Source organism: Deltaproteobacteria bacterium, from assembly GCA_016178705.1.
In the GTDB taxonomy this organism is placed as follows: Bacteria; Desulfobacterota; Binatia; order HRBIN30; family JACQVA1; genus JACOST01.
Genome location: JACOST010000030.1, coordinates 56,862 through 114,532 on the forward strand (window position 1 = coordinate 56,862; position 57,671 = coordinate 114,532).

At 63.9% G+C, this 57,671-nt stretch carries 48 protein-coding genes (2 of these 48 cut by a window edge); 26 read left to right on the plus strand and 22 right to left on the minus strand.

The window, feature by feature from the left end; translation table 11 throughout:
• Positions 1-418, plus strand: the 3' end of a protein-coding gene (locus HYR72_21285; protein ID MBI1817517.1) for an SDR family oxidoreductase. 425 nt of this gene lie to the left of the window's left edge; 418 of the gene's 843 nt are visible here — the last part of the coding sequence; its start codon lies off the left edge, out of view; it ends in the stop codon at positions 416-418.
• 104 nt (positions 419-522) lie between these two features.
• Positions 523-1,206 (plus strand): hypothetical protein, encoded by a 684-nt coding sequence (locus tag HYR72_21290; protein MBI1817518.1) that lies wholly within the window; start codon positions 523-525, stop codon positions 1,204-1,206.
• A 141-nt stretch (positions 1,207-1,347) separates the two neighbouring features.
• Here HYR72_21290 and HYR72_21295 read toward each other — a convergent pair whose 3' ends face one another.
• Positions 1,348-1,677: a DUF4499 domain-containing protein gene (locus HYR72_21295; GenBank protein MBI1817519.1), complete on the minus strand. Its 330-nt coding sequence runs from the start codon at positions 1,675-1,677 to the stop codon at positions 1,348-1,350.
• 428 nt (positions 1,678-2,105) lie between these two features.
• Between HYR72_21295 and HYR72_21300 the strand changes: the two genes are divergently transcribed.
• The 5 genes from HYR72_21300 (at position 2,106) to ilvD (ending at position 7,600) form a co-directional block, all read left to right on the plus strand.
• Positions 2,106-2,765, plus strand: a complete 660-nt coding sequence (locus tag HYR72_21300) for a phosphoribosylanthranilate isomerase (protein MBI1817520.1) — start codon at positions 2,106-2,108, stop codon at positions 2,763-2,765.
• Positions 2,766-2,955: 190 nt separating this feature from the next.
• Positions 2,956-3,243, plus strand: a complete 288-nt coding sequence (locus HYR72_21305) for a GIY-YIG nuclease family protein (GenBank protein MBI1817521.1) — start codon at positions 2,956-2,958, stop codon at positions 3,241-3,243.
• Between the two features lie 140 nt (positions 3,244-3,383).
• Positions 3,384-4,802 carry an ABC transporter permease subunit gene (locus HYR72_21310; protein MBI1817522.1) on the plus strand — a complete coding sequence of 473 codons (1,419 nt, stop codon included), beginning with the start codon at positions 3,384-3,386 and terminating at the stop codon, positions 4,800-4,802.
• The gene (locus HYR72_21315; protein ID MBI1817523.1) at positions 4,799-5,554 is read left to right on the plus strand and encodes an amino acid ABC transporter ATP-binding protein; all 756 of its coding nucleotides are present in this window, start codon (positions 4,799-4,801) and stop codon (positions 5,552-5,554) included. Before HYR72_21310 ends, HYR72_21315 begins: the two co-directional genes overlap by 4 nt.
• 177 nt (positions 5,555-5,731) lie before the next feature.
• Positions 5,732-7,600 carry a dihydroxy-acid dehydratase gene (ilvD, locus tag HYR72_21320; GenBank protein ID MBI1817524.1) on the plus strand — a complete coding sequence of 623 codons (1,869 nt, stop codon included), beginning with the start codon at positions 5,732-5,734 and terminating at the stop codon, positions 7,598-7,600.
• Between the two features lie 30 nt (positions 7,601-7,630).
• On the opposite strand, the gene HYR72_21325 is transcribed toward ilvD, so the two are convergent.
• The gene (locus HYR72_21325; protein MBI1817525.1) at positions 7,631-8,851 is read right to left on the minus strand and encodes a sodium:proton antiporter; all 1,221 of its coding nucleotides are present in this window, start codon (positions 8,849-8,851) and stop codon (positions 7,631-7,633) included.
• 137 nt (positions 8,852-8,988) lie between these two features.
• Here HYR72_21325 and HYR72_21330 point away from each other — a divergent pair, with 137 nt between their 5' ends.
• The 3 genes from HYR72_21330 (at position 8,989) to HYR72_21340 (ending at position 13,570) form a co-directional block, all read left to right on the plus strand.
• Positions 8,989-10,311: an NAD(P)/FAD-dependent oxidoreductase gene (locus tag HYR72_21330; GenBank protein ID MBI1817526.1), complete on the plus strand. Its 1,323-nt coding sequence runs from the start codon at positions 8,989-8,991 to the stop codon at positions 10,309-10,311.
• Between the two features lie 117 nt (positions 10,312-10,428).
• Positions 10,429-12,222, plus strand: a complete 1,794-nt coding sequence (locus HYR72_21335) for a HAMP domain-containing histidine kinase (protein MBI1817527.1) — start codon at positions 10,429-10,431, stop codon at positions 12,220-12,222.
• Positions 12,223-12,229: 7 nt separating this feature from the next.
• Positions 12,230-13,570 carry a sigma-54-dependent Fis family transcriptional regulator gene (locus HYR72_21340; protein ID MBI1817528.1) on the plus strand — a complete coding sequence of 447 codons (1,341 nt, stop codon included), beginning with the start codon at positions 12,230-12,232 and terminating at the stop codon, positions 13,568-13,570.
• 135 nt (positions 13,571-13,705) lie between these two features.
• Here HYR72_21340 and HYR72_21345 read toward each other — a convergent pair whose 3' ends face one another.
• The 3 genes from HYR72_21345 to HYR72_21355 all read right to left on the minus strand — a co-directional run bounded on the left by HYR72_21345 (position 13,706) and on the right by HYR72_21355 (position 16,417).
• Positions 13,706-14,434, minus strand: coding sequence for a superoxide dismutase (locus tag HYR72_21345; protein ID MBI1817529.1), 729 nt, complete (start codon positions 14,432-14,434; stop codon positions 13,706-13,708).
• Between the two features lie 37 nt (positions 14,435-14,471).
• The gene (locus HYR72_21350; GenBank protein ID MBI1817530.1) at positions 14,472-14,714 is read right to left on the minus strand and encodes a hypothetical protein; all 243 of its coding nucleotides are present in this window, start codon (positions 14,712-14,714) and stop codon (positions 14,472-14,474) included.
• Between the two features lie 419 nt (positions 14,715-15,133).
• Positions 15,134-16,417: a glycoside hydrolase family 1 protein gene (locus tag HYR72_21355; protein MBI1817531.1), complete on the minus strand. Its 1,284-nt coding sequence runs from the start codon at positions 16,415-16,417 to the stop codon at positions 15,134-15,136.
• 356 nt (positions 16,418-16,773) lie between these two features.
• Here HYR72_21355 and HYR72_21360 point away from each other — a divergent pair, with 356 nt between their 5' ends.
• Positions 16,774-18,300, plus strand: coding sequence for a hypothetical protein (locus HYR72_21360; GenBank protein MBI1817532.1), 1,527 nt, complete (start codon positions 16,774-16,776; stop codon positions 18,298-18,300).
• A 98-nt stretch (positions 18,301-18,398) separates the two neighbouring features.
• Here HYR72_21360 and HYR72_21365 read toward each other — a convergent pair whose 3' ends face one another.
• The 3 genes from HYR72_21365 to HYR72_21375 all read right to left on the minus strand — a co-directional run bounded on the left by HYR72_21365 (position 18,399) and on the right by HYR72_21375 (position 19,364).
• Positions 18,399-18,656: a YgiT-type zinc finger protein gene (locus HYR72_21365; protein MBI1817533.1), complete on the minus strand. Its 258-nt coding sequence runs from the start codon at positions 18,654-18,656 to the stop codon at positions 18,399-18,401.
• Between the two features lie 3 nt (positions 18,657-18,659).
• Positions 18,660-18,938, minus strand: coding sequence for a DUF4258 domain-containing protein (locus tag HYR72_21370; protein ID MBI1817534.1), 279 nt, complete (start codon positions 18,936-18,938; stop codon positions 18,660-18,662).
• A 198-nt stretch (positions 18,939-19,136) separates the two neighbouring features.
• Complete coding sequence (locus HYR72_21375; protein ID MBI1817535.1) at positions 19,137-19,364, minus strand: hypothetical protein; 228 nt, start codon at positions 19,362-19,364, stop codon at positions 19,137-19,139.
• Between the two features lie 186 nt (positions 19,365-19,550).
• Here HYR72_21375 and HYR72_21380 point away from each other — a divergent pair, with 186 nt between their 5' ends.
• From HYR72_21380 to HYR72_21390, 3 genes are all read left to right on the plus strand, one after another.
• Positions 19,551-22,847 (plus strand): AAA family ATPase, encoded by a 3,297-nt coding sequence (locus HYR72_21380; GenBank protein MBI1817536.1) that lies wholly within the window; start codon positions 19,551-19,553, stop codon positions 22,845-22,847.
• A 390-nt stretch (positions 22,848-23,237) separates the two neighbouring features.
• Positions 23,238-24,431: a CoA transferase gene (locus tag HYR72_21385; protein MBI1817537.1), complete on the plus strand. Its 1,194-nt coding sequence runs from the start codon at positions 23,238-23,240 to the stop codon at positions 24,429-24,431.
• Positions 24,432-24,706: 275 nt separating this feature from the next.
• Positions 24,707-25,885 (plus strand): acyl-CoA dehydrogenase, encoded by a 1,179-nt coding sequence (locus HYR72_21390; GenBank protein MBI1817538.1) that lies wholly within the window; start codon positions 24,707-24,709, stop codon positions 25,883-25,885.
• A 255-nt stretch (positions 25,886-26,140) separates the two neighbouring features.
• Here HYR72_21390 and HYR72_21395 read toward each other — a convergent pair whose 3' ends face one another.
• Positions 26,141-27,841, minus strand: coding sequence for an amidohydrolase family protein (locus HYR72_21395; GenBank protein ID MBI1817539.1), 1,701 nt, complete (start codon positions 27,839-27,841; stop codon positions 26,141-26,143).
• 129 nt (positions 27,842-27,970) lie between these two features.
• Entirely contained in the window at positions 27,971-28,954 is a 984-nt protein-coding gene (locus tag HYR72_21400; GenBank protein MBI1817540.1) for a glycosyltransferase family 9 protein, read from the minus strand.
• A 61-nt stretch (positions 28,955-29,015) separates the two neighbouring features.
• Here HYR72_21400 and cysK point away from each other — a divergent pair, with 61 nt between their 5' ends.
• A complete protein-coding gene (gene cysK / locus HYR72_21405; GenBank protein ID MBI1817541.1) occupies positions 29,016-29,948 on the plus strand; it encodes a cysteine synthase A in 933 nt (310 codons plus the stop codon).
• The gene (larE, locus tag HYR72_21410; GenBank protein MBI1817542.1) at positions 29,948-30,817 is read left to right on the plus strand and encodes an ATP-dependent sacrificial sulfur transferase LarE; all 870 of its coding nucleotides are present in this window, start codon (positions 29,948-29,950) and stop codon (positions 30,815-30,817) included. Before cysK ends, larE begins: the two co-directional genes overlap by 1 nt.
• On the opposite strand, the gene ispD is transcribed toward larE, so the two are convergent.
• Together ispD and HYR72_21420 are read right to left on the minus strand one after the other, a co-directional pair.
• Positions 30,753-31,451, minus strand: coding sequence for a 2-C-methyl-D-erythritol 4-phosphate cytidylyltransferase (ispD, locus tag HYR72_21415; GenBank protein MBI1817543.1), 699 nt, complete (start codon positions 31,449-31,451; stop codon positions 30,753-30,755). The genes larE and ispD overlap by 65 nt on opposite strands.
• 66 nt (positions 31,452-31,517) lie before the next feature.
• On the minus strand, positions 31,518-32,000 hold the full coding sequence (locus HYR72_21420) for a CarD family transcriptional regulator (protein MBI1817544.1): 483 nt from the start codon (positions 31,998-32,000) through the stop codon (positions 31,518-31,520).
• A gap of 313 nt (positions 32,001-32,313) precedes the next feature.
• Between HYR72_21420 and HYR72_21425 the strand changes: the two genes are divergently transcribed.
• Positions 32,314-34,659 carry an RND family transporter gene (locus tag HYR72_21425; GenBank protein MBI1817545.1) on the plus strand — a complete coding sequence of 782 codons (2,346 nt, stop codon included), beginning with the start codon at positions 32,314-32,316 and terminating at the stop codon, positions 34,657-34,659.
• Positions 34,660-34,714: 55 nt separating this feature from the next.
• Here the strand turns inward: HYR72_21425 and HYR72_21430 are convergent, their stop codons facing one another.
• From HYR72_21430 to HYR72_21440, 3 genes are read right to left on the minus strand one after another with little or no spacing between them, the layout of a single operon-like run.
• Positions 34,715-35,956 carry a beta-ketoacyl-[acyl-carrier-protein] synthase family protein gene (locus HYR72_21430; protein MBI1817546.1) on the minus strand — a complete coding sequence of 414 codons (1,242 nt, stop codon included), beginning with the start codon at positions 35,954-35,956 and terminating at the stop codon, positions 34,715-34,717.
• 13 nt (positions 35,957-35,969) lie between these two features.
• Entirely contained in the window at positions 35,970-37,112 is a 1,143-nt protein-coding gene (locus tag HYR72_21435) for an acyl-CoA dehydrogenase family protein (GenBank protein MBI1817547.1), read from the minus strand.
• Positions 37,109-37,387 carry an acyl carrier protein gene (locus HYR72_21440; protein MBI1817548.1) on the minus strand — a complete coding sequence of 93 codons (279 nt, stop codon included), beginning with the start codon at positions 37,385-37,387 and terminating at the stop codon, positions 37,109-37,111. The genes HYR72_21435 and HYR72_21440 overlap by 4 nt, the downstream gene beginning before the upstream one ends.
• A 240-nt stretch (positions 37,388-37,627) precedes the next feature.
• Here HYR72_21440 and HYR72_21445 point away from each other — a divergent pair, with 240 nt between their 5' ends.
• Both HYR72_21445 and HYR72_21450 read left to right on the plus strand, forming a co-directional pair.
• Positions 37,628-38,185, plus strand: coding sequence for a GNAT family N-acetyltransferase (locus HYR72_21445; protein MBI1817549.1), 558 nt, complete (start codon positions 37,628-37,630; stop codon positions 38,183-38,185).
• Positions 38,182-40,341: a GAF domain-containing protein gene (locus HYR72_21450; protein ID MBI1817550.1), complete on the plus strand. Its 2,160-nt coding sequence runs from the start codon at positions 38,182-38,184 to the stop codon at positions 40,339-40,341. Before HYR72_21445 ends, HYR72_21450 begins: the two co-directional genes overlap by 4 nt.
• Here the strand turns inward: HYR72_21450 and HYR72_21455 are convergent.
• On the minus strand, positions 40,338-41,501 hold the full coding sequence (locus tag HYR72_21455) for a hypothetical protein (GenBank protein MBI1817551.1): 1,164 nt from the start codon (positions 41,499-41,501) through the stop codon (positions 40,338-40,340). The two genes, HYR72_21450 and HYR72_21455, sit on opposite strands and share 4 nt — an antisense overlap.
• On the opposite strand from HYR72_21455, the gene HYR72_21460 reads away from it, so the two are divergent.
• A complete protein-coding gene (locus HYR72_21460) occupies positions 41,500-42,576 on the plus strand; it encodes a M20/M25/M40 family metallo-hydrolase (GenBank protein MBI1817552.1) in 1,077 nt (358 codons plus the stop codon). The two genes, HYR72_21455 and HYR72_21460, sit on opposite strands and share 2 nt — an antisense overlap.
• A 39-nt stretch (positions 42,577-42,615) precedes the next feature.
• The gene (gene clpB / locus HYR72_21465; GenBank protein MBI1817553.1) at positions 42,616-45,225 is read left to right on the plus strand and encodes an ATP-dependent chaperone ClpB; all 2,610 of its coding nucleotides are present in this window, start codon (positions 42,616-42,618) and stop codon (positions 45,223-45,225) included.
• Here the strand turns inward: clpB and HYR72_21470 are convergent.
• Positions 45,201-46,070, minus strand: a complete 870-nt coding sequence (locus tag HYR72_21470; protein MBI1817554.1) for a transglycosylase SLT domain-containing protein — start codon at positions 46,068-46,070, stop codon at positions 45,201-45,203. The two genes, clpB and HYR72_21470, sit on opposite strands and share 25 nt — an antisense overlap.
• A gap of 116 nt (positions 46,071-46,186) precedes the next feature.
• Here HYR72_21470 and HYR72_21475 point away from each other — a divergent pair, with 116 nt between their 5' ends.
• On the plus strand, positions 46,187-46,798 hold the full coding sequence (locus HYR72_21475) for a TetR/AcrR family transcriptional regulator (protein MBI1817555.1): 612 nt from the start codon (positions 46,187-46,189) through the stop codon (positions 46,796-46,798).
• A gap of 237 nt (positions 46,799-47,035) precedes the next feature.
• Here HYR72_21475 and HYR72_21480 read toward each other — a convergent pair whose 3' ends face one another.
• Positions 47,036-49,780 carry a vitamin B12-dependent ribonucleotide reductase gene (locus HYR72_21480; GenBank protein MBI1817556.1) on the minus strand — a complete coding sequence of 915 codons (2,745 nt, stop codon included), beginning with the start codon at positions 49,778-49,780 and terminating at the stop codon, positions 47,036-47,038.
• 157 nt (positions 49,781-49,937) lie between these two features.
• Between HYR72_21480 and HYR72_21485 the strand changes: the two genes are divergently transcribed.
• Positions 49,938-50,411: a DUF721 domain-containing protein gene (locus HYR72_21485; GenBank protein MBI1817557.1), complete on the plus strand. Its 474-nt coding sequence runs from the start codon at positions 49,938-49,940 to the stop codon at positions 50,409-50,411.
• Positions 50,412-50,419: 8 nt separating this feature from the next.
• On the opposite strand, the gene HYR72_21490 is transcribed toward HYR72_21485, so the two are convergent.
• Both HYR72_21490 and thiI read right to left on the minus strand, forming a co-directional pair.
• Positions 50,420-51,325, minus strand: a complete 906-nt coding sequence (locus HYR72_21490) for a DNA-processing protein DprA (GenBank protein MBI1817558.1) — start codon at positions 51,323-51,325, stop codon at positions 50,420-50,422.
• Between the two features lie 62 nt (positions 51,326-51,387).
• Positions 51,388-52,590: a tRNA 4-thiouridine(8) synthase ThiI gene (thiI, locus tag HYR72_21495; protein ID MBI1817559.1), complete on the minus strand. Its 1,203-nt coding sequence runs from the start codon at positions 52,588-52,590 to the stop codon at positions 51,388-51,390.
• Between the two features lie 86 nt (positions 52,591-52,676).
• On the opposite strand from thiI, the gene HYR72_21500 reads away from it, so the two are divergent.
• The gene (locus HYR72_21500) at positions 52,677-53,426 is read left to right on the plus strand and encodes a hypothetical protein (GenBank protein ID MBI1817560.1); all 750 of its coding nucleotides are present in this window, start codon (positions 52,677-52,679) and stop codon (positions 53,424-53,426) included.
• Positions 53,423-53,968, plus strand: coding sequence for a CoA pyrophosphatase (locus HYR72_21505; GenBank protein ID MBI1817561.1), 546 nt, complete (start codon positions 53,423-53,425; stop codon positions 53,966-53,968). The genes HYR72_21500 and HYR72_21505 overlap by 4 nt, the downstream gene beginning before the upstream one ends.
• On the opposite strand, the gene HYR72_21510 is transcribed toward HYR72_21505, so the two are convergent.
• On the minus strand, positions 53,916-55,796 hold the full coding sequence (locus tag HYR72_21510; GenBank protein ID MBI1817562.1) for a hypothetical protein: 1,881 nt from the start codon (positions 55,794-55,796) through the stop codon (positions 53,916-53,918). The genes HYR72_21505 and HYR72_21510 overlap by 53 nt on opposite strands.
• 69 nt (positions 55,797-55,865) lie before the next feature.
• Positions 55,866-56,795, minus strand: coding sequence for an LLM class F420-dependent oxidoreductase (locus HYR72_21515; GenBank protein ID MBI1817563.1), 930 nt, complete (start codon positions 56,793-56,795; stop codon positions 55,866-55,868).
• A 223-nt stretch (positions 56,796-57,018) separates the two neighbouring features.
• Here HYR72_21515 and HYR72_21520 point away from each other — a divergent pair, with 223 nt between their 5' ends.
• Positions 57,019-57,671: the 5' portion of a GAF domain-containing sensor histidine kinase gene (locus HYR72_21520; GenBank protein MBI1817564.1), read on the plus strand. Its footprint extends 1,177 nt past the window's final position; only the first 653 of its 1,830 coding nucleotides appear in the window; its start codon is at positions 57,019-57,021; its stop codon lies beyond the right edge, outside the window.

The following is a 57,671-nucleotide window of genomic DNA, read 5'->3' on the forward strand; positions in this document are numbered from 1 at the left end:
CAAGATTGGCGGGCTGAACTTCGACGACCTGCAGAACGAGCGGCGCTTCCGCAGCATGGGCGTCTACGGCCAGTCGAAGCTGGCGAACATTCTGTTCACCTACGAACTCGCGCGCCGTTTGGCGGGCAGTGGTGTCACGGTGAACTGTCTGCATCCAGGCGCGGTGGCCACCGGGTTGGGAAAGAACAACGGGGCGTGGGCGCAGGTGCTGATCCGTATTCTTGGAACGTTCTTCCGTACGCCGGAGCAGGGCGCGGCGACTTCGATCTACTTGGCGTCTTCGCCGGCTGTCGCCGGCGTCAGCGGCAAGTACTTCATGAATAGCAAAGAGCGGCGATCCTCAAAGGCCTCGTACGATGAAGCCGCGGCGAGGCGCCTGTGGGAGATCAGTGCGCAGATGACGGGGCTCGGTGCGTAGTCAGGCAGAAGGGGTGAGGCTTGAGTATTGACTATCCGCCGCATTCGGGTCGGCAGGGTGAAGGATTGAGCTAGGAGATGCATAAGCGGACGTCAGAGTGGAAGATGCGAGTGACCGCGACGGGCGTGTTGCTGCTCGCGTGCCTGCGCGCCGATGCGCCGGCGCAGGGTCCCGCACCATCACCACATACCGTTGACTTTAGTCAGAGCGACAATCTCAAGGCCGTGTTCGACGCGGGTCTACGTCCGTGGCGATTGGCGGGGCTTGAGAAGCGCAATTGCGATCTCGGGGAGGAGAATCTCAACATCACCCTTCCCAATGGCCGGCAGTTTGCGATCGATATTGTGAGTGCCTCCATCCGCGTACTCGATGGTAACGCATTGAGTTCTGTGGCTCTCTTCGGAACCACAGAGCCGGTGCCAAAGGCGGTTCAGCGCGTGAGAGAAATTTGTAGAGCGGCGGGGTTATCCGACAAGGATCTTGACCGGGTTGCCAATGACCTCGGTACAATGCCCGATCCTGCGAAGACTTGGTTTCAAGACGGCACGGTGAATGCGATCGGTGTGTCGGTGACCTTTCATCCAATGTACTACTTCCCGGACCGGGTCGAGGCGCAGGTTTGGGTGGAGTTGCAGTGGCGACGCCCTCAGGAGTCCGTAGAGTTCCTAAAGGGGCCGATTCAACCCCCACCGGGTTACGAGGGGGTGTCGATGGACTCACCGACAATGACCATACCAAGAACACCGACTGGTGAGCGTGCGCATTCCGCAACCGAGGCATCCGAGTAGCGCAGCGGAAGCAGATGTTCGAACGCTGTTGAATGACTTCATCCGTTCACCCTGAGCCTGTCGAAGGGTGTCTTCGCGTTCATCGACAGTCTCGCTCGCCGAAGGTGGCTGCGCCGTGGGTGCGTGCGCCGCGCCAGTAGCTCAGTGGAGGGTTTTCGCGCGGCGGCGTAGCAAGCGCAATGACGGGAACCCGAGCAGGAAAGTTTGCACTACCCAACCGATAGCGGAGTCGCGCAAGTCGAGCCGCTGCGTCAAGCGCAGCGCGTAGATCGCTTCGGCGAGATGCGTCAGCACGGCGCCGATGAAGATGAGTTGGATGATCGGTTGCGATAGCAGTGTGGTGACGTGACCGTGCCACAGTGCGTAAGCTTCGTCGCTGAACCCGAGCACGGCTGTCAGGCCGACGCCGCCGACGATGGTCACCCACCAGTGCAATTCGGGTCGCTCGATAGTGTCGCGGGCGGTTGGCATTGAGGTCTCTTACGATCAGCGTGGCGGTCGCGTCAACCTTGACGCGACTAGAGATGGTCCGCTGCAGCGAACCCTACGAAGACCGACACCTGCATTGGCCACGATGCGACAGAATACAGGCGCTGGGGTCATGGTTTGCCCGCACCAGTTGCGCGGTTAGAAAAGGTCTCAACGTGCCAATCCCAACGTCATTGAGAATTCGGTTTGGGAGGGCGAGGCTTCCGCCGAGCCGCCGCACCATCACCGCGTCGGCGGCTCGCCGGAAGGCTCGCCCTCCCAGATTCGCCCACGGATCGATTGTCACATCGGGGTTGGTATAGGGTCCGTTGCGCGGACCTCGCCTCGATATCAATTGCACCGACGCTGCGCGCCGGATTCATCGGCGCACGGTTTTCTCCCGCATCCGAACCTGGTAGCAGTCGCGCACGATGCCGGTGCGGGTGCAGATCGCGGGGGTGTCGAGCCTCGACGAGTGCTTGGCGGCCGAACGCGCCGGGGCCGACGCGCTCGGCTTCACCGTCCGCTTGCCCACCGGTGTGCATGACGACCTCACCGAAGCGAAGGCGCGCAGCATCATCGCCGCGTTGCCGCCGTTCGTCAGCACTGTGTGCATCACGTATGTCGGCACGGCGCGCGAGGCGGTCGACCTCTGCCGCTACCTGGGCGTGAGCGCGCTGCAATTGCACGGAGCTTTCCCTACGCACGAACTACCGCTCATTCGCGCGGCGCTGCCGCACCTCAAATTGATCCGCGCGGTACACGTGACTGATGAATCGGCCATCGCGCAGGCCCGCTCGCTCGATCGCCAAGTCGACGGCATCATTCTCGACACCTTCGACCCCGCCACCGGCCGCGGCGGCGCGACAGGCAAGACGCACGACTGGACCATCAGCCGCCGCATCGTCGAGACCGTGCGCTCACCGGTGATCCTCGCCGGTGGTTTGACGCCCGACAACGTGGCCAACGCGATCCGGCAGGTCGCGCCGTGGGGCGTGGACGTCCACACCGGAATCGAAGACGCCGACGGCAGCCGCAATCTGACCAAGCTGCGCGCGTTCGTGGAACGGGCGAAGTCGGTCGACGGATGACACGCTTTGCACAAGAATGGAGCGGACTCGCCACTCGTCATTCCGGCGCAAGCCGGAATCCAGGCTCGACCCCGCTAGCCCCGCCTGGATACCGGCTTTCGCCGGTATGACGAAGCCGCGGGATGGGCTTTGTGCAAGTAGTGGCACTGCGGATGTCGTCGCAAGCCGGAACCACGAAACGCCATCACCCATGAAACAACCCTGCGTGTATCTGTTGACCAGCGGTCGCAATGGGACACTGTATGCGGGGGTTACATCGGATATCGTCAAGCGCGTCTGGGAGCACAAGGAGAATCTCGCCGACGGATTTACGAAACGATACGCGGTCCACACGCTCGTCTGGTACGAGCTTCACGCCACCATGGAATCCGCCATTCGACGCGAAAAGGCGATCAAGGAATGGAAGCGGTTGTGGAAGATCGAGCTTATCGAGAAGGAAAACCCACAGTGGCGAGACTTGTACGAGGACTTGCCGTGACGGCCATGCCCGACGTGGAGGAAGACTGGATTCCGGCGTTCGCCGGAATGACGGCGGGAGAGTGCCGTACTGCCTCAGTATGCAGGGGTGCGTTTCACATTCTACCGATCATTGCCCTGTTGCTCTTGGGTACCTCAGCGATGAGCCGCGCGGCCGACGACAGCCTGGCGTCGGTGCGCGCGCGCGGTACGCTGCGTTGGGGCGGCGACATTCAAGGCGGCGAGCCGTACGCGTTTCAAGATCCGTCCGACTCGTCTCGACTAGTCGGCTTCGAAGTTGAGATCGCCGACGCGATCGCGCGCCGGCTCGGCGTACGGGCTGAGTTCGTGCAAAACGACTGGCAGAATCTCATTCCCTCGCTCGAACGCGGCGACTTCGACATGGCGATGAATGGCATCGAGGTCACGCCCGCGCGTGCGGCACGCGTGAGCTTCACCCGTTCGTACTACGCGTTCACCGAAACGTTGGTGGTGCGGCGTGACAACTCGACGGTGCGCGGTCTCGCCGATCTCCGGGGGCAACGGGTGGGCACCTTGAACGGCTCGTTCGGTCTCGATCTCATCAAGCAAGCGCCCGGCGTCGAGGCGGTGTTGTACGAAGGGGTCGAGGAGCCGTACATCGATCTCGAACAAGGCCGCCTCAGCGGCGTGGTGCTCGACAACATTATCGCTAATCGCTACGGCCTGGTGCGCGCGAGTCTGCGCGCCGCCGCCACCGTCGGCGAGGGCGTGTACGCGATCGCCGTGCGGCCGGCAGACCGCACGCTGCGGCAGGCGTTGGACGACGCGCTTGCCGCGATGGCTCGCGAGGGCGAGTTGCAGGCGATTCTCACGCACTGGCAGTTGTGGGACGCGCGCCAAGCGGCGCTGGCGACCGCCGAGACAGCGCCGGCGTTGCCGAGCACGACGGTGAATGCGACGCTGACTGGTGCGCACGTGGTCCTGTTTCTCCGTGGCGCCGGCTTCACCATCATCATCTCGTTGTTGGCGATGGCGTTGGCAGTGGCCGGCGGCCTGATCCTCAGCATCACCCGCCGGTACGGTGGCGTGGTCGTTCGCTCGGTTGCCGGTGTCTACGTCGAAGTGCTGCGCGGCACGCCGGTGCTGTTGCAACTCTACGTACTCTATTACGGCCTCGCACCGGTGCTACGGCTCAATGCGTTCACCGCGGCGGTGGTTGGACTCGGCATGAACTACGCGGCGTACGAATCGGAACTGTATCGCGCCGGGCTCGACGCGGTGCCGATCGGGCAGACCGAAGCGGCGTTGTCGCTGGGGATGTCGCGCGGGCTGACGCTGCGTCGCATCGTGCTGCCGCAGGCCTTGCGCGTCGCGCTCCCGGGGATCGCGAACGACTTCATCGCGCTGCTCAAGGACTCGTCGTTGGTCTCCGTCATCACCGTGGTCGAATTGACCAAGCAGATGACGATCACCGCCGTCGATGTGCGCGGCTGGTTCGCCCCGGGGCTGTTGTGTGCGGCGTTGTATCTCGCGTTGAGCTATCCGCTCTCGCGTCTGGCACGCCGCCTCGAGCGGCGCTTGCTGCCGGTGCCGACATGAGCGGCGCATCGGTTCTCAGCGTGCGCGCGCTGCACGCGCAGCGCGGTGATCGTGAAGTCTTGTGCGGCGTCGATCTATCGATCGATCGTGGCGAAGTGGTGGCACTGATCGGTCCGTCGGGCAGCGGCAAGACGACGCTGCTGCGCGCGCTCAACTATCTGACGCCGTTCAGCGCGGGCGAGGTCGACATCGCCGGTCATCGTCTGCGGCCGGCGATGAGCGAACGCAGCGACGCCGCCGCGCTGCGCGCGGTGCGCACGCGCGTCGGCATGGTGTTTCAAGCCTTCAACCTGTTTCCGCACCTGAGTGTACTCGACAACGTGATAGAAGCGCCGCGCCGAGTGCTGCATCTCGATGCCGGTGCCGCGCGCACACGAGCGCAGACATTGCTGGCTCGCGTGGGACTCGCCGATCGCGCCGACGCGTACCCAGCGGCGTTGTCCGGCGGGCAGCAGCAACGCGTGGCGATCGCCCGCGCATTGGCGATGGAGCCCGACGTGTTGTTGCTCGACGAACCGACGTCGGCGTTGGATCCACGGCTGGCCGGCGAAGTGCTAACCGTCATCGCTGACCTCGCGGCGGCCGGACAAACCATGGTGTTGGTCACGCACCAGATCGCCTTTGTGCGCCGGATCGCGCATCGCGTGTTGGTGCTGGCCGACGGAATGATCGTCGACAGCGGCGCGCCCGCCGACGTGCTCGACCCGCCCCGCACCGCGGCGACGCGTGAGTTGCTCGGGGTGGGCGTGTAGCGAGAAGTTCGAGCAGATCGGCGTAGGGGCGACGCATGCGCCGCCCTCCGGATTGCCGGCGTACGATCAGAAGAGGGCGACGCATGCGTCGCCCCTACGCCTCAGCGCAAGAACCCGTAAGTTCTGACCCATGGCCTTCGATTGGCACCCGCGGCGCGCGCGTGTACACTACGCTGCATGAACTTCTATCGCAGCCGCATCACGACCCATGGCCGCAACATGGCCGGTGCGCGCGCGCTGTGGCGCGCCACCGGGATGACCGACGCGGACTTCGACAAGCCGATCATCGCCATCGCCAATAGCTTCACCCAGTTCGTGCCCGGGCACGTGCATCTGCACGATGTCGGACAACGGGTGAAGAAGGCGATCGATGCCGCCGGTGGCGTCGGCGTCGAGTTCAACACCATCGCTGTCGACGACGGCATCGCGATGGGACACGGTGGCATGCTGTACTCGCTGCCGAGCCGCGACCTGATTGCCGACAGCGTCGAGTACATGGTGCAGGCCCACGTCGCCGACGCGCTGCTGTGTATCTCCAACTGCGATAAGATCACTCCCGGCATGTTGATGGCCGCGATGCGGCTCAACATCCCTACCATCTTCGTGTCCGGTGGCCCGATGGAAGCTGGTACCTCCGCGGGCACGCACGATGCGCAGGGGAAGCCGCTGCCACAGAAGATTGATCTGATCGACGCGATGGTCGCGGCGGGCGATGACGCCATTAGCGACGCGGCCCTGCTCGAATTGGAACGCTCGGCGTGTCCGACCTGCGGGTCGTGCTCCGGTATGTTCACCGCCAACAGCATGAACTGTCTCAACGAGGCACTCGGCCTAGCGTTGCCCGGCAACGGAACGATCGTGGCGACGCACGCCGCGCGCTGGCAGTTGTTCGCCGACGCGGCGCGGCAGATCGTCGCGCTCGCCAAGCGCTACTACGTCGACAACGATCAGCGTGTGCTGCCGCGCAGCATTGCGACGTTCGAGGCTTTCGAGAACGCGATGACGCTCGACATCGCGATGGGCGGCTCGACCAACACCGTTCTTCACTTGCTGGCCATCGCGCACGAGGCTGGCGTGAAGTTCACGATGGCCGACATCGATCGTCTTTCTCATCGCGTGCCGAACGTTTGCAAAGTCGCGCCGTCGTCCTCGTACCACGTGGAGGATGTCAACCGCGCGGGCGGGATCTTTACGATTCTTGGCGCGCTCGATCGGGGAGGCTTGCTCCATCGCGAGGTCGGCACAGTCCACACACCGACGATGGGCGCCGCGATTGATGCAAACGATGTCCGGCGGCCGACGACGAACGAGGCCGCGCGCCGGCGCAGTCTGGCGGCACCGGGTGGCGTGCGGACAATCGTCGCGTTCTCGCAAGACAAGTACTACTCGGAACTCGATAGCGATGCGCGCGCGGGCTGCATTCGCGAGGTCGAGCATGCATACAGCCAGGACGGCGGCCTCGCGGTGCTGCACGGCAACCTGGCCGAAGACGGGTGTATCGTGAAGACCGCCGGCGTCGACAAATCGATTTGGAACTTCGAAGGTCCGGCGCGCATCTTCCACTCGCAGGATGATGCCTGCGCCGCGATCCTGGGCGACAAGATCAAGCCGGGCGACGTGGTGCTGATCCGTTACGAAGGGCCGAAGGGCGGGCCGGGCATGCAGGAAATGCTCTACCCGACCTCGTACATCAAATCGAAGAACCTGGGTAAAGTCTGCGCATTGATCACCGACGGCCGGTTCAGCGGCGGCACCTCGGGGCTCAGCATCGGGCATGTGTCGCCCGAAGCCGCCGAGGGCGGCGCGATCGCGTTGGTGGAAGAGGGCGACCGCATCCGCTTCGACATTCCGAACCGACGCGTCGACGTGCTCGTTGATGCCGCCGAACTCAAACGTCGGCGGCTCGACATGCTGGCGCGTGGCGAGCAAGCGTGGAAGCCGGTCGGCCGCAATCGCCCGGTGTCGCAGGCGCTACAAGCCTACGCACTCCTCACCACCAGCGCCTCGCGCGGCGCAGTGAGGGATGTCACCCAGGTGCGGAGTTAGGAATCGGGTGCCCGGCGGCGCTCTCTTGCCTTACGAGAACAACAACCACGCGACGCTGATATACACCGGGGTCAGAATCGCGGTCGCCAACGCCGCGTAGACCAAGAAGCTGGGCATCTCGACCTTGGCGATGCCGGCGCCCTCGGCGACGGCTTTGACCAGCAGATTGGGTCCGTTACCGATATACGTGTTGGCGCCCATGAACACCGAACCAATACTGACGGCGGCCAACAGCATCGGCGCATGCAGCGCGAGTGCGCCGAGGTCGGCCGCGTGGCCCGAGTGCGCGGCGGCGAGACTGGCGAACAGGAGGTACGTCGGCGCGTTGTCGAGTACGCTGGAGAGTGCACCGCTCATGAGAAAGAGACCGATCGGACTGTCGACCGGTAGCCGTGGCGCGATCTGTTCGAGCGTGTGCAACGCCGGCACCATGGTGATGAAGATGCCGAGGAAGAGGATCGCGACTTCCTTGAGCGGTCCGTAGTGGAAGGTGTTGGCGTCGCGGACATCCTTCGCGGTGAACGCCAGCGACAGCCCGATAAGGCCAGCGTAGGCTAGCTCGCGCCACGGGCTGGGTATCCCCACGGCCGAGCAGACGACGATCCCCGCGGCGACCAGCAGGTTGATCTTCCCACTCACGCTGATGGCGGTTTCTTGCGCCGCATCGAGCGCGAGATCCTCGGGTGCTTCCCGTGCGTACTGTCGCTGATCCCACAACCAGAACGCCACGAGCAGGAATCCGACCGCGAGCAGCCACGCCGGCCACAGCGTGAAGGTGAACGTAAACGGCACGCCATTGAGGTACCCCAAGTACAGCGGCGGATCGCCCAGCGGCGTCAGCAACCCGCCGGAATTCGACACGATCAAAATGAAGAAGATCACGATGTGCGTCTTGATGCGCCGCTCCTGATTGGCATCGAGCAGGGGTCGGATCAGGAGCATCGAGGCGCCGGTGGTGCCGATGACACTGGCCGCCACCGCGCCGATGGCGAGGAAGCTGACGTTGACCCACGGCGTCCCGCGCGGGTTACCCGAAATGTGAATTCCACCGGCGGTCACGTACAATGCCGAGATCAGCGCCATGAACGCGATGTATTCTTCGATCCCGTGCAGCAGCAGCGCGCGTTCGTGCGCACCGGGCGCGAGCAGGACCACCGGAGCAGAACAGCCGATCACCAACACGATCGGCGCGGCCGGGTGTTCCCAGATGTGCGGCACGATGAGCGGCAAGAGCGCGATGCCGAGCAACATGCCAATGAACGGAACGGCGGGGAGAAATTCCACGGGAGTCTCTTGCCCAGAGAGAGTCGCTGCGTCAAGCCCGCTCCTCGCCGCTGCTCATCACGGCGCCGCATTGCGTCGCCGCCAAGTCGTGCCATAAGGAGCCGATGGCGACACCGACGGCGCAGCACGTGGTGATCATCGGTGGGGGTTTTGGCGGCCTCTATGCGGCGCAGGCGCTCAAACGGACGCCCGTGGACATCACGCTGATCGATCGCCGCAACTTTCATCTCTTTCAGCCCCTCCTCTACCAAGTCGCCACCGGCGCGCTGTCGCCCGGCGACATCGCCTCGCCGTTGCGGGCGGTGTTGAAACGACAGGCGCGCACGCGCGTGCTGCTCGCCGAAGTCGTCGACATTGATGTCGCCAATCGCTGCGTGCAGTTGCGCGATGAGGATGAGATGGTCCGCTACGATACGTTGATCGTCGCGGCCGGGGCCAGTCACCACTACTTTGGCAACGAGCAGTGGGCCGCGCACGCGCCGGGATTGAAGACCATCGAGGACGCGATCGGCATCCGTCACCGCATCTTGCTGGCCTTCGAAGCCGCCGAGCGCGAACCCGATCTGGCGCAGCGGCGTGCGTGGCTGACCTTCGCGATAATCGGCGCCGGGCCGACCGGTGTCGAGCTGGCGGGTGCGCTGGCCGAAATTGCCCGCCATACACTCAAGCGCGATTTCCGCACGATCAATCCCGCCGACGCGCAGATCATGCTGATCGAGCACGTCGAGCGGGTGCTTCCGCCGTACCCGCCGGTGCTGTCAGCGAAGGCCGCCGCGGTGCTGGAGCGCATTGGCGTGCAGGTGCGCACGCGCACGCGGGTCACGGCGATTGACGCCGATGGAATCGAGGTCGAGAGCGAGAGTCGCCGTGAACGCATCGCGACGCGCACCGTGCTGTGGGCCGCCGGCGTGCAAGCGTCGCCGCTCGGTCGTCTGTTGGCGGACCGCGCCGCAGCGCAGCTCGATCGGGTCGGGCGCGTGATCGTGCAGCCGGACTGCACCGTTGCCAATCATCCGGAGATCTTCGTGATCGGGGATCTCGCTCACCATGCGCTCGGCGGCGATCCGCCGCTGCCGGGTGTGGCGCCGGTGGCGATGCAGCAGGGGCGATACGTCGCCAACCTCATCGCCGCTCGATTGCGAGGCGACACGTTCTCGGCGTTCCGGTACGCCGACCGCGGCAGCATGGCGGTGATCGGACGTGCCGCGGCGGTCGCCAGCATCGCCGGCCTGCAATTCAACGGTGCGCTGGCCTGGTTCACGTGGCTGTTCGTTCACCTGATGTATCTGGTCGAGTTCGACAACCGACTGCTGGTGCTAGTGCAATGGGCGTGGAACTATCTCACCTGGAACCGCGGCGCGCGGCTGATCACCGGCGAGGGTCCAGCGCCGAGGGAAGTGTTACCACCGCCGAAGCCCCACGAGTAAAGCCATAGTGGCTTCGAGTCATCCAGCCTGAAATAGCCAACCGCATCGACAATACGCGACCTCTCCGTTTCCGCCAAGTTGGGTGTAAGATAGCGCAGCTTCAGCGCGGTGCCGATCATGCGACTTGCGACAAAGAGTACGGTCATCCTAATCACGGCGTATTTCCTGATGCTCGCCGCGCTCGCCCTATGGATGGAATACCAGTTGCGGGCGGTTGCGAGCGCGCTCATGGAAGGCACCGCTCGTTTAGTTGGCAGCGAGATCGCGGTCGCGATGTCGGAGTCGGCGCGGGCGCAGCTGCTTCAGGGCGATCCTGCGAGTCGTTGGCGGCTGACGCAACTCATTGCGGATCTCAGTCAACGATCCGATGTAGTGGCGGCGATCACCGTGGCCGACGAGAACGGCCTGGTCGTGGTGAGCGATGACCTGGAGATCGGGCAGCAGCTGGCGCTCCCCGATTTCATCTTTCACGGGAACGCGGGGGCGCAGTTCATCAGCTCGGACGCCCCGTTGGGCGGGGGACAGTACCACCTGTTCGTGCCGCTGCTGCGCGAGGATCACATCGTCGGTTACCTGCGTCTGTCGCTGAACAGCGTCCGCATGGCTGGTCTGTATCGCCGAGTCCGACACCAGATCGTAGTGGCGGCATTCGCGGGTTTAGTCTGCATTGGGGCGCTGGGCATGGTGGTTCACGCTCAGCTCTCGCGGCGCGGCGCCGCGTTGGCGCGAACCGTGGAGGCCACCGTGCGCGGGGAGGCGGTACCCGAAGCCACTCGCGGCGACGAGTTCTCGAAAGTGATCGAGGCCGCGGGCAAGCTGGGGCGGGAGATGAGCGCAACCCGCGAGCGCAGCTCGCAAGCGCAGCGTCGAATCAACGTACTCGCCGACTTTATGGACGTTGGCGTGCTGCTGCTCGGGCCTGACACCGCCTTGGAGTTCGCCAACACGGTGGCGCGCCGCCTCTTGAGCGGGACGGCGAACGGTGATCTCGAGCCCCGCTGGGGAGACCTCAAGCCCGTGCTCGAAGAGGCGCTGGCCAAATGGCGCGCCGGGGCGATGCCGACCCACCCCGTCGATCTCGACGTCCCCACGACTGGCGGTTTGAAGCGCCTGCGTTTTGAGCTGCATCGTGCCGGCGAAGACGATCGGGAGGAGTACCTGGTCTTGGTGAAGGATTGCGATCTGCTGGAGGCCTTTGAAACGGACCTGCGGTTGGCGACGCAGATGCGTGGGCTGGCGCGAATTTACGGAGCACTCGCCCACGAGCTGAAGGCGCCCCTGGGGGCGATGGCGCTCAACATCGAACTGCTCAACGACGCGCTCAAACTCGACGACGGAACCGAACGCGATCTTGCCGAACGGCGCCGGCGTTATGCGACGGTGCTGCAAAGCGAACTGGCCCGCTTGAATCGCTCGCTCATTGCCGTGCTGGATCAGACAACCTCGCTCGGCGAGGCCCAGGAGCGATTTGATTTGCGCGATTTGATTCGGGATGTCGAAGCGCTCTTGACACCGCAAGCGAAGCATCAACGAATTACACTCGCAGTCGAGCTGCCCGATACCGAGTTCGCTCTCACCGGTCACCGTGACCGCTTGAAGCAAGCGCTGCTCAACATCGCGACGAACGCTTTTGAGGCGATGCCGGAAGGCGGCCGGCTAGAAATGACTCTGGCTGCACAGAACGGCCGGGCCACCATCGCGGTGCGCGACACCGGGCCGGGCATCCAGCCGGAGGTTTTGGCGACCATGTACACCATGTACGTCACTACCAAGAGAGGGGGAACCGGGATCGGGCTCTATGTCGCGCGCTCGGTGGTAGAGGCGCACGGCGGCGAGATTCGCGTCGATAGTCAGCTCAGTCAGGGGACGTGCTTCTCCATTTGCCTACCGCTCTCAGCGGTGGAGGTGTAGGACGATCATGCCACACGCCCTCGTAGTCGACGACGACGCAAATTTCCTGCTCCCGCTTGCCGAACTGGTGGAGCGAGAGGGGTTCACCACGAGCGTCGCCAGCTCGCTCAAGGATGCGCGGGCGCTGTTGCGTACCAAGCCGCCCGATCTGGTGCTGCTGGATCTGTTTCTGCCCGACGGCAGCGGCATCGACCTGCTGCAAGAAATCGATCCGAGCAGTACCACCGAAGTGATCCTCACGACCGCGCACGCCAGTGTCGACACCGCGGTCGAGGCGCTGCGCAAGGGCGCCTCCGACTACCTTACCAAACCGCTCGACATGGCGCGCCTGCGAACCGTGCTCGGCGGCGTGCTGCGCGCTCACGCGCTGCGCGAAGAAGTGGGCACCTTGCGTGCCGAGCTCCGCAAGCTTGGCCATTTTGGCTCGCTGGTCGGCGCATCGCTGCCGATGCAGAAAGTCTACGATCTCATCAGTCGCGTCGCGCCGACTGATGCTACCGTACTGGTGACCGGCGAGAGCGGCACCGGCAAGGAGTTGGTCGCCGAGACCCTGCACGCGCTCAGCCGGCGGCGCAAGGGACTCTTCTTGCCGGTCAATTGTGGCGCCATCTCACCGACGTTGATCGAGAGCGAGCTCTTCGGCCACGAGCGGGGCAGCTTCACCGGCGCCGACCGGACCCACAAAGGATACTTCGAACGCGCCGCCGGCGGCACAGTGTTCCTCGACGAGATCACCGAGATGCCGATCGAGCTGCAGGTGAAGCTGTTGCGCGTGCTCGAATCCGGCGCGGTGATGCGACTGGGTGGCGAACGGCCGCTGCCCGTCGATGTCCGAGTGGTTGCCGCCACCAATCGCGTCGCTGAGGATGCAGTGGCGCAAGGGAAGCTCCGCGAAGATCTCCTCTACCGTCTCAAGGTGTTTCCGCTGCAACTACCGCCGCTGCGGGAGCGAGGCGATGACGTCGAGCTACTCGCGGAGAATTTTCTCGCCTTGCTGAATAAGGCGGAGGGGACAACCAAAAAGTTCACGCGCGATGCGATGCAGCAGCTCCGTGCACACAGCTGGCCCGGTAACGTGCGCGAGCTGAAGAACTCGGTCCATCATATCTTCATCTTGGCCGACACGGACATTGGCGTAGACAGCCTGCCGCCGAACCTCAGCGGGGCGACTGAGCCGACCGCAGCGAGCCTGCACATCAAGGTTGGCCTGCCGTTGGCCGAGGTTGACCGGCGGCTCATCCTGGCGACACTGAACGAGTGTCAGGGTGACAAGCGGCGGGCCGCCGAGATGCTGGGCATCAGCTTGAAGACGCTCTACAATCGACTCAATCTCTATCGGGCGCCGTAGGGACGCCTGCTGGTTCAGGCGCCCGATGATGGTGGAAATCCGACGGCGCCGGACGGTCGAGACCGGCGCCGCCGGAACCGCGCCGATGTACCCGCACTCATTGTACACCTCCACGCGATGGGTTGGTGCCTCGCATCAACAAGCGTGTCGGACGCCGGCGCGAACGACGTCGCGATCAGCGGAATCCGAACTCTCCGCTGCCGCAGCTGTCTGCGCGGTGTGATGGTTCCTTTGTCGTGCACCGGCCGGCCGGGTTAGTGGTCGAGAGGAAGAGGCGGCCGCGAAGTGCTCCGAAACCCGACGCCAGTTTACGGTATTCCACCAGTTGTGAACGTACTCGGCTCGACGATGCTCGTACTTGAGATAGTAAGCATGCTCCCATGCGTCGAGTGCCAGCACGGCCGCCGACTCCCAGTCTCTCGCCAGCAGATGGTCCTCGGCAGTCAGAATCGCGAGTCGTCGATTCGCTAGTTGCCAGACCAGCACAACCCAGCCGCCCGGCTCCAGGTTCATCGCGGCGGCCGAGAACTGCCATTTGAACGCGGCAAACGAACCAAAGTCCTCGCTGAGTTGGTCCGCCAGCTCATCGGATGGCTGGCCACTCTGATCTGGCCCCATAATGCTCCAATAGAGGCGGTGCAGTTGATGCGCCGACGTGAGCATCGCCGCGCGCTCGCAGAGTAGCTGTACGAGTAACAGGTCGCCGTTGTCGCGCGCCGCTTCCAGACGGCTTTCGGTGTCGTTGAGTGTATTGACCAGTTGTGCGTGATGCTGGCCGTGGTGGATGCGCATCGTCTGTTCGTCGATCCACGGCTCCAGTGCACCGTAGCCATACGAGAGCGGTGGCAATGTGTGTCGCGTCATGTGCTTGACCAAGGTGCCGCGTCGGGGCCGCCGAACCTCAATGCGGCCGTACCGTAACCTCGACGACGGTCCCATCGTTCGCCAACCGTGACAGCCAGCGAGCCGCCGAGGCTTGGAAGACCTCTTGGTCCTCCGGATCAATCTTGAACTGTAGACGGACCGCGCCGGCCTCGCGCACTGTGTGCCGGACGTGCTGTTGCAGCGTCTGGACGTTGTAGCCGCTGACCTCGCCGAAAAAATGGAACGCGTCGCTGTCGGTGCGAATCACTGCATGCAACATGAGGTCGTTCTCCTCTTTGTTCCAGCCCGAAGAGCCCGGCGTCGGTGGACGCGCCCGGGGGGGATGAGCAACGCCCACCGACTAACCGGGCTCTAACGAGACGCACTGATGTGCAGACGCAACTGGTGTGCCAGAGATCGTGCCGAGACAGTATCGATGGCCCGTGCGCTCATCGAGGAGTTCGCACTCCGAGCGCGTGGTGCTTCTTTCAAACGGCCTGTAAGAGTTTCAACGCCGAGTTGGTCGCGTCACAAGCCGGGACACTGTACGGATCGACGAGGCGAATCAGAACGACCCACACGCGCAAGCCCATTGCGCGTGCATGCGGACGCACGGCTACGTAGACGACGCGACGCGGTAGCTAGAGTCTGACGAACGAACGGAGATCACGCGCAATTTGACGCAGATCCGGTGGCCGCTCACTTCATGAACCGCTTCACCACCTCGGGCGTCACGCGGCCGCTGCGTGCGATCTCGGCGAAGAAGTGTGCGCTCTGGCGCGGGCGACGGGCGAGAGTGTCTCGATCGACGTCGATGAGACCGAACTTCGGACCGTAGCCGAAGTTCCATTCGAAGTTGTCCATCGCCGACCAGTAGAAGTAGCCGCGGATGTCGGCGCCGTCGCGGCGCGCGTGATCGACCGCGGCCAAATGATCGGCGATGTAGTCAACGCGCTGCCGGTCGTCGTCGAGGCAGACGCCGTTCTCGGTCACGTAGACGGGCAGACAGGTGGCCGCCGCGCGCAGCAGCAGGGGAGGGAAGCCTTCGGGGTACACTTCCCACGCCATCTGCGTGATCGTGCGGTTGACGAAGTCGGCCGGCGCGGGACCGCCGGTTTCCGCATCGTATCGCGCGCGCGAGTAGTACTGCACGCCGACGAACGAGGACGACGCCTGCAAGCCGGGGATCGGTTCATCGGCACGGTCGGGGTAGCGAAACACACCGGTGCGCAACGCGTCGTAGCAGGCTCCGGTCGATTCGGCGTCGCGGCGAGCGGCGAGCGCGCGGTCGGCCGCCGAATCAACGCGCAAAGGTTCGTGCGCCTGCACTGCCAGCGTGATGCCGATCCGTGGCGTCAACTTCGCGTGCGCCTTCACCACCTCGCAGACCTGGGTGTGGGCCCGAAACAGATTGCAGAGCACGGTCGCCGAGAGCGCGTGGTCTTGCAGCCGCGGCGGGAAGTAACCCCAGCGGTAGCCGAGCTCGGCGTGGACCGTCGGCTCGTTGATCGTACACCAGTGGCTGACCAGGTCGCCGTACTCGCGCGCGCACAGCTCGGCGAAACGGCGGAAGGCATCGAGGTTCGCGACTTTCGAAAAACCGCCGCGCCGGGCGAACCACACCGGCAGCGTGAAGTGATGCAACGTCACCCACGGCTCGAGCTGCAGCTCGCGCAACTTAGTGAGGACTTGGCGGTAGTGCGCGATCTCGGCGCGATTGACCTGGCCTTCGCTCGGCTCGATACGACTCCACTCGATCGACAGCCGGTGCGCCGTGTGCCCGAGCGATTTGAACAGCCGAAAGTCGTCCGCGAAGCGACGGTAGTGATCGCACGCAAGGCCCGACGGCTCGATCGCGTTGGTGTCCGGCGCCAGCTCATGCGCCCACCAATCGTTGTGGCGGTTGTCGCCCTCGACCTGATGCGCGGCAGTCGCGCTACCCCAGACGAAGTCGGACGGAAACTCCAGCGTACGTTCGATCATCGAGTGCCTCCTCAGATGGAGCGCGTCGGATAGCACGAAGCCGCATACACGCAAAGGTTCCTTCCTCTGCGGCACCCGCCCACGTGGAGCGCACGGATCGGATGGCCTCCGCCCTAACCCTCCTCCGTCCGCGGAAGTGCTCACGGAGGAGGGAACTGGACGGCGGTGCTGCGACTCGAGATAGCACCGCAAGTGCGTACACGTTCCCTCCTTTGCGGCATCACCCGCCGCGGAGGAGGGCTAGGGAGGAGGCCTCCGATGCACGACTCACGAGTCCCGACTCACGATTCACCAATCACGAGCCACGGCTCACATGCTTGACGGCGACAACCCTTGCCACATAGGACGGCGGCGTCATGCAAGGTTCACGGAAGGTCGCACTCGCGGTCGCATCGCTGATCGCGCTGTTCGTTCCCTTCTTTTTCTACCCGGCGGTCACTCACCGGCTTCCGTTCGGGTACGGCGGGCTGTACGCGCTGATGGCGGAGGGGATTGCCGATCATCATTTTTTCCTCCCACTGAAGGTCCCGTACTACGGACCCGGCGGCTTACCGTTCGCGTATCCGCCGCTGTCGTTCTACCTCATGGCCGCGGTGACTCACGCCACGGGCATGTCGCCGCTGACGTACATGCGGTTCATGCCGCCGTTCGGTCTGGTTGCCAGCGTGGTGGCGATGTTCTTCCTCGCCCGTGCGATCACCGCGTCGATTCAGCAGGCGACGCTCGCGGCGGTCTTGTTCGGTATCTCGCCGACAACCTTCGAGCTTCAGGGAGACATCGGCGGGGTGTGTCGCGGCGTGGGATTGCTCGCGGCGCTCGTTACCGCGACCTTGGTCTACCGCGCAGTGGAACGCGCCACGGCGCGCGACGTGATCCTTGCTGCCGTCTTGTTCGCGGCAACGATCCTCTCGCATTTCGCCTACGCCGTGTTTGCCGCAGCGAGTATGGCGATGTTCGGTCTGCGGGCGATGTTCGGTCCGCGAGGGATGAGGCGGATGTGGGTGGTGGTCGTCATCGGAGTCATTGCCGGCGTGCTCACCCTGCCGTGGTGGGTGTTGATGATCCATCGTCACGGCCTGCAAGTGTTCATGCGGATCGCCGACACCCACGACGGCATGGGGTTCGTCCGATACCTGACGGACCCGTGGGCGTTGGGCCGTTTGCTGGTTCGCTACGTTGTGGCGAACGGAACGCCGCTCGGCGGTGGCAGCGCGATTCTTGGCGTGGCGCAGCAGGTCGCTACCGGTGCGTGGTTCGTACCCGGCTGGCTGCTTGCCACCGCGCTCTTCAATGGAGGCGAGGGCGCACGCTTTGCCACGGTCGTGACCGCGCTGCTCAGCGCATCAATCCTCCGAGTGGTGTCCGAGTCGATGTGTCGTCACGCAACCTCGGAGACGCGTGCGACCGCGACGCGAGCGGTGTTCTTCGGGGTGCTCCTGCTGCTCTCGTTTGGCGCCGCGTTTGTGCACCATGCGAACAGCGTTGCTCCGTCTCTGTCGGAAGAGTTCCTCACGGTCGCCCAGTGGGTCCGCGAACACTCGCCGGTCAACAGCCGGTACCTGTTGGTGTCTGACGACGCGGCTCAGCATGAGATGATGACGTACTTCGCCCGCCGCGAACCCCTCGTCAGCTATTTCGGCGCCGAATGGACCGGTCGCTATCGCGAGCAGGCGGACCGGCAGAAGGAGATTGTGGAGTGCGCCCGTGAGCGATCCTACTCGTGCCTTGACGATTTCATCCGCCGGAACGATCTGGCGGTCGAAGTCATCGTCGGGCGAGTCGACCCCCGGCCGGAATCCATCGCCTCGCGGATCGAAGCCGACGACTGGCAGCGCGTGTACGCCAATGCCACCTACGCAGTGTGGCAGCGGCAAGCGCGATAGTAGGTTTCGTTGCGGAAGGTCTTTGGGTTACCTGCTCAGCGTCTGCGAGACCTGCGAGAAGCCGCCGTACCGGGCGCGTTCCCACGCCGCAGGCCGCATCAGGCCCGAGCGGCGTCGTAGTCTGCGAGAGGAAACGTCACCTTCTTTTTGATTCGATGGGCTTGCCTGGCGATTACTTCGAGTCGCTTGAAGACTGGCGCGTCATAGTACTGCTCGCCGCAGTGCGTGCACACCCAAGCGGGAACATGGTCGACGTAAACCGTCTGGCCCTTGAATGCGAACCGCGCCCTGACGGTCTGCTTGTCGAGCATCCCGTCGCAAAACTCACATCGCTCTTGTGGCCCGTTCTTGCTCATTGCTTACTCCTCGACTGCATACGCCGTAATCACCAATAGCACGTCGGAGGCTAGAAATCGGCACACCACGCACGCACGCCGCCTGTCAGTGGTCTCGCCTGCCACTTCGTAACGAGTGCCGCGTGGGTCGCGCGTGAACACTTTGCTGATTCGTCCGCCGAGAATGACCCGTTCCACATCGGCGGACTCCAGACGATCGTCCGACATTTCATCGATCGCATGAACGCTGATGCGGTAGCGCTGGTCGGCGACTGCCTGCCGCATCCGCTCCAGTGCGTTCATCGAGGCTCCATCCTACCTACGGCTGATCGCAGACACGGGCTCTGGTACTCATCGCGTCGCGCTACCCCAGACGAAGTCGGACGGGAACTCCAGCGCGCGTTCGAGCATCGAGTGCCTCCCTAAAATGGAACGCGTCGGATAGCACGAAGCCGCATGGTGGCAAAGGTTCCCTCCTCTGCGACATCGCTCGGCGCGACCCTACTGGCACTGCAAGGTCACTCCGTCTGGGGTAATGCATTGACCGCTGCAGCAGTCGCTCGCGAGGACGCAGGTTGCCCCGGCGTCCAAACACGTGGGTGTTCCGGTGACGACTGGCGTGTTCGGAAGCATACCGTTTATGACGAGGTCCTCTCCGCCGCAGCCGATGAAGGCAATCAGCAGGCACAACCCGATGGTCGCGATGGCCAGATGGAGTTGGGTGTTCATTGGGTGGCCTACCTCCTGTATTCAAATCGAGTAACGAGTCACGTCCGCTTTCGGTTGACCGGAGTGGCATCTTCATCCCACGCCGAACCGGCTCCTTGCGGCCGCTGTCTCGCCGGCTTTCATCCAGGCACACGATGCCGACTCACACTTGACAGTGTGGTGATCGATTTGGGACAAGCGATGCCCATGCCCTGTCCCCAATGCCAGCACGAGAACCCACCGGGTGCCAAGTTCTGCCTCGAATGCGGCGCGCGGCTAACGCTCGCGTGCGACCAATGCGGCGCGCAGCTTCCGCCAGGTGCGAAGTTCTGTTTGGAATGTGGCGCGCAGATAGTAGGCAGTAGGCAGACGGCAGTAGACAGTTCCGATCCGGTTCCGCCCCTAACAGCTAACCCCCTAACACCTAACACCCTGTCTTCCGGCGAGCGCCGGCAGCTCACGGTGCTGTTCTGCGATCTCGTCGGATCGACCGAGATCGCCGCGCAACTCGATCCGGAGGACTGGCACCGCATCTCGAAGGAGTACCAACAGGTCGCCGCGGCGGCGGTCACCCGCTTCGGCGGCCACGTCGACAAGTTTCTCGGCGACGGCCTGGTGTGTTTCTTCGGTGTGCCCGAGGCGCACGACGATGACGCCGAGCGGGCCGTGCGCGCGGGGCTGGCGATCGTGGATGCGGTGCAGACGTTGAACAAGCGCCTCCTCCCTAGCCCTCCTCCGTTGCCGGACATGGCAACAGAGGAGGAAATTCCGGTCCCCTCCTCTGCGAACATTTCCGTGAGCGGAGGAGGGTTAGGGTGGAGGCCGGTTCTCTCCGTCCGTGTCGGCATGCACACGGGATCGGCCGTGGTCGCCCACGGCGGGGGCGCGTCGCAGGACGTCTTCGGCGACACCCCGAACATCGCGGCCCGCGTGCAAGGCGCCGCTGAACCCGACACGGTGGTAATCACCGCGGCGACGCAACGGCTCGTTGCGGGGCTCTTCGTCGTGGAAGATCGCGGGCCGCACTCACTCAAGGGGATTGCCGCCCCCGTCGGGCTGTACCGCGTGGTCCAGGCCAGCGGCGTGCGCGGCCGGTTGGCGGCTGCGGCGGCCGGCGGACTGACTCCATTCGTCGGCCGCGAGCGCGAGCGGCAGACGGTGGCCGAGGCGTGGGAGCGCACACAGGACGGCGAGGGACAGGTGGTGCTCCTCAGTGGCGAGGCCGGCATCGGGAAGTCGCGCCTGGTGCAAGACTTCAAGGCCGGTCTCGCGCAGACGCCGCACACCTGGATAGAGAGCGGCTGCGCAGCCTACTACGACACCACGCCGTTCCACGTCGTCGCCGATCTGCTGCGGCAGGGCTTCGGCTGGGCGGCCGATCTCTCGACCGAGGCCCGGCTCGACGCCCTCGACCGGTCGCTCGCGGTGGTGGGCTTGAAGCCGGCACAGGCGGCGCCGGTGATCGCGCCGCTGCTGGATCTGCCGCTCCCCGAGGGCCGCTATCCGCCCCTGTTCCTGTCTCCCGAGCAGCAGCGCAAACGCTTGCTGGCGACGCTGGTGGCGTGGGTGTGCGGCGCGGCCCGGCTGCAGCCGAGCGTGCTCGTCATCGAGGATCTCCACTGGGTCGACCCCTCGACGCTCGAATTGCTCGGGCTGCTGGTCGAGCAGAGCGCGCGCGAGCCACTGCTGTTGGTGCTGACCGCGCGGCCGGAGTTCCGTCCGCCGTGGCCGCTGCGGGCGCATCACACGCAGCTCAACCTGAACCGGCTGACGAAGCGGCAGGTGCACGAGATGATCGTGCGCGTGGCGGTGCGCGTAATCCCGCCGGGGGAGATGCTGGAGGCGCTGGCGGTGCGCACCGACGGGGTGCCGCTGTTCGTAGAAGAATTGACCCGCGCGGTGCTGGAGGCGGAAGGCGCCGCCCTGATGACGCGGGAGATTCCCGTGACCTTGCAGGACACGCTCATGGCGCGGCTCGACCGGCTCGGACCGGCGAAGGAGACCGCACAGCTCACCGACGCCGAGCTGGTGTATGTGCGCGGACTGCCGCCCGAAGCGACGTACACCTTCAAGCACGCGCTGATCCAGGACACGGCGTACGAGTCGCTGCTGAAGAGCCGGCGGCGGGAGCTGCACCGCGCGGTGGCGGAGGCGCTGACGGGCCGCTTCGCCGCCCTGGCCGAGGCGCAGCCGGCGGTCGTGGCGCAGCACTGGGAGGCTGCCGGCGAAACGGAGCGGGCGATCAGCGCGTGGCAAGAGGCGGGCGACCGCGCCAAGGATCGCAGCGCGATGATGGAAGCCGAGCGGCAGTACCGCCGTGGGCTGGCAGCGCTGGCGGCGCTACCCGACACGCCCGCACGCGACTCGCAAGAGCTGGCGCTTCAGATCGCGCTTGAACCCGTCGTGAACGTCATCCACGGCTTCGGCTCAAAAGAGAACGATCCGATCAAACAGAGGGTGCGCGAGCTGAGTGCGCGAACCGGCGATACGCACCAATTCGCATTCTCCCTGGTTATGGCGTGGACGCTCCCGATCGCCCGCGGCGAAGCGCGCGCCGCCTTGTCGTTGGCTGAGGAAGCGCTCGTGGCGGCCCGCAACGACGGCGCCCACTTCCTCCTTGCCTGGGCACACTATGCCGTGGCGCAGTCGCAGTTTCAGCTCGGTGATCTCAACTCCGCAGGCGAGCACGCCGCGTCGGCGCTGCGGTTCTACCGCGAAGAAGACTTTCGCGACTGGCCAACCGCGCCTGGCGCCCTTGCGCAGGGGATTATGGCATCGGTCTCGGCGAACATGGGCTTCCCAGAACGCGCCCACGGCGAGATCGAGAAGCTGCTCGCGCTCGTGGAACGACTTCCGCTCCCGTCGCAGCGCGGTCTCGCGCTGGTTGGTGCGGCTACCGCGCAAGCACAGCTCCGTCAGGCGAGCGCCGTTGTCGCGCACGCGGATCGAATCCTGAGCCTCGCGCTCGAACACGACCTGCCGCAATTCACCGGATGGGGACACGTCTTCCACGGCTGGGCGCTCGCCCTTCAAGGTGGACGTGAAGAGGGGATCGCCGAGCTGCGGGAGGGTCTTGCGGGCTACGCTGCCTTTGGCAATCGCGCTTCGGCCGGAGGGTACCTCGGCTGGCTCGCCGAGGCGCAGCTCCTGGGCGGGCAGGTCACCGACGGTCTCGCCACCATCGAGGAAGCGCTGACCGCGGTTCCCGAAGAGCGCATGTTCATCCCCGAGCTGCTGCGCCTGCGCGGCGAGCTGCGCGCCGCCGCCGCCGGCGCCGATGTCGCCACCGTCGAGGCGAGCTTCACCGAAGCGATCACCCTCGCCCGCGAGATCGGCACCAAGCTCGTCGAGCTGCGCGCCACCACCAGCCTGGCGCGCTTCCTCGCCCGTCACGGCCGTACCGACGAAGCGCGCGCCCTCCTCGCACCGCTCTACGCCACCTTCACCGAAGGCTTTGACACCCCCGACCTGCAAGACGCCAAGGCGCTGCTGGCGGAGTTGTAGGCGCGTCGTCTGCGACACGAAGGCCAGCGGGCCCCCGTTCTGCGCTTCTGATTCATGCTGCGGTCTTTGTCGTCGAGGTCTGCCGCTGTGGCTTCCACTCGCGAGGCGTCAGCTCCAGCCCACCATCTCGTCCGATTCCGGGCGATGCATGGTGGGCAGTGCCCACCCTACGGACACTCTCGATTTTCGTCTCGACAACAGGTTCCTCCCTTTGGAAAAGGGAGGTCAGGAGGGATTTGCCGAAGAGTCGATCAAGGAAATCCCCCTCGATCCCCCTTTTTCAAAGGGGGAAGCTTCCACCGATCATCTTCAATCAATTCATCGGCACATCGCCCGCCGCGCGTGCGGATCGCTTTTGCAGCAACGCGCTGCGTTTAGTACACACCCAACATGTCGTCGTTGCCGCTCGAAGGTTTGCGGATTCTCGCGTTCACGCAATTGGGGTCGGGGCCGTTTGCGATGACGGTGCTGGCGGATCTTGGTGCGGAGATCATCAAGGTCGAAGACCCCACGCTCGGCGGGGATGAAGCCCGCAACGTGCCGCCTGGCGCGCGCGACGGCGACTCGGTCTATTTCCAGTCGCTGAATCGCAACGCCAAGTCGCTCACGCTCAATTTGCGCACAGCCGAAGGTCGCGCGCTGCTCCATCGACTCGTCCGCGTGTGCGACGCCGTGTACTCGAATCCCCGCGGCGATCTGCCGGCGAAGCTCGGACTGGATTACGCCAGCCTCAAGCACATCAATCCGAAGATCGTCTGCTGCGCCCTCTCGGGTTTCGGAAAGACCGGGCCGATGCGCGCCGATCCCGGTTACGATTTTCTGTTGCAGGCGATGGCCGGATTCATGGACTTGACCGGCGACCCCGACGGACCGCCGACGCGCTCGGGGATTTCGATCGTCGACTTCGCCGGCGGCTTGATGTCGGCGGTCGGACTGCTCGTGACCCTCTTGCGTGCCCGCACCACCGGCCGCGGCGGCGACGTCGACGTCAGCTTGCTCGACACCGCCGTGTCGATGCTCAACTACCTCGCGGTGTGGGTGCTGAATACCAATCTGAAGGTCGAGCGCCTCCCCGACAACGCGCACCAGACACTCGTGCCGTCGCAGCGCTTCGCGACCAAGGACGGCTACCTGGTCATTATGTGCATGAAGGAGAAATTTTGGACGCGTCTCGCGGAGCGGATGGATCTCGCGCATCTGCTCGACGATCCGCGGTTCCGTACGTTCGCCGACCGCTTTGCGCATCGCAACGAATTGATTCCGATTCTCAGCGACGTGATGCGCACGAAGACCAACGAGCAATGGGTCACCCTGCTACGCGGCCACGTGCCATGTGCGGCGGTCGCGACGATCGAAGAAGCATTGCGCAACGAACAGGTGCTGGCGCGTGAAATGGTGATCGACTACGAGCATCCGCTCTTCGGCACCGTGCGCCAGGTCGGCTGCCCGATCAAGATCGACGACCTCCCCCCGCGCTACGGCCCGGCGTCCGCCCTGGGCGCGGATACCAACGAACTCCTGAGTACACTCCTCGGCCTGGCGAGTGACGAGATCAGCACGCTACGCGCAGCCGGAGCGATCTGATGAAGAAGGATGTTCACCACAGAGGCGCAGAGGCGCAGAGAGCTTTGCAAAATGGCGGAGCTATCTTCCCAATCGTCATTCCGGCGAAGGCCGGAATCCAGGATCGAGGCGCACGACCCCGCCTGGATACCGGCTTTCGCCGGTATGACGGACCCACTGCCGGGATTTCTTGCGCAAAGGTCGCGCGGAGAAGCGGAGACCTCATTCAATCTTGTCCGCTCAGGCTCTGCGTCTCTGCGCCTCTGCGTCTCTGCGTTTAATTCCGGTTCTCCTTCATGGATCTGTCATTCTCATCCGCCGAAGAAGCCTTCCGCGTGGAGCTGCGCACCTGGCTCGCCGCCAACAAACCGCGTGACGAAATCGAGCCCGCATCACTCGCCGAGGAGGTGGCGTATCTGGTGGACTGGCAACGCCGGTTGCACAGTGACGGTTGGGTCGGCGTCCATTGGCCGAAGGCGTATGGCGGCCGCGGCGCGAGCGTCGTCGAGAACTATCTCTTCCAAGCCGAGATGGCGCACGCCAAGGCGCCGGAGATCATCAACCGCATTGGCGTCAATCTCGTCGGGCCGACGTTGATCGCGCACGGCACCGACGCGCAGAAGCAGCGCTACCTGGCGAAGATTCTCGGTGCCGACGAGATCTGGTGCCAACTATTTTCCGAGCCCAACGCGGGCTCCGACCTCACTGCGTTACGATGCAAAGCGGAACGCGACGGCGATCACTTCGTCGTCAACGGCCAGAAGGTGTGGACCAGCTACGCGCAATTCGCGCAGTGGGGCATTCTGCTCACGCGCACGGACCCAACCGCACCAAAGGCGAAGGGCATCAGTTTCTTGATCGTCGACATGCGGAGCCCCGGCGTGACCATCCGGCCGCTGAGACAGATGACCGGCAGCGACGAGTTCAACGAAGTCTTTCTGGAGAACGTGCGCATCCCGGCCGACAACCTCGTCGGTGAGTTGAATCGCGGGTGGGAAATCGCGCAGACCACGTTGAGCCACGAACGCGGCACCTCGGCGCGTCAGCTCGTGGTGCATCGCATGCTGCTCGATGAGCTGCTCGCGTTGGCGCGAAAGCGTGCGGTCAACGGCGGGCGCGCGTCGGCCGACCTCAATCTCCGCCAACGCTTGGCGCAGGCGGTGATCGAAGTCGAGTTGGTGAAGCTGCACAACTGGCGCACGCTGACCAATCTGCTGCGCCACGGCAAACCCGGCCCGGAAAGTTCGCTGGTGAAATTGTTTTGGAGCGAGATGAGTCAGCGCCTGCACGACACCGCGATGGATCTCCTCGGCGTCGACGCGCAACTCGTCGCCGGCGATCCGCGGGCGATCGCCCACGGCCGCTGGCCGCGCTCGTATCTCTACTACCGCTCCGGCACCATCTTCGCCGGCACGTCGGAGATCCAGCGCAACATCATCGCCGAGCGCGTACTGGGGCTGCCGCGCGCGAAGTAGCGGGCGAAGAAGAATTTGCAACCGCCGATGGACGCCGATGTTCGCCGGTGGGAGATTTCTGCACGCAGGGGACTTCACAAACCTCATGGATCTGGGCTTTCCAGAAGAACTCCCCGCAACGGGTCCGTCATACCGGCGAAAGCCGGTATCTAGGCGGGGATGCGAGCTTGAGCCTGGATTCCGGCTTTCGCCGGAATGACGAGAGGGACGTTATTGTGTCGAATTCCTCATCGGCGTTCATCGGCGGTTTCGTTCCTACGCACCGCCACGAAGGAGTCGACCGCCGCGCGCGTCGGTCTGTTTGCCGGCATCGATCAATACTTCGCCATTGACGATCACGTGCTCGACGCCGGTTGCGCGTTGGATCAACCGCGCGGCGCCGCTGGGGAGATCGTGTACGAGTTCGGTGCGCTCCAATCCGATGCGAGTCGGATCGAAGAGGACCACGTCCGCAGCCCATCCGGCGCGTAACTCGCCGCGTTCGCGGATGCCGTAGATGCGGGCCGGGACGCTGGTGATCAAGCGCACAGCATCCTCGATCTTCAGCGCACCGAGTTCGCGCACCCAATGGGCAAGCAGCGTACTTGTAAAACCCTGATCGGCGAGCGTGTCGACATGCGCGCCGGCGTCGGAGAGCGCGAGGATGCCGGCGGGATGACGGATGAGTTTGCCGACGATCGTTTCGTCGACGTTCATCAGCGGAATACCGAACTGACACCCCAGATCGCTTTCGAGCGACAAGTCCAAGAGCGTGTCGATCGGATCGGCGCCGCGTTGGGCGCTGATCGCGGCGACCGAGCAATCGGTGTACGGCTGATGCGCGGCAGCCGGCGAGTAGCGGACGAACATCTGGTCCCAACTCGGCGCCAGCGCGGCGACGTACGAACCCTGCGGCGACATCAGGCGTAGCTCGTCGCGAAACGCTCGGCTGGCGAAGAGCCTCTTACGCTCGCTTACAGGCTTCTCGATGATCGGGCGCCAGATGGGATTGTTCATCACGGCGATGCCGGCGGTGTCGAAGCTGATGCGCACTTCGAGCGGTCGGCAGCCGACCTGCGGGTACACCGGCACGCCATCGCGTTGTGCGGTCGCCGCTTCCTCGATCAGTTCGAGACAGCCTTCGGGATCGAACGGGCTGTGCAACAGCGGCGCCCAGGTCACCGGCCGGCCGCTGGCCCGTGCCAGCTCGCCGTAGAACGCTTGGTCTTCGCGCTTGCTCTCGGTCGAACCGATCAAGTGCAGCGGCGCAACTTCGATGAGGCCACGGCCGAACTCACGCAACACGCTCGCGAGTGCGCGGATCTCGTCGCGCGGCGCGACTCGGCTCGGTACCGGCGTGCCATCGCCAAAGAAGTGCGTCGGTGACTCCGATGTGGCGAAGCCGCAGGCGCCGGCCCGCATGGCTTCGCGCAGCACGTCGCGCATACGCTCCATCTCGCCAGCCGTCGCGGCTCGCTCCGAGGCGGCCGCGCCCATCACCCAATAGCGAATCGCGCTGTGACCGATCAGCGCCGCGACGTTGATTCCAGGACGCAGGCGCTCGACCGCATCGAGATACTCGGGAAACGTCTCCCACTCCCAGCGAATGCCCGCGCGCAACGCCTCAGTCGGCATGCCTTCGACGAACAGCAGCATGCGCATCAGCAACTCGCGATCGCTGGGGCGACAGGGCGCGATGCTGAAGCCGCAATTGCCGACCACCACGGTGGTGACGCCGTGCCAACACGACGGCGTCAACGCCGGGTCCCACGACAGTTGGCAATCGTAGTGCGTGTGCACGTCAATGAAGCCCGGCGCTGCGACTAGCCCGTCCGCCATGATGGTCCGGCGCGTGGCACCACCGAGAGATGAACCGATCTCCGCGATGCGCCCGTCGCTGATGGCGACATCGCCGTGAAACGGCGGGGCACCGGTTCCATCACAAATCTGCGCGCCGCGGATCAGCAAGTCGTACATGTCGGCTCCTTCGTCGCGACTGGTGTCGCGCTAGATGCGTAGCGTTGTCAACCACTGGGAGAGGTCATCGACATGGAACGCCCAGCGCGCCCCTCGATATGCAGCGCCTCGATACGAAGCCTGCGGCTTCTACTCGGTGCCGCTACTCGGGGAAGCGGAGGTTTTCTTCACCGTTTCCCCAGAATACGTCCTTCCAAGCCCGGTTGCGATCGCGCGCGCGACTTGCTCGGTGGCGAGCGCATGCATGCAGAAGCGGTCGGGGCCGCAGCGCTCGCATGGCGCGGGCGCTGTGATCACTTCGACGCGCAGTCCCCGCGGCGCCCACGTTGCCGCATCGCTGGCCGGACCGAAGAGCACCAGCGACGGCGCGCCCACCGTCGCCGCGAGGTGGCTGATGCCGGAGTCGTTGCCGACATACAGTGAGGCGCGCTGCAGCAACGCACCGACTTTGCGAAGACTCGCATTGCGGACTAACGACACGTCGCTCCACAGATTGACGGGGTGCTCGGTTTCCGCGGGACCGAGCATCACGATCACGTCCGTTCCCCGCGAGCGCAGTTGCCGCGCCAGGTCGGGGAAGCCTTCCCAGTTCTTGCGCGGCGCGCCGCTTCCGGGGTGGATCATCACAAACCGCCTCGGCGCGTTCTGCCGGCACCATTCGGCAGCCCAGGCTTCGTCGTCAGCGGTGATCCAAACACGAGTCGGGGTCGGGGTCCGACCGACACAGCGCGCGTAGTAGTCGCTCGCATGCTCACCCGGTTGCATGCCGCGGAAACGATGGATGTGCACCTCGCCGCCGGAAGCCGCAGCAAGCCGTTCGGCGAAACGCGGATCGCCGTAGCCGCTCCACGAGTGGGCGATCGAGTGACCACCGAACAGCTTGCGCGTGTCGTCGCGCAGCGGTTCTGCCGCAAACAGATCGGCGACCTCGCGGCGGTGGATCGATGCGGTGCGAAACGGCCCCGGCTCGATTAATTCGAGCGCGCTGGGGTTTGCGACCAACAACACCTCGCCGTCCTCGCACAACGCGAGAATGCTCGGCAACGCGCACAGGAAATCGCCGAGCGCGCCCGGGAACAGCACCAACAGACGCTGCGTATGGTTTCGATGCATGATTGAATTGACTTGAAAATCCGCTGCCGATATCTTTGCCGGGCTTCACCTACGGCGCAAGATGGGAAAAATGGTAGCGAAGACTCCGATCGATTTGATCGGTGGCACCCCGGTGGTGCGGCTGAATCGACTCGCCGGCCCGCGCGATGCCGAGGTGTGGGGCAAGCTCGAATCGGCGAATCCCGGTGGCAGCGTCAAGGATCGCATCTGTCTCAGCATGATCGAGGATGCCGAACGCGAGGGCAGGCTCAAGCCGGGCGCGACGATCATCGAGCCGACGAGTGGCAACACCGGGATCGGGTTGGCCCTGGTGGCTGCGGTGAAGGGCTACAAGCTGATCCTGACGATGCCCGATACGATGAGCGAGGAGCGGCGCAGCTTGCTGATCGCGTATGGGGCTGAGCTGATCCTCACGCCCGACAGCAAAGGCATGCACGCGGCGGTGCGCAAGGCGGAGGAACTGTTGCACGAGCACCCGGAGTATTTCATGCCGCAGCAGTTCAGCAACCCGGCGAACCCCGAAGCCCACCGGCGCACGACGGCGCAGGAGTTGTTGCAGCAATTCGAGCGCATCGATGCGTTCGTCGCTGGCGTCGGTACCGGTGGGACGATCACCGGCGTCGGCGAAGTGCTGCGCGAGCGGATGCCGGGCGTAAAAGTGTATGCGGTAGAGCCGGCGGCGTCACCGGTGTTGTCCGGCGGCGAGCCGGGATTTCACAAGATCCAGGGCATCGGTGCGGGCTTCATTCCGGAGAACCTCAACCCGACCGTGTACGATGAGGTGATCACCGTGAGCGACGAGGAGGCAGCGCGCTACACGCGCCGGCTCGCGCGCGAGGAGGGTTTGCTGCTGGGGATCTCGTCGGGGGCCAATTGCTGCGCGGCATTGCGCGTGGCGCGGGATCTCGGCCCGGGCAAAACGGTGGTCACGATTTTCTGCGACACCGGCGAACGCTATCTGACCACCGACATCTACCAGGCCGAAGGCATCTGATGGCGGCGACCACAGCGACCTCGCTCGAGGCCAAGCTCGATCACCTGCGCGACACCCTACGCGTGATGGTTCGCGTGCTGGTCGCCTACTCGGGCGGAGTCGATTCGACCTTCTTGTTGCGCGTGGCTGCAATGGAACTCGGCGCGAATGCTGTGGCCTTGACGACGCGCTCACCGACGGCGGCGGATGATGATTTCGATCTGGCCGTCATCCTCGCGCGCGAATTCGACGTGCGCCACATTGTGATCGACGCCAACGAGTTGGAGATTCCAGGCTACGCAGCCAACCCGACGAATCGCTGCTATTTCTGCAAGAGTAATCTGTACGAAATTTGCGCCGCCGAAGCGCCGAGGTTGGGGATCGCGCACATCATCGATGGCGCCAACCTTGACGACCTCGGCGACTACCGTCCGGGCCTCACGGCCGCGAGCGAGCACGCGATCCGCCATCCCCTGGTCGAAGCGGGATTGACCAAACAGGACATTCGCGACCTGAGCCATGCGCTGGGGTTGCCGACCTGGGACAAGCCGTCCAGTCCATGTCTGTCATCGCGCTTTCCGTACGGCACGGTGATCACGATGGAGGCTCTTAAGCGCGTGGCGGGTGGCGAGCGATTGTTGCAACAACTCGGATTTCGGGAGTGCCGCGTGCGCTACCACGAGACCATCGCGCGCATCGAAGTGCCCGCGGCCGAGATCGCGCGCTTCGCCGAGATCAGCGTGCGCGACAGCGTCGTGCGCCAGTTCAAGGCGCTCGGGTTTCTCTACGTGACCCTCGATCTGCAGGGATTCCGCTCCGGCAGCCTCAACGAGGGGCTCCGCGAGTCTGCAGGTACCACTCCGCCCAACGCAGATCATCGGGCGTCGTAATCTTCAGGTTCGCCGCGTCACTCATCACGACTTGCACCGGCAGACCGAGGCGCTCGACCAGTGCGGCGTCGTCGGTTGCGATCACGCCGTCGCGACGAGCACGCGCGTGAGCGTCGCGCAGCAGAGCTGTGCGGAAAACTTGTGGCGTCTGCGCCAACCACACCGTCGAGCGCGGTGGGGTTACATGCACCAGGCGCTCGCCGTGGAGCAACTTCACCGTATCGCGACTTGGTATCGCCAACAGAGCGGCTCCAATCTCAGCCGCAGCCTCTATTGCTGCTGCGAAGGCGGTCGGGGACACGAACGGGCGAGCGCCATCGTGGATTGCAACCAGCTCCGCGTCGGCTGAGACGGCGGCTAAACCCGCCGCCACCGAGTCCTGCCGCTCGGCACCGCCGGTGGCGTGCTGGATCGCGACGCGCCATGGCCCCGTTTCATCGAGTAGTGTGCGGAACCGATCGACGGCTCCTTCGGCGACGACGACAACGATCTGATTGATCTGCGTTACCTGCGAAACGGCTCGCAACGTGTGAGCGAGGATCGGGCTTCCGGCGAGCGGCAGAAAGACCTTGGGAAGCCCGGAGCCCATTCGGACTCCCTGTCCGGCAGCGACGATGATCGCAGTGACCTTCATGATCGATACAAAAAAGAAGGGCCGGGGTTTTGCCCGGCCCTTCTCGAACTTCAATGCGCGCCCCGGTCAGTGCGCGAAGATATCCCGCAGTTCTTCCATGATCTTCTCTTCCGGGTGAGCGCGGGCAATCGACAGCTCCTTCACCAGCAAATTTCGCGCAGTGTCGAGCATCTTGCGTTCGCCGAACGATAGCTCCTTGTCACCCTTCAGGACGAACAGATCACGGAGCACCTTGGCAATCTCCAGCACCGACCCGGTCTTGATCTTCTCCGTATACTCACGGTAGCGACGGTTCCAGGTCTGCTGATCGATCTCCACGCGCTTTTGGCGCAGGATCTTATAGACCTTGCTCACCATGTCCTTGCCGATAATCCGCCGCAACCCCACCGATGCCACATTCTCGGTCGGAATCATGATGGTCATTTCGTTATCGAGGATCCGAAGCATGTAAAACGTTTTCTCGGTCCCGGAAATATTACGGGCCTGAATGCTCTGGATCACGCCAACCCCGTGAGCCGGGTAGACGACCTTCTCTCCGACCTTGAACATCGTCTGGACCTCCCTGGCTCTGAAAAGTGCGTGATTATCGCATTTAGACACTCTTGGGTCAAACTAGGTGCCGCTGTCTGAACTATCGCTAAGTCACTGTTTTCGTAGAAATTGATTCAATATGGCAAGCGGCACGCTCGTGCCGGGCCCGAAGGTGTTGGAGCGTGCTTATGGGAAGCCAGTCCGAAGCCACTCCAAATGCTGCGCGGGCGGGTTGGCGTCGCTGACCACCAACCCGGGAGGTCGTGAACCGCTTGCCGGCCTTCGATCGGCCATGTAGAGGGGCGGAACTCGAAGTTGTGCGGGGAGGGCAATGCAGCGCTACGTCGCGTTCATCGTTCGACATCGGCTCGCCGTTGTCATCGGGGTACTCCTGGTAACAGGGTTGCTCGCGGCCCAGCTTCGCAACGTTCACTTGGAGATCCGCCGGCGGGCCTCGCTGCCACAGGATCATCCGTATGTGAAGATCCAGAATCGGATCTCCGACCTCTTCGGCGGCGAAGCCATCGCGATCGTCGGCGTGATCGCCACTCGCGGCGACATCTACACGCCCGCCACGCTCGGCAAGATCTACCGCATTACCCAGGGGCTCCACGATACGGCCGGTGTGATCGACGCCAATCTCGTCAGCATCGCTGCGCCGAACGTCAAGGCGGTGGTCGCCGGAGCCGATGGAATGGATATTCATCCGCTGATGGAGACTCCACCGACGAGCGCGGAGGACATCGCCGCGCTACGGGCGGCAGTGCGGCAGGATCGGCTGTTCCGCGGCAACCTGGTCTCGGCGGACGAAACCGCAACCGTGATCGTCGTCGAGTTCGATGATCGGCTGACCGACCCGATGATTGCCAAGCACATTGAGGACGTCGTCGGCCCCGAGCGCGATGATTCCGTGCGCATCGCCCTCGCTGGCGCTCCAATTTTGCGCGCAGCGCTGGTGCACTACACCGCGCTCATCGGCGTATTGTTTCCAATCGCGGTGGTGGTGATAGGACTGATTCACTACGAAGCCTTCCGCACGCTGCAAGCGATGTTTCTGCCGCTGGTCACCGCCCTCCTCAGCGTCGTTTGGTCGCTCGGGATCATGGGGCTGAGCGGGCAGCCGATGGACACTTGGAGCGCGGTCACACCCGTCGTGATTTTGGCCGTGGCCGCCGGCCACGCCGTGCAGATCCTGAAGCGATACTACGAAGAATACGCACGACTCGGTGACAGCGAGCAGGCGGTGATCCAGTCGGTGACCGCGGTCGGCCCGGTGATGCTCACGGCGGGGCTGATCGCCTCGGCTGGGTTTGGCTCGCTCATGACCTTCGGAGTCACCAGCGTCCGCGTGTTCGGATTGCTGCTGGCCTCCGGCATTTTGAGCGCCCTGATCATCGAGATGACGTTTACGCCCGCCTGCCGGTGCTTGTTGCCGGCGCCGAAGCGCCGCGAGACGCAACGCGAGAGCCAGTCCCGCTGGCTCGATCGCGCGCTCGCCGCACTCGCTGACATCGTCGTCGCTCGACCCCGCACCGTCTTGCTGAGCGCAGCCGTGATCGTCGCGGTGTCGGTCGCCGGCGCGCTGGTCATCCAGACCGACAACAGTTTCCGCTTCTGGTTCTCGCCATCGACGCTAGTACGGCAGGACGACACGCTGCTGAACGAAAAGCTGCCCGGCACCGCCTCGGTCCGCATCCTGGTCGAAGGGGACCGGGAGAATGTGATGCAAGACCCGGCGGTGCTGCGGGCGATCAGCGATCTCGAGCAATTCATGGAGGCCGACGGAACCGTCGGCGGCGTGACCTCGATTGCCGATCACATCAAGCGCATGCACCAGGCGATGAACAATGGCGACCCGGCGTTCTACGCCATCCCTGACAACGCGCGGCTCATCGCACAGTATCTCTTCTTGTACAGCTCGGCCGCCGGCCCCGAAGGGCTGAGCGGGTTCGTCGACACGAACTATCAGCGCACCGTCATCCGCGGCTTGAGCAAAACCGATGGCGCCGCGTTCTCTCGTGATCTCATCGGCCGTCTGCAACGCTTCGCCGGCGAACGCTTCCAAGGCTTGCCGGTGACGGTCGAGATTGCCGGCGGGACCATCGGCGTGCAGACCGCCATGAACGACGTCGTCGTACACGAGAAGATCGTCAACATGGTGCAAGTGAGCGCGATCATCTTCGTCCTTTCTGCGCTCGTGTTGCGTTCGTTCGTTGGCGGCGTATTTGTGCTGATGCCTCTGGCGATCGCCGTGGCGGTCAACCTCGGGGTGATGGGATGGGCGCACGTGTGGCTCGACATGACCTCGGCCGCCATCACGTCGATGGGCGTCAGCATCGGCGCCGACTTCGCGATCTACCTCATTTTTCGTATTCGTGAAGAGTGGGCGACCACCGGCACCATCGAGGCAGCGGTCCGCGCCAGCTTGCACTCCTCCGGTAAAGCGATCTTCTTCGTATCGTCGGCGGTCGCACTCGGTTACCTGGTGTTGCCGTTCGCCGGCTTCAGCATCTGGACCCGCCTCGGCATTCTGACCGCGATCATCGTATCCGTCAGCGCCTTGGCCACGCTGACAGTGATCCCCGCACTCGCGCTGGTATTGAAACCACGATTCCTCGAACGCGCCGCCATGCCTGCCGTGGCAACCGAGCCGCCGCAGCGCAGAGCGGCCGGCTGACTTCTAGCTAGCCGGAATCTTCCGCCTCGGGCCGATGCGCCTTGGGAGTTCGTCGCTACACGTTGCGCGGCTCGGACAACACCAGGTACGCGTTGACGCCGCCGTAGCCGTAGCTGGTCACCAGTGCGTGGCGGAGTCGCGCGGCACGGGCTTCGCCGGGGACGTAGTCGAGGTCGCACTCAGGATCGGCGATGTCGAGGTTGTTCGTCGGCGGAATGAGTTGGTGACGCAGGGCCAAGACAGCGGCAGCAGTCTGGAACGCGCCGGACGCACCGAACGGATGGCCGAGTACGCCTTTGATCGAGCTGATTGGCAAACGCGCCGCGCACTCGCCAAAAGCGCGCTTGATGACGAGCGTCTCCTTGCGATCGAACGCCGGCGACGAGTTCGCATGCGCGCAGACGTAGTCGATGTCGGTCGCGCTCAACCTACTGCGGCTGAGCGCCCGATGCAGCGCCCGCGCTCCGCTGTCGCCCGACGGATCGAAGACGTACATCCCGCCCGCGTCGCACGACGCCGCGGCGCCGAGAATTTCGGCGTACACGGTCGCGCTTCGCCGCGTCGCCTGCTCCAGCGATTCGAGGACGAGTATGCAACTGCCTTCGCTCAGCACCATGCCGCTGTGCGATTGATCGAACGGGCGAGACGCGTGCTCGGGGTCATCGTTGATGGTCGACAACTCCAGCGTACGGCTCATGCCGGCGATCACCATTGGGATCAGCGGGCTCTCCGCGCCGCCGGCAACGCACAGATCCAACTCACCGCTGGACACCAGCGCCGCCCCGTCGGCGATCGCTTGCAGACTGGCGGGGCAGCCGTTCGAGTGCGTGAGCTGCGGGCCCCTTGCCCCGACGGCGCGCGCGACTTCAACACCCGGCGAGTGGTTCGGCGTCGCATTGGCGATGAACGGATTCACGCGGCGCGCGCCGCGTTCCATCAAAATGCTGTGCTGCTGTTCCGCCTCGCGCCAGCCGCCGAGGGCGGTGCCCAGGCTGACCCCCATGAGATCCGCCTCGTAGTGCGCCGCCGGCAACCGCGCATCGCGCAGCGCGAGTTCCGCGGCGGCGAGAGCAAGCTGGCTGACATGTGTCGTGGTGCGCAGGGTGCGCGGATCGAGCAGGTCCTCGTAGCTCCGATCACGAACTTCGCCGCCGATTTGGCAGCCGTACGAGGTTGGGTCGAAGCGCGTGATTCGTCGGATACCGGAGCGCCGCTCGATGAGGGATTGCCAGAATGCCGCCACCCCGTTCCCGGTCGGCCCGAGCAACCCGATCCCTGTGATCACGACACGCCGCACGCACGCTCCCACATCACAGCCGCAAATACCCTGCAACCAGATCCTTCATCAACTCGGACGGTCCGCCCCCGATACTCAGAACCCGCGCGTCGCGATACACGCGTGCGATCCAGTTGTCTTCGAGAAAACCAGAGCCTCCGTGGAGTTGCAGACAGCGCTCCACGACCCGCTGGACCATTTCGAAGACCTGAAACTTGATCATACAGATCTCTTTGGCTTCCACGTGTCCGTCGCGGTAGCTCTCGCAGACCGAGTGGACGAAGCGCTTCGCCATTTCAATCTCGGCAGCCATCTCGGCGATGCGATGACGCACAGTCTGAAGGCGAGAGAGGGGTTGGTCAAAGGCGACACGTTGCTGGAGATAGCCGATGGTGTCGTGCAACACGAGGTTAGCGAGGGCGACCGCACTGGCGCCACCCATGAGGCGTTCTTCGAGGATGTTTCGCGCGACGTAGAAGTACCCTAGGTTCGGCTTCCCCAGCGTCAGCCGCTTGGGCACGCGGCAATGATCGAATTCAAGCCACCCGGTCGGTGACGTGTGCATGCCGAGCTTGCGCAGCGTCTCCTTCACCCGGAATCCGGGTGTGTCAGTCGGCACGATCACCAGCGAGAGACTATTGATGGTGGCCTCGGGCTTGGTGCGGACGAGCATGATGACGAAGTCGGCGATCGGTCCGTTGGTGATGTACTTCTTCTCCCCTGTTACGACCCAGAAATCGCCGTCATCTACGGCGGTGCATTGCACCGCACGCACGATGTCTGAACCGCCACTGGGTTCGCTCGATGCGACGGCACCGACTTTTTCGCCACGGATCGCCGGGGCGAGGAATTCTTGTTTCTGCTCCTCGGTACCGAGTGTCGCCAGCAACGGCGGAAAGATGTTAGTCTGCGCAAGGATGCTGAGTGTGACCCCCATCATTTTTGATCGCGGCAGCTCCTCGGCCAACACGATGCTGTAGCCAAAGTCCAACTCTTGGCCACCGTACTTCCGCGCGTGAGTGAGGCCGAGCAACCCCTCGTGCGCCAGGTCGGAAAACAGGCTTCGCGGAAACGAGGCTTGCTGCTCCCACTCGTTCGCATGCGGAGCGAGGCGGTCCTCAACGAAGCCACGGACGCGCCTGCGGAATACCTCGTGCTCGGCGGAGAAGAGGCTCATTGGTTCTCGCCCAGCGCGCAGCGATGGACGTAGTCCACAATGGCACCGAACTGGTTGAGTTCCACTACCTGGATGGGGTCGATCTGTATATCGTACGCTTCTTCGATCGCGACTTGAAGTTCAACAAACGCCACCGAGTGCATTTGAAGCCCGTCGTCCACCGTTGCTTCCTCGGTGATCCGTTCCAGCGGCACCTTGGCGATCTCGCAGACAAGGTCGGCAAGCTGCCTCTTCACTTCGTCCCGGCTCAAAACTGAGACTGCTTGATTCCTCATCCACTCAACTCCACGCCGCAATTTCCAGCCCACAATCCGTTGCGGTTGCCCCGCGTCCGCTTGACTCGGCGGCCGGCGTTTGGGGAAGATACGGACGCGGTGGCGACTATGTCAAGCGACGGTAGAATTCCCGGAGGCCAGCCTAGGGACACTTTTCATGGGCCGACTGGTGCGCCTGAGAGTCGAAACCGAGTTTGGCGGGTCTTACTTGGAAGCAAAGCCTCCCTGTCCGTGATCAGCGTGGGAGACCAGAACGATCGTGTTGATGCCATACGAGTAAGACGACAGGTCTATTGCACCGAACTTGGGTATCAAGGGGAGGAGGATGCCGTCGACCAGCGAGCTCACCTTTGTGTCGTAAGGACCAACGATGGCGAAGCCGTAGCTTCCCTGAGGATTGTGGGACCAGCGCAACGGCCGTTCGAGATCGAAACCTTCCGCTCGTTGGATGAGATCCTCCCGCTGGAGCACCGAGCCGCTGAGATCAGCCGCTTCTGCGCCCTGCCCGCATTTCGCAGCATCTCAAGTCTCGTGCATCTGGCCGCATTCAAGTTCGCATTCGGCCTGGCTGACTGCGAAGGGTTCTCTCACTTCGTAATATGGTCAAAGCCAATCCTTGCACCCATCTATCGCTATCTGCTCTTTGAGACGATTAGAGACGTACAGTTCGAACACCCTGGGCTCGGGAACGAACGCCACGCTGTCCTCGTCCTCGATCTCCGTGACATCGTCACCAGATATCGGCAGACGCGCCCTGCACTGTGGAGTCTCCTCCCGCAGAGTGAGGAGCGGTCGTGAACTACCAGTGGAGCATCCCGCTGCTCGCTGGACTAGCCAACGCTGCGCTCGGCACATTCGTACTATTCAGAAATCCCCGTCATCCTCTGAACATCGCATACGCGTTCCTGGCCGGCTCGCTCGTTTTGTGGAATCTGAACATTTTCGGATTCTATTTTTTTCGTGACGCGGCGACAGCATTCCAGTGGGCTAGGGCCTTTAGGGTCGGCACGATCATGTTGCCGACCGCAATAGCTGTGTTCGCCTACGTCTTCGCTGAGCGGCATGAGCGATGGAGTCGGTGGGTAGTAGGTCTATCGGTAGGACTGTCAGTCTTCTTGGTGGTCACAAACGCTTTTGATTTGGTCGTCGCGGAGGTCCGGTGGTTTGGTTGGGGGTACTACTCGATCGGGACACGTCTCTACAATCTTCTTGTCCTCAACTTCGTGCTTTCGGTCGCCTACACGGTAGGCATCCTTTTGCGGGAGGTCAACTCAAGCGGTTCGCCGCGTAAGCGAGATCAAGCGCGCCTTTGGCTGCTGGCCGCGGCAGTGGCGGTACCACTTGGGCTGACAAACCTTCTCCCAGCATACGGCCTTCACGTCTTCCCCCTTGGCAATCTAGCGAATGTGGCCTACGTCGGCATTGTCGCGTACGCCATCGTTCGTCACCGCCTGATGGACATCGACATCGTCATCACCAAGGGTATGGCGTATGCGGCGACTGCGCTCGCGGTCATCGCGCCAACGTTCGGTCTGCTCTTGGTGATGCAGCGGGCGTCGTTCGGCCAGATCCATCCCGACTTCTCGTTCGCACTGCTGGCGCTATTGATCGGGGTCGGCGTGCTGTTTCCAACGCTGCGTCGGCGCGCGGAGTCAGGGATCGAACGGTCGTTCTTCAGGCAGAAGCATGAATACCGCGTTGCGCTGACCGCATTCACGCGTTCGATCGTTCGCATCCTCGATCGCGACAAGCTCCTCCACGAGCTGGCCGAGACCCTGACGGTCACACTCCAGCTCGATCGGCTCGCTGTTTGTCTGTTCGACGAAGGTGAGCATGCGTACACGGTGCGCCATACGAGCGGGATCGCACCCGCCACGGGAGAGTTCGGCGACGAGGACGAGTTGGTCGTCATGCTGCGTCGGCGCGAAGATGTGGTGATGCGAGACGAGTTGGAAGCCACTGCCGACTCGATCGATCGCATCGCCGCAGAAACCTGCGCCCGCAACGGTTGGGAGGTTTGCATCCCGCTCACCGCGAGCGACCGGCTCATCGGCTTCATCGCCCTTGGCCGTAAGCGCAATCTCGAGGCCTTTTACGCCGAAGATCTCCAACTCCTCAGCACGCTCGCGGCCGAAGCATCGATTGCGCTCGAGAACGCCCGCCTCTACGAAGAGCTGAAGAAGTCGCGCGACATCATCGAGCGCACCGGGCGGCTGTCGGCCCTCGGCACCCTGGCGGCCGGCATCGCGCACGAGATTCGCAATCCGCTGGTCTCGATCCAAACGTTCTTCCAACTCGCACCGCAGCGGCGACACGATCCGGAATTTTTCACCAGCTTTCTCAGCCTCACCGCCGGCGAGGTCGATCGCATCGGTGACCTGATCACCGAACTGCTGTCGTTCGCCCGCTCACCCTCCCATCGGGTCGAGGATGTCGACATCAACGACCTCATCGAGCGCACCACGCTGTTGCTCGATCCCGAAGCCCGCAAGAGCCGGGTCAAACTCGCCCGCCTGCTCGCGACCGACCTGCCCGTCATCCGCGCTGACGGTGATCAGCTCAAGCAAGTGGTCATCAACCTCGTCCTCAACGCAATCCAGGCCACGCCTGCCGGCGGCACGGTCACTGTGCTGACGCGGCGCCACCGCCATCAGGGCAATCCGCTCTGCCAGATCGAAGTGCGCGACACCGGCGTCGGCATTCCGCCGAAGATGATCGAAGACATCTTCAATCCGTTCTTCACCACCAAAGACAAGGGCACTGGCCTCGGCCTCTCCATCGCCCACCAGATCGCCACCGAGCACGGCGGCTTCATCACCGTCACCAGCGAGATGGACCACGGCAGTTCGTTCTACGTCAATCTCCCGCTCACGAGTGCGATCGACTCGCCCACGATCAGCGACGAGCCGGAGGCGGCACTGCCGCTGCGCTATGGCCGCATGGCCAAGCTCTAGTTGGATTCGGTCATGTGGGGGCATCGGGGGGTTCGATCACTTGGCTGCTTTTTCGTGTCCGAAGCCAACGGGTCTGTGCGCCAGTCTTCGATGATCTGACGTACCCAGAACGGACGGGCCGTCATCACACCATCGACGCCGCGCGACAGGATTGTGCGTATCTCACGCGCCGACGCCTCACTCTCCTGATCGTCGAGCGCTTTGGCGCCTGGAAAAGACGTGATGAACACGTGAGCGGCGCCGTGGTGCTCATGAATGCCGTCAACGATGCTCTCGCCGGCAAGACAGGCGCCGTACGTTGTTTGGAGCGCGCGCCCTTCCACGTAGCACGCCACACCAAGGTCGGCCGCCAGTGATGTGAAGACGCTCGTGAGCGCGTCGAACCCGGTCGGATGGGCGCCAGCGTCCCACCATCGAAACGCTTCCAAGAGCACCGGCCATAGGCTGACGACGAGGATCTTCCGCGGCGGCCGGTGGGTTGCGCACCAGCGCTGCTTGGAGAGAATCCTCGCCAACTTTGGAACATGCCAGAACCATATCGATTCCTTCAGTTCGATATTCACGTCGGCGCAACTGTAGAGATCGAGGAACTCATCCAATGTCAGCAAACGGCGATCGGGGTCGTGAGGAACCGCCGCGAGATTTTGGTCACACGAACAACAAGCGGTCTTCGGCCTCGGATCGGCGACCCAGGCTTTTCCCTGCAGCTCCTCCCGCCACGAGTACTGCCACATCCAACGGCGCCACCGTTTGCGCGGATCAGTGGGCTGGCCTTCGATGAACACTTTGTCGAGACTCGGCCCATGCCAGACAACAAACTCACCATCGAGCGTGACTTGCACGTCGAGCTCAAGAACGTCCGCTTGGGCACACTGGATGGCGTGATCGAATGCCCGTGGCGTGCTTTCGGCCACCTCCAGATTGCCACCGCGGTGAGCAAATAACAGTGGGACGCGGTGATGGGTAAAGATGGGATCGTACTGATTGCGCACGGCGCTGCCGGATGCCGCAAACAGCCCGCATCCGTTCAGAAGGAGCACTGCCGCGGTGGCGGCGAGTCGCAAACTGTGGGGTGTGAGCCGGTCGAGGATCGCCGGGGCTCCCGCCGACGTCATTCGCTTGTGCCCGCCAACCCCTTCGCGGTAGTTGCACCACGCCATGCGACACGATCGTATTGTGCTTGCCACCGCACTGGCGCTCGGCGCCGCCGCCGTTTCTGGTTGTTTCACATACACTCGGTGTACGCCGAGCCCCCGAGTCGCGACGCCATCCGAGCAGCGCCTCGCCGCCAGCATGGAGCAACGTGTACAACGACTCGTACAATTCGAGCAACGGAATTTTCTCCAACCCAAGAACTTGGTTGCCGCCGCCGAGTATATCGAGGGTCTGTTCAGAGATATCGCCGTGGGCCATCCGTTCGTGCGGACGCAATCGTTCAGCATCACGCCGACCGGGAACACCTATCGCAACATCGAACTGGTCGTTGTGGGAACCGATCCCGACGCGGACGAAGTCGTGGTCGGCGCGCACTACGACTCCGATGGGTTGGAGTCGGGCGGGATGAACCCCGGCGCGGATGACAATGCCACCGGCGTCGCGGCGTTGATCGAGGTGGCGACAGTGCTGGCGCAACGACAACACCCGCGCACGATCCGTTTCGTGGCGTTCACCAACGAAGAGGAGCCGTTCTTCAAGACGCACGAGATGGGCAGCCGAGTCTACGCGCGAGAGTTGCGCCACTCCCAGGAGCCGGGGAACATCAAGATCCACGCGATGATTTCACTCGAGATGCTCGGCTACTTCAGCGACGCCACCGGCTCGCAGTGGGGATGGCCGTTGCTTCCGTCGCAGGGCAACTTCATCGCCGTTGTGGGCAATTGGCAGTCGCGCGCATTGGCGTTTCGGACCGCCGATATGTTCTGCGAGTCAGAAACGATTCCCGCCTCGGTGATGGTCAGCTTCGGATGGCTCTACGGGATCGGATGGTCGGACCACTGGTCGTTTTGGCACGAGGACTACCCCGCCGTCATGCTGACCGACACGGCGACGTTACGCAACGTTTGTTATCATCGCGGTTGCGATGTTCCTGAACGCCTCGATTTCGATCGGATGGCGCAAGTCGTCGGCGTAGTGACCGAGATGGTCGGGAGTTTGGCGGACGAGTATCCGAAGGCACTGCCGCGGCGCAGTTCGCGGCGATCGGTATTTCCTTGCGTTACTCCGATTCGTGATTAGCTTCGTCGCAACCGCGTCACCCCGCAAGACGGAGCGAGGATGAATATCAATCGGTTCACTGAGAAATCACAGGATGCGCTGCGCGCCGCGCAGGACTTGGCCACGCGCCGCCATCATCAGGGCGTCGACATCGAGCACCTCCTATTCGCATTGCTCGAACAGAGCGATGGGCTGGCGACCCCGATCTTGCAGCGTGCTGGCGTCGACCCTGGCGTTCTCAAGGATCGCCTCGGCAAAGAACTCGATCGCATTCCCAGCGTCACCGGCTCGGGCGGCGGGGCGGAACAGATCTACATCACCCCCCGCCTCAATCAGTTGCTGACGCGCGCTGAAGACGAAGCCGCAAAGCTCAAGGACGAGTTCGTCAGCGTCGAGCACTTGCTGCTCGCGACGGTCGATGAGCGAGCGGGCGCCGGCAAGCTGCTGCGCGAGACTGGGCTCAAGCGGGAATCGCTTATGGCCGCGCTCAAAGCCGTCCGCGGCGCGCAGCGCGTCACCAGCCCCAATCCGGAGACGACGTACCAATCGCTTGAAAAGTACGGCCGCGATCTCACGAAACTGGCCGCCCAAGGCAAACTCGATCCGGTCATCGGCCGCGATGAAGAAATTCGCCGGGTCATTCAGGTGCTCTCGCGCCGCACCAAAAACAATCCCGTCCTGATCGGCGAACCGGGCGTCGGCAAGACGGCGATCGTCGAAGGCCTGGCGCAGCGGATCGTGCGCAACGACGTGCCTGAAGGACTGAAGGATAAGCGCGTGATCACGCTCGACATGGGCTCGCTGATCGCCGGCGCCAAATTTCGCGGTGAGTTCGAGGAACGACTCAAAGCCGTGCTGAAGGAAGTGCAAGAGTCGGCCGGGGAGATCATCCTCTTCATCGACGAACTGCACACCGTTGTCGGCGCGGGCGCGGCCGACGGTGCGATGGACGCCAGTAACTTGCTCAAGCCGATGCTCGCACGCGGCGAGTTGCACTGCATCGGCGCGACGACGCTCGACGAGTATCGCAAACACATCGAGAAGGACGCCGCCTTCGAACGCCGCTTTCAGCCGGTCCTGGTCGATCAGCCGAGCGTCGAGGACACCATCTCCATCCTGCGCGGACTGCGCGAACGCTACGAAGTCCATCACAAGGTGCGCATCAAGGACGCAGCGCTGGTCACCGCGGCGGTCTTGTCGCATCGATACATCAGTGACCGTTTCCTCCCGGACAAGGCCATTGACCTGGTCGACGAGGCCGCCGCCCGGCTGCGCACCGAGATCGATTCGATGCCGGCCGAACTCGACGAGGTCACGCGCCGGGTGATGCAGCTCGAGATCGAACGCGAAGCGCTCAAGAAGGAAACCGACAAGGCGTCGCGCGACCGACTGAATCGACTGGAAAAGGAGCTAGCCGATCACAAGGAGAACGAACGCCGCTTGCGCGCGCAGTGGGAACAGGAAAAGGGCGCGCTCGGCGGCGTCAGCGTATTGCAGCAGAAGCTCGAAGATGCGCGGGTCGAGCTGGCGCGCGCCAAGCGTGAGTACAATTGGACGCGTGCGGCCGAACTCGAGCGCGGCATCATCCCCGGGCTGGAAAAGCAAATCGCCAGCGCCGAGTCGCCCGCAACCGGTTCCCATCTCATCAAGGACCACGTCGACGAGGAGGACATTGCCGAGGTGGTGGCGCGCTGGACTCACATTCCGGTCAGCCGCCTGATGGAAGGCGAGACGCAAAAGTTGCTCCGCCTCGAAGAGCATCTCCACAAGCGCGTGATCGGGCAGAACGAGGCCGTGACCGCCGTCGCCGATGCGGTCATCCGCGCACGCTCCGGACTGAAGGATCCCAATCGACCAATCGGCTCGTTCATCTTTCTCGGCCCCACCGGCGTCGGCAAAACTGAGTTGGCGCGAGCGCTCGCCGAGTTCCTCTTCGACGACGAGGCGGCGATGATCCGCATCGACATGTCCGAGTACATGGAAAAACACACCGTGGCACGGCTGATCGGCGCGCCGCCGGGCTATGTCGGCTACGAAGAGGGTGGCCAACTCACCGAGGCGGTACGTCGCCGGCCGTACGCCGTCATCTTGTTCGACGAGATCGAGAAGGCACATCACGACGTCTTCAACGTGATGCTGCAGATCCTCGACGATGGCCGCCTCACCGACGGCCATGGGCGCACCGTCGACTTCAAGAACACGGTCGTCATCATGACCTCCAACGTCGGCAGCCAGTTGATCCTCAGCTACCGCGGCGGTGACGATGCCGACGCCTTTGAGGGGATGAAGCGCGAGGTGTTGGAGGCGCTGCGACAGCATTTCCGACCCGAGTTTCTCAATCGCGTTGACGAAGTCGTGGTGTTCCACTCGCTCACGCTCGAGCAACTCAAGCAGATCGTCGATATCCTGCTCGCCCGGCTACTGGCTCGCCTCAGCGAGCGCAAGATCACATTGGAGCTGACCGATGCGGCGCGCGAGTACTTTGCGCGCGCCGGCTACGATCCGGCGTACGGCGCGCGGCCGCTCAAGCGGGTGCTGCAACGCGAATTGGAAACCAGTCTGGGGCGCAAGATTCTCGCCGGCGAAGTACGCGACAACAGCCGCGTGGTGGTCGACTGCGTGGGAGATCAGCTCCGCTTCGAGAGTCACCCGTTGGCGGAAGCGGCCTGAACCGAATCGGTCGAGTCGTCCGGGTCGTCATCGCCGTCGTCAACGTCGGTCCACCGCGCCCCGAATCGGCGCCGATACATTTCGTAGCGCGCCAGTACGCGGCCGACGTACGCGACCGTGTCGCGACCGTGGGCGCAGCCATTGGCGACGAGTTCCGGCCGCAGACAGATCGCCGGCTGCTCCAGCAACGGCAGGACTAGCTGCATCGACTCATCCCACACATTCGGGTCGTAGCCCACGCGACGGGCCAGCCGTTGCGCGTCATGCAAGTGCCCCGGTCCGATGTTGTAGGCCGCAAGCACCAGCGCGAGGTGCTCACCGCCGTGGGACTCGGTGAAGGTCTCGCTCAACTGTCGCAAGTACTGTGCGCCAGTGCGGATGTTGTCTCCCGGTGCCTTGAATGCGCGCGCCCCAACTGCTGCGGCCGCGATTGGCCGCACTTGCATCAGCCCGTAGGCGCCGGCGTCGCTCTCGGCAGTCGGATCGAAGCGCGACTCTTCGAAGATGAGCGCCGCAACCAGCCGCCAATCCAGCCCCTGCGCCTCAGCATGGTGGGCGATCAAGTAGTCGTAGGGCGACAGCGGCTGTGGACCGCGAATCAGCCGTGGCGGCGTGGTCTGTTGCGCAAGACTCGGGAGATCGACTTCCGCGCCGTCGACGCGAATGAACCAACCGCCGGCCTGTAGTGACCAGTGCGGATCATTGACGGATGCGCCACCGGTTGACGCGGGTGCAGTGGGCAGATGCGGTCCGGGGCTCGACCTGCCGAGGCTCAATGCGAGCGCCAGCGTCAACGCGGGAAGTACCTCGCCGAGTCTCCTCGATCCACGCCACATGGCCGACATGCTGCCCTAACCTCGCGCCGTAGCGCAAGCGACGCTATCCGGAATCATGATGATACAGGCGACAATCCGTTGACAGACTGCGCGTTTCTACCGTACCCTCTCCGCAGTTACCTCTCATGACCGAGCCGCAGCCGAGCCATACTGCCGAAGCCCGCGAGAAAATTCTCGGCACCGCCGCGCGCTTGTTCGCGGAGCAAGGCTACGAAAACACCTCGATCTCTCAAGTCGCGCGCGCTGCCAAGGTGAGTAAGGCGCTCATCTTCTGGTACTTCGAAACCAAGGAACAACTCTACCACACCGCCCTGCGCAAGACGCTGGAGCCCTACTTCATCAACGTCGACGACCTCGGCGGCCTCAACGAACGAGAACAGATCGAACGATTGATCGAACTGTTCGCCGAGTTCGTACGCGAGAATGTCTACTCAGTGCGCTTCTTCCTGAGTCTGGTGCTGCAGGGCGAGCGGCAGCCCGATGAAGTGATTCGCCGCGTCAGCGAACTCTACGGCGTCTTCCGCAACTTGTTGGCTGACATCATCGAGAGCGGCCAGCGCCGCGGTGTATTCCGTTCGGATTGCAGCCCGCAACTCGATGCGGCGCTGATCATGGCCGCGCTCGATGGCGTTCTGGTGCAGAATTTCCTCAGCGCCGAGTTCGTCCACGAAGCGCAGGGACTGATCGCGCACCTCAAGACCAGTCTACTCGGGCGACTGCTCGCCGCGAGTCACTAATTCGATTTTGCGAAGAGGATGAAAAATAGGGCGGCTCTGTCCGCCTACGGTAGTCCTACGCAGACGCGGACACTACAACCGCGGGGCGCCCGAAGGCGCCCCGCCCGAGTCTGCTCGGCCACCACCCCCCAACCGCCGGGGAGTCCTCCGCCACACCACACCACCACCGCACTCCCCACGCTTGCCTGTCGCAACTGCTCGACCCCCGCCGAGCCAATTGCGACGACCTTCAGCGCCTCACGAACAGCCGCTGGTCGCCCCACAGTTGAGGCACTTGTAGCAACTGCCGTTGCGCACCATGATCGCGCCGCAGTCGGTGCAACTCGGTGCATCCGCCTGCGGACTGAATCCCAACGACTCCACCAATCGCGCCGACTCGCCGGCTCGCGCACTCGCCGGCATATCGGCCGTAGTCTCGACCGCCGTCAGCCCAACTCCCATCCGCTGCTCGGCATCCAAGAAGCGCGTGCCGAGGAAGCGGAAGATGTAGTCGGTCAGCGACTTCGCCATCGGGATCTCGGGATTCTTGGTGAAACCCGATGGCTCGAAGCGGACGTGGCTGAACTTGTTCACCAACGCTTCGAGCGGCACACCGTACTGCAACGATAAGGACGTCAGCGTGGCGATCGTGTCCATCAAGCCTGAGATCGTGCTGCCCTCTTTCGCCATCTTGATGAAGATCTCGCCGGGCGTCCCGTCTTCGTAAAACCCGACGTGGATGTAGCCTTCGTGCCCGGCGATTTCGAACTTGTGCCGGATCGAGCGGCAATCTTGCGGCAAGCGACGCCGCACCGGACGGAACTCTTGACGCGCTGCCACTTCCAGGGCCATGGCCGCCTTCTTGTCGTCGCGCGCCGTGTTCAATGGCTGCGTCCGCTTGCAACCGTCGCGATAGATCGCCACCGCCTTCACGCCCAGCCGCCAACCTTCGAGGTAGGCCTCCGCAATGTCATCGACACTTGCATCGGTCGGCATGTTGATGGTCTTGGAAATCGCGCCCGAGATGAAGGGCTGCACCGCCCCCATCATGCGCAGGTGGCCGAGGTGATGAATCGAGCGCGTGCCCTGGGCCGCTTTGAAGGCGCAATCGAAGATCGGCAGATGCTCGTCCTTGAGTAGCGGCGCCCCTTCGATGGTGTCGTGCTCGTCGATGAATTCAACGATCTCCTGCACCGTTTTCGACTCGTAGCCGAGGCGCTTGAGCGCGCGCGGCACCGTCTGATTGACGATCTTGAGCATACCGCCGCCGACCAGCTTCTTGTACTTCACCAACGCGATGTCGGGCTCGACGCCGGTGGTGTCGCAATCCATCATGAAGGCAATGGTCCCGGTGGGCGCCAGCACCGTCATCTGCGAATTGCGCACGCCCGCCATTTTGCTGAGCGCGAGCGCGTCGTCCCACACCTGGCGAGCGCCCGACAGCAGATCGAGCGGGACGTAGGCAGAATCGATCTTGTGTGAGAAGGAGCGATGCTTCGCGATCACTTCGATCTGCGGTTCGCGGTTGGGCGCAAAGCCCGCGTACGGACCCATCTGCTGCGCGATGCGCGCGGATTGCAGGTACGCCTCGCCGCACATCAGCGAGGTCACGGCCCCGGCGTAGTGGCGTCCGGCGTCTGAATCATACGGCAACCCGAGCGACATCAGCAATGCGCCGAGGTTCGCGTAGCCGAGCCCCAGCTCGCGGTACGCCTTGGCATTCGCGGTGATTTCGGATGTCGGGTAACTCGAGTTGTCGACGATGATGTCCTGCGCCGTAATCATCACATCGACGGCGTGGCGGAACGCTTCGACATCGAAATCGCCCTCGTCGCTGATGAACTTCATCAGGTTGAGCGACGAGAGATTACACGCCGAGTTGTCGAGGTGCATGTACTCGGAGCAGGGATTCGAGGCGTTGATGCGCCCGCTGGCCGGGCAGGTGTGCCAGCTATTGATCGTGGTATCGAACTGCATGCCGGGATCGCCGCACAGGTGTGTGGCTTCGGCCATCATGCGCAGCAGTTCGCGCGCTTTGAACGTCCCCATCACCTCGCCGGTCAGCACGGCGCGGGTCTGCCACATGCCATCGTCTTCGACGGCGCGCATGAACTCGTCGGTAACGCGCACGGAGTTATTGGCATTTTGGAAGAACACCGAGCCGTAGGCCGGGCCATCGAGCGAGCCGTCATAGCCGGCATCCATCAGCGCCCAGGCCTTCTTCTCTTCCTCTTCCTTGCACTTGATGAAGTCGATGATGTCGGGATGGTCGATGTTGAGCACCACCATCTTGGCCGCGCGCCGGGTTTTGCCGCCCGACTTGATCACGCCCGCCGAGGCATCGGCGGCCTTCATGAACGACACCGGACCCGAGGCGGTGCCGCCGCCGCCCAACTTCTCGCGTCCGGAGCGAATCGGCGACAGGTTCACGCCGGCTCCCGAGCCGCCTTTGAAGATGATGCCCTCGTTGCGATACCAGCCGAGAATCGACTCCATCGTGTCGTTCACCGACAGGATGAAGCACGCCGAGCACTGCGGTCGCGGCTCGATCCCGACGTTGAACCACACCGGGCTATTGAACGACGCTTTCTGGTGCAGCAACAGGTGCGTCAGTTCATCGCTGAACGCCGTGGCATCCTCGGCCGTCGCAAAGTAGGCTTGCCGCTCGCCCCAGCTACGGATCGTGTCGACCACGCGGCTGATGAGCTGGCGCACGCTCCGCTCGCGTTGTGGGCTGCCGAGATGTCCGCGGAAATATTTCGAGACGACGACGTTGGTGGCGAGCTGCGACCAGCCCTTGGGAAACTCGACGTCGTGTTGCTCGAAGACGACGTCGCCGCCTTCGCCCTGGATCACGGCACTGCGGAGTTCCCACTCGACGCTACTATAGGGATCCTCGCCGGTTTGAGTGAAGAATCGCGGCTGGCGCAGCCCACTCGCCGCTCTGGCTTCGTCGCTCGGCTTCCACCCCTCGTCCTCCCGCCGCCGTGCCCGCTCCGCCATGTCTCCCTCCCCTGTGCCCCGCCTGCTGCTTTCCTTCATCTTGTGGGGGCCGGGAATATGCACCACTACATATTGTGCTGTCAAGAAAAAAATTGCAAGCCGAGCAACTGCGGACAATCACTCGCATTTCCTGGCCCGAGGCACTACCATCGCGGCCATGGGCGACCGTAATGCACGTCCCGATTTGCTCGCGGGCTTGTTGCCGACGGTGCTGCAGCGCGTCGATCCCGACCGCCAACTCCGCGCCTACGCGGTGTGGACATGTTGGGATGAGGTAGTCGGCGACGCGATCGCCAAGCGCGCCCAGCCGGCGCGCTTTCGCAACGGCATCTTGTTCGTCACCGTCGCCAGTCACACGTGGATGCAGGAACTGCAATTCATGAAGGACGACATTCGCGCGCGCCTCAACGCGCGCGTGAGCGAAGATGGTCCGCCGGTCATCCGCGATATCTTCTTCGTATCTGGTGCGGTGGAACCCCGCACACTCGTGACGACAGTCGGCACGCCAAGCCGCGTCAGCGAACGAAATGACCCGCCGCTACCCGTGTTACCCTCGTCGGGCGATACCAACTTCGACGCCGCGCTGACGCGCATTCAACGTGCCCGCGCGCGCCGCCGCATGCCGGAGTGATGCGCGACTCACCGCCGTGGCACGACGAACCGACGCAGATCGTTCAACTGTCCTTCGTCGATCGGCACCGCACCAGCGGCGACGAGGCCGGCGTTCTCGCCGAGCCAGGACAGGACGCACTGACCGCGATCGAGTGCAGCGAAGCAAATGCGTTCGATCTGGCCGCCGGGCCGCGTGCTCACAGCGACGATGATGTCCGCGAGCGCGGCCACCAACTCATCGCGGCGCGGACCGTTGCGCGCGACCGCGTGATCGCGCAAACGAAACGGTGACAGCACCAACGTCCGCACCGCATCGAGCGCCGCACGCCCCGGACCGAGTCCGAACGGATCGCGATCGAGATGCCGGCCGAAGGCCGCGAACAGGCCGCGCTCAAGCACAATCACGCGCGCCGGCGCCGCACGCCCAAGTACGGCGGGGATGCGATGCGTCGCCTTCATCCCGCCACTCACGATGGCGAGACCTTGCGCGGCAGCGCTCTGCCCGATGCGAATGATCGCGGTCACCGCGCGTTCGGAAAGCCCACGCGAATTGAGAATGGCGAGTGCCGGCAGCGCGAACGCCGCACCGGCCCCGAGCGCGAACACCACGGGCGGACAGGGGTCTGCTCGTTCGCGCCAACGGGCCGGATACGCCGCGTCATCCGGCAACCATACGGCGACGCCGCCCCCGGCCATTTGTCCGAGCAGTTCTTGCGCCTCGCGGCGCAGGTCGTCGCGCTCCTCGCAGATGCGCCGGACCGCCGCCGCCGGCAGCGCGTAAGCGTCACGCAGCGGCGCTTCCGGCAGTCGAAAGAAATCCGCCAGCGCAATGCCGCGAACCGCATTGTGGTGCAGCACGCGCATGAGCGCCTTCTCGCCGACGCGCGGCAACTGCGACAACATCACGGCGGCTAACGCGGCTTCGCTGTCCATTGTTCACTCTGCGCGCGGCGTGCTTCACTCTGGGCGGCGCAATTCGTGCCGCGCTGCTAACCTCAGCTCGCAGCGGCGAGCGCCTGCGGGTGGCGACCGGCGACGATTGGTTCGCCGAAGTCCACGACTTCAGTGTGGTCGAGCGCGTGCTGCACGAGCGCCGGAATGTCGAGCGCCGCCTCGGCTTCGGTGGCTTCCGCGATCGTCATGCGCGTTGCCGGGTGACGGGGCACGAAGAGCTGACAGCAATCTTGATCCGGTTGGATCGAAATCTCGTACGTGCCGAGTGCCTGCGCTTGCTCGCTGATCTCGTTCTTGTCCATGCCGATGAGCGGACGCAGCAGCGGCAGCTCAGTCGCATTGCCGATCACGGTCAGGTTCTCCAACGTTTGCGACGCCACTTGCCCGAGACTCTCCCCGGTCACCAGCGCCAGGGCGCCGACTTGCCGCGCGATCGCGCTGGCGATGCGCAGCATCATGCGACGGTACAACACGACACGAAACGGCCGCCGGACCTGGGCGACGATGTCGCGTTGCACCTCGCCAAAGGCCACGAGATGAAGCCGCGACTCGAACTGATAGTCCGTCAACACACGCGCGAGTTCCGTCGCCTTGTCCCGACTGGCGCGATCTTGAAACGGCGCGCCGTGAAAATGCACGAACTCGACCCGGCAACCCCGCCGCATCATGCGCACGGCCGCGACGGGTGAATCGATCCCGCCGGAGAGCAAGCTGACCACGCGTCCGCTGGTGCCGACCGGCAACCCGCCCGCACCGGGCAACGTGTCGAGCGAGAAAAACGCCTCGCGCGGCAAGATTTCCACCGTGATACGCAGCTCCGGGTGCTTCAAATTCACCGCTGCGCCGCTCTTCTCTTTAACTGCGGCGCCGATGATGCTGCTGATCTCAGGCGACGGCAGCGGGAACGACTTGTCGGCCCGTTTGGTGCGAATCGCGAAGCTCGCAAACTGGCGACCTTCGATCGCCGCCAGGATGCCATCGATGAGGTCATCGATGTTGCGCTCCGCGCGTTGCGCTAGCGCGAAGTTGGCAATCCCGAACACCTTGGGAAGGCGCGCGCGAATCGCCGGCCAGTCCGGGTTCTTGCCCAAGACGACGACGACGCGGCCGGGCGCGACCTTCACTCGGCGCACGCCGGTGCCGCGCAGCGCGCGGCCGATGTTGTTGATCAGTTGCCGCACAAACATCGGCCGGTTGCCGCGCTTGAGGGCGACCTCGTGATAGTGCACCACCACTCGATTCATGTGCCGCGACCATAGCACACTGGCCTTGCGGTTCGGCAAATGGACGGTGCTTCCGCAGTCCCGCGTCGCTTGGTAGCATCGGCGCCATGGATCGGCGCCGCTGGCTGCAAGAAAAGCGCGAGGAAGCCGGTGGGCTGCACGGCCTGCGGCTCAGTGAGATCACGCCCAGCCGGCGCGACTTCGCGCTCTATGTAGCGACCCAGCGTCAGGAACTCGCGCTGATCGCGCGGGCGCAGCGCGCCGACCCCATCACTGACCAGACGTGGTCGGGGCGAGACCTCGTCGCCTTCGCTGTGGCCTGCGATGACGCCGAAGTCGCCGCCCTCTCCGTGGCGACCGACAGCCAGCGGGACGGATCGCTGGCGCTGCTACGGTCGGTAGCCGAGGCGACGACTGCTCCGGTCCTGCGCGACGATCTCACCCTCGATCCCAATCAACTCTACGACGCCCGGCTGCATGGCGCTGATGCTGCGATCTTTCCAGCTAGTGAGCTTGCGGCGGACACGCTAGTCGAATTAGTGCACCTCGCGAGTTCGCTGCACATGGCCTCTGTCATCGAGGTTCAGCGCGCCGGCGATCTCATGAAGGCGCTGGCGTGCGGTAAGGCGCTGATCGGCATCGACGCGGACCTCGACGCCACGCTGAGTTTGGCGAACGAAGTGCCATCGAATCGCACCGTCATCGCCCTGCGCGATCTCGGTACGCTCGCTGCCGTGCGCCGTTTGCGTACCCACGTTGACGCCGTCGTCGTCGGTCCGCTTTTGCTCAACTCCGACAACCTCAGAGACACAGTCGCTGCGGTCAATCAAATCACCCCGCGAATCACCACGCGATGAATCAACCCGCGATGACGCGAGCGGCGACGCGGGCGGCCGTACTGGTGCCGCTGTGTGTGATCGACGGCGAAGATCATGTCGTTTTCATCCTACGCAGCGCCGACGCGCCGGTTCACCCGGGAGACATTGCGTTTCCCGGCGGCCGCTACCACGCCGCGCGCGACGAAAGCCTCCTGGCCACCGCGCTGCGCGAGGCGGAGGAAGAAATTGGCCTGCGTGCCGGCGCCGTGGAGTTGCTACACGCGCTGCCGGAGGTGCGCACGCTCACGTCGAACTTCTTGGTCGCGCCGTTCGTAGGACGCATTCCGGAGCGCTACCCGTTCGCGCCCGATCCGCGCGAGGTCGCCGCAGTACTGACCATCCCGCTCGCCCAATTGCGTTTACCGAATGCGACTCAGTTGGTGCGCCGCCACACAACCGCCGGCACTGAAATCGACGTCCGCGCGTTCGTTGTCGGCGCGCACGTAATCTGGGGCGCGACCTATCGCATCACGGTCGAGTTGCTGCGCGTGCTGGCAGAGAGCGGCTTTCGCCGCAGCTGACCAGCGCGTTGTTCGCCGCTTGCACCAGCTCCTCGACCGTCACGGTGTCGCTGTGATCGGCATCGAACTGCGGGCACAACGCGAACGGCGCGGTGTTGAGAGCGATGTTGACGCCGATGATGAGCTCGTCGACCGTCACCGACCCATTGCCGTCGCAATCCCCAACGCACGTCGCCGTGCTGGTTGGGCTGGCAGTTGCCGTTGGAATTGTTGTCTGCGTCGCCGTTGCGGTCGCAAACACAATCCCCGTACCGGTCGCCGTCAGCGTCACAGTCTGGCTTGGATGCAAAGTGCCGGTTGGTGTCGCGGTGTGAGTCGCCGTAGGAGTCAACGTCTGAACGAGCGTCGTGGTCGGTGATGCACTCGGTTGCAGCGTTCCAGTGGCCGTGGGCGGCAGCGGGCCGGTCGGCGTCTGCGATGCCGTGCTGGTGAGGGTTCGGGTCGCGGCGGTCGTCGTTGTGCGCGTGGAATTCTGGGTGGTCGCGACGGTGATCGTCGGTGTCCCGGTCGGAATCGCGGTTACGCTGAAAGTGGATGGTGCAGTTGGCGTGACCATCGTGGTTTGGGTTGGGGTCACCGTGAACGTGCTGCTGGAAGTCGGTGTCGCAGTTGCAGTCATTGTGACTGTCAGGGTGATCGTGGGGGTCGTCGTTGGAGGCAATGAACCGGTTGGCGACTGAGTTGCGGTGCGGGTGATAGTCGGCGTCATTGTCTCGGTGAAGGTCGAGGTGGAGGTTGCGCTGACCGTGAACGTGTTGCTGGGAGTCGACGTCGGCGATGGCGTTTCAGTGCGCGTAGGCGTCGGCGTGATCGTTGGCGTCAGCGTTGGTGGCGGCGAGCCGGTCAGTGTCCGAGTCGCTGTGCGCGTGATGGTCGCTGTGGGCGTAGATGTCAGGGTGCGTGTGATCGTAGGCGTGCGTGTGACGGTCGGCGTGAGTGTGAACGTCCGCGTACGCGTAGCTGTGGCGGTGCGCGTTGGCGTTGGAGTACGTGTGCCGGTTGCGGTCGGCGGCGCCGTCGAGGTCGATGTGGGGGACGGTGTTATGCTGGCAGTTGCGCTCGCCGTCGGCGAAGGGGTTGCAACGACGATCACTACGCCGTCAGCGCCGCTGGTTGACAGGGCGTTCCCATCAACATCGCTCGCCCCAACGCCGAGGATGCTGAGAGGATGGCTCCCAATGGCGGCATCGGCCGCGATGCTGACGGTGCAGGTGTACAGCAGGAGCGCAGTGGGATTCTCGATCGGGGGATCGAAGAACATGATGACGGCCAGCCGCTCGCAGTCAACGCCCAGTTGGCAACCGATGGGAACGAAGAGGAACGGAGCCGAAGCGGGCACCGGCACGCCGGGCAGCACCGAACACACCGGCCCACCTAGTGCGTCCGCGGCAATCGGCGTGCTCGCATCGAGCGCGATATAGTGCTGGACCCCGCGCACCGTCGTGCTGGGCGCGCTGATGCTCACCCCGATGGCGACCGACGTATTCACCGCGCCGCTCGCCAACCCGATCGCGAGCGACACTGGAGCACCCCCTGGTGTCGGCGCCGACGATGGTGGGTGGGCGCAGGCGTCGAAGGCAAGAAGTAGCGCCGCGCCGACTTCGAACGGTGCCACGACCCCGTTGTGATCGACATCGAAAGCCGGACACAGATTGACCGGCTGCGGTGTTGGCGCGGCGCTTATGTTCACGCCGCGCACCAACTCATCCACTGCGACGAAGCCGTCGCCGTTGCAGTCACCGACGCATGTGGGTTGCGCGTGGCTGAGGCACGGCAGCAGCGCCGTCCACGTGATGAAGATTCCGACGCCGCGGACCAATCGGCGCATAGACGTGGCCCGCAGCTAAGCCTGACCCACCGCTGTTATTCAACCGGAGAAAAACACGCCAGTCCCCGCTTACGACTGGCGCGCCAGCTTCACCAACAAGGCACGAGTGCGTTCGAGCGACGCGTGACCGTCGTCGCCAACGGCGAAGGGGGCGGCGAGAAATTCGGTCACTCCGCTCGCAGCGAGCTGCCGCAATTGCTCACCGACCGCGCTCTCGTTGCCGACGATCGCCACATCGGCCGGGCCTTCGGCACCCTCGCGATCGAGCATCGCACGATACGACGGCAACCCGCCGTAGATCAGGAACAACCGGCCGGCGATCTCGCGCGCGGCGGCAATGTCTTCGGTCACGGCGATCGGCAGACCGGCGATCACGCGCGGCTTCGGTCGCCCAGCCTTCGCGGCCGCGTCGTTGATGCGCGGGATGGTGTGGTCACGCAATGTTTTCGGACCGGTCATCCACGTGATGGTGCCGTCGGCTTCAGCTCCCGCTAGGGCCAGCATCTTCGGCGCCAGCGCCGCAAGCAAAATCGGGCACGGCGTCGCGCCAGGGACGGTGACATTCGCATTGACGCGGTACTCGCTGCCGTTGAAGCTGACGGTGCCGGCCTGAATCAGCGGCTTCAAGACGGCAAGGTACTCCTTCATGTGCGAGTACGACTTGGCGTACGAGAAACCGAACATGAACTCGATCACGACTTGATGCGACAGGCCGATGCCGAGCGAGAAGCGCCCGCCGCAAGCAGCCTGCGTGGTGAGGGCCTGCTGCGCCATAGTGACCGGGTGGCGCGGGTAGGTGGGCACCACGCCGGTACCGAGCGCGATGCGCGAAGTTTCGCGGCCGATGATCGCCAGCGCGGTCATCGCGTCGATGCCAAAGATGTTCGCCATCCAGGCCGACGCGAAGCCATCCGCTTCCGCGCGCTTGGCCTGCGCGACCAGATCGTTGATATCCGCCGGCTTGCCGCCAATTTCCCCTACGCCGATTGCGATCTTCATGAGGTCCTCTCTCCCGCTGTGGTATGCCTCGGGCCTCATACTGCTTTGCCGCGCGGCACGCTACCAGCGCAGAACGCAACGGTTCCCCTTGCCACCATCCTTATTAGTCGCGACAAGGCGCTCTCGCTGCTTGACGAATTGAGGCTCGTTGTACTCTTCAAACTCGATCGCCGGCGCAATTTTTCTATTTTCAAACCGCATGGATGGCTGTATGCTTTTGCCCATGGAACGTTCGTGGGTTTCTGCGGTGTTCCCCAAACTCAACGAGCTTCCTCACCCACAGCTCAATGCCGACATCTGGAACCGCAAGGGGCCATTGCCGGCTCGCCTGGTGTCGGGTGGCCGCTTCGTTGATGAGCTGCAATCGATTGGCGGCTGGACGGCCGACGAAGAAACCCTGCTCGCCGATCTGGCGGCGAGTCTGTCGCCGCACATCGATCAGATTGCGCAAGTCTGGGCGGATCGCCTGCTCGGGATCGTCGGGCCGGCGTTGGGTGGCAGCCAGCCAGTGGCGGAATGGATGTCATCGGCCAATCGCTGTTTCCTCGATGATCTGTTGCGCAATCTACGCGCGCGCAACTTGGATGCGGTGTTCCAGGAGAACCTGGAACGCTACCTCGGTCTGTTGCAGGGGCAGTGCGGCTCGGACCTCAAACTGCGCTCGACGTTGTCGCAACTTTACAGCTCCCTGGAGATCAGCAGCGCCTTGATCACCGAGTGGGCATGCACCCTGTATGCGAACGACGCGCGACTACCGGCGCTGCTCGCCGCCTACACGCGCGTCGCGCTGCATCTCGGCCAGATACTCGGCAAGGCCGCCGACGCCTATCGGGCGCGCGAGCAGCGGGAGACGTCGCGCGTGAATTCCTCGCTCTT

Bases quoted from the DNA above. Each gene is read 5' to 3' on its own strand.
- HYR72_21290 (MBI1817518.1), top strand. From the start codon at position 523: ATGCGAGTGACCGCGACGGGCGTGTTGCTGCTCGCGTGCCTGCGCGCC.
- HYR72_21295 (MBI1817519.1), bottom strand. From the start codon at position 1,677: ATGCCAACCGCCCGCGACACTATCGAGCGACCCGAATTGCACTGGTGG.
- HYR72_21300 (MBI1817520.1), top strand. From the start codon at position 2,106: ATGCCGGTGCGGGTGCAGATCGCGGGGGTGTCGAGCCTCGACGAGTGC.
- HYR72_21305 (MBI1817521.1), top strand. From the start codon at position 2,956: ATGAAACAACCCTGCGTGTATCTGTTGACCAGCGGTCGCAATGGGACA.
- HYR72_21310 (MBI1817522.1), top strand. From the start codon at position 3,384: ATGAGCCGCGCGGCCGACGACAGCCTGGCGTCGGTGCGCGCGCGCGGT.
- HYR72_21315 (MBI1817523.1), top strand. From the start codon at position 4,799: ATGAGCGGCGCATCGGTTCTCAGCGTGCGCGCGCTGCACGCGCAGCGC.
- ilvD (MBI1817524.1), top strand. From the start codon at position 5,732: ATGAACTTCTATCGCAGCCGCATCACGACCCATGGCCGCAACATGGCC.
- HYR72_21325 (MBI1817525.1), bottom strand. From the start codon at position 8,851: ATGTTGCTCGGCATCGCGCTCTTGCCGCTCATCGTGCCGCACATCTGG.
- HYR72_21330 (MBI1817526.1), top strand. From the start codon at position 8,989: ATGGCGACACCGACGGCGCAGCACGTGGTGATCATCGGTGGGGGTTTT.
- HYR72_21335 (MBI1817527.1), top strand. From the start codon at position 10,429: ATGCGACTTGCGACAAAGAGTACGGTCATCCTAATCACGGCGTATTTC.
- HYR72_21340 (MBI1817528.1), top strand. From the start codon at position 12,230: ATGCCACACGCCCTCGTAGTCGACGACGACGCAAATTTCCTGCTCCCG.
- HYR72_21345 (MBI1817529.1), bottom strand. From the start codon at position 14,434: ATGACGCGACACACATTGCCACCGCTCTCGTATGGCTACGGTGCACTG.
- HYR72_21350 (MBI1817530.1), bottom strand. From the start codon at position 14,714: ATGTTGCATGCAGTGATTCGCACCGACAGCGACGCGTTCCATTTTTTC.
- HYR72_21355 (MBI1817531.1), bottom strand. From the start codon at position 16,417: ATGATCGAACGTACGCTGGAGTTTCCGTCCGACTTCGTCTGGGGTAGC.
- HYR72_21360 (MBI1817532.1), top strand. From the start codon at position 16,774: ATGCAAGGTTCACGGAAGGTCGCACTCGCGGTCGCATCGCTGATCGCG.
- HYR72_21365 (MBI1817533.1), bottom strand. From the start codon at position 18,656: ATGAGCAAGAACGGGCCACAAGAGCGATGTGAGTTTTGCGACGGGATG.
- HYR72_21370 (MBI1817534.1), bottom strand. From the start codon at position 18,938: ATGAACGCACTGGAGCGGATGCGGCAGGCAGTCGCCGACCAGCGCTAC.
- HYR72_21375 (MBI1817535.1), bottom strand. From the start codon at position 19,364: ATGAACACCCAACTCCATCTGGCCATCGCGACCATCGGGTTGTGCCTG.
- HYR72_21380 (MBI1817536.1), top strand. From the start codon at position 19,551: ATGCCCTGTCCCCAATGCCAGCACGAGAACCCACCGGGTGCCAAGTTC.
- HYR72_21385 (MBI1817537.1), top strand. From the start codon at position 23,238: ATGTCGTCGTTGCCGCTCGAAGGTTTGCGGATTCTCGCGTTCACGCAA.
- HYR72_21390 (MBI1817538.1), top strand. From the start codon at position 24,707: ATGGATCTGTCATTCTCATCCGCCGAAGAAGCCTTCCGCGTGGAGCTG.
- HYR72_21395 (MBI1817539.1), bottom strand. From the start codon at position 27,841: ATGTACGACTTGCTGATCCGCGGCGCGCAGATTTGTGATGGAACCGGT.
- HYR72_21400 (MBI1817540.1), bottom strand. From the start codon at position 28,954: ATGCATCGAAACCATACGCAGCGTCTGTTGGTGCTGTTCCCGGGCGCG.
- cysK (MBI1817541.1), top strand. From the start codon at position 29,016: ATGGGAAAAATGGTAGCGAAGACTCCGATCGATTTGATCGGTGGCACC.
- larE (MBI1817542.1), top strand. From the start codon at position 29,948: ATGGCGGCGACCACAGCGACCTCGCTCGAGGCCAAGCTCGATCACCTG.
- ispD (MBI1817543.1), bottom strand. From the start codon at position 31,451: ATGAAGGTCACTGCGATCATCGTCGCTGCCGGACAGGGAGTCCGAATG.
- HYR72_21420 (MBI1817544.1), bottom strand. From the start codon at position 32,000: ATGTTCAAGGTCGGAGAGAAGGTCGTCTACCCGGCTCACGGGGTTGGC.
- HYR72_21425 (MBI1817545.1), top strand. From the start codon at position 32,314: ATGCAGCGCTACGTCGCGTTCATCGTTCGACATCGGCTCGCCGTTGTC.
- HYR72_21435 (MBI1817547.1), bottom strand. From the start codon at position 37,112: ATGAGCCTCTTCTCCGCCGAGCACGAGGTATTCCGCAGGCGCGTCCGT.
- HYR72_21440 (MBI1817548.1), bottom strand. From the start codon at position 37,387: ATGAGGAATCAAGCAGTCTCAGTTTTGAGCCGGGACGAAGTGAAGAGG.
- HYR72_21460 (MBI1817552.1), top strand. From the start codon at position 41,500: ATGCGACACGATCGTATTGTGCTTGCCACCGCACTGGCGCTCGGCGCC.
- HYR72_21455 (MBI1817551.1), bottom strand. From the start codon at position 41,501: ATGGCGTGGTGCAACTACCGCGAAGGGGTTGGCGGGCACAAGCGAATG.
- clpB (MBI1817553.1), top strand. From the start codon at position 42,616: ATGAATATCAATCGGTTCACTGAGAAATCACAGGATGCGCTGCGCGCC.
- HYR72_21470 (MBI1817554.1), bottom strand. From the start codon at position 46,070: ATGTCGGCCATGTGGCGTGGATCGAGGAGACTCGGCGAGGTACTTCCC.
- HYR72_21475 (MBI1817555.1), top strand. From the start codon at position 46,187: ATGACCGAGCCGCAGCCGAGCCATACTGCCGAAGCCCGCGAGAAAATT.
- HYR72_21480 (MBI1817556.1), bottom strand. From the start codon at position 49,780: ATGGCGGAGCGGGCACGGCGGCGGGAGGACGAGGGGTGGAAGCCGAGC.
- HYR72_21485 (MBI1817557.1), top strand. From the start codon at position 49,938: ATGGGCGACCGTAATGCACGTCCCGATTTGCTCGCGGGCTTGTTGCCG.
- HYR72_21490 (MBI1817558.1), bottom strand. From the start codon at position 51,325: ATGGACAGCGAAGCCGCGTTAGCCGCCGTGATGTTGTCGCAGTTGCCG.
- thiI (MBI1817559.1), bottom strand. From the start codon at position 52,590: ATGAATCGAGTGGTGGTGCACTATCACGAGGTCGCCCTCAAGCGCGGC.
- HYR72_21500 (MBI1817560.1), top strand. From the start codon at position 52,677: ATGGATCGGCGCCGCTGGCTGCAAGAAAAGCGCGAGGAAGCCGGTGGG.
- HYR72_21505 (MBI1817561.1), top strand. From the start codon at position 53,423: ATGAATCAACCCGCGATGACGCGAGCGGCGACGCGGGCGGCCGTACTG.
- HYR72_21510 (MBI1817562.1), bottom strand. From the start codon at position 55,796: ATGCGCCGATTGGTCCGCGGCGTCGGAATCTTCATCACGTGGACGGCG.
- HYR72_21515 (MBI1817563.1), bottom strand. From the start codon at position 56,795: ATGAAGATCGCAATCGGCGTAGGGGAAATTGGCGGCAAGCCGGCGGAT.